Source organism: Vibrio methylphosphonaticus, from assembly GCF_023634655.1.
GTDB lineage: Bacteria > Pseudomonadota > Gammaproteobacteria > Enterobacterales > Vibrionaceae > Vibrio > Vibrio methylphosphonaticus.
In genome coordinates, this window is the sequence record NZ_JAMKMS010000016.1 from 57,672 (window position 1) to 115,342 (window position 57,671).

Genomic DNA, 57,671 nt, shown 5'->3' on the forward strand with positions numbered 1-57,671 from the left:
AGCATGTCACCAACACGGTACGCTCGGCGGTCTTGAAACAAGGTTAAGTTGTAGCGGTGGCGATACAGGCTGCCACCAGCGGCTTCGGGCAAATCGTAGTTAAGCTCTGGCGGAGCGTATTTTTGCTCGTCGGGCTCTGGCGGCACAAACTCTTGACGGACAGAACATCCGGTTACGCCGAGCAATAGCATTGCCGTGATCAATATTGAACGCCATGTCATGTCAAAAATCCTTACGCGAGTCGCGACTACTTAAACAGATTGAGCGACAAACTTGAGCATGTCATCTGCGGCTGACACCACTTTGGCATTCATCTCATAGGCACGCTGAGTGGTGATCATATCGACCATTTCTTCCACCACCTGCACGTTAGACCCTTCAAGCGCTCCCTGCTTAATGCTGCCTGCACCATCTTCACCAGGAATAAGTTCTTCTGCCTGACCACTGGCTTCTGTTTCTTTAAACAAGTTACCACCCATCGCTTCCAAGCCCGCGGGGTTAATGAATTTTGCTAACGAAATCTGCCCCAGATCTTGCGGCACAGTGCTATCTGCGGTGGTGGCAGTAACAGTACCGTCCACGCCCACCGACAAACTCAGCGCATTATCCGGCAGCTGGACTTGTGGCTCTAATGGCAAGCCCTGACTGTTTACCATCAAGCCTTCTGAGTTGACATGAAACTGGCCGTTGCGGGTATACATGATCTGACCATCTGAGTTTTCTATCTGGAAAAAACCCTGCCCCATGACCGCTAGATCCAGCTCTTGTCCGGTATTTTGCGCACTACCTTGCGTAAACACTTTTTGCGTTCCCACCACGCGTACACCACTACCTAACTGAACCCCGGTTGGCAGTTGATTGACTTGATCCACTTGTGCGCCTGGTTGACGCTGAATGCTATAAAACAGATCTTCAAAGACCACGCGATCACGCTTAAAACCTACGGTATTAACGTTCGCTAGGTTATTCGAGATGGCCGTCATCTTCGTATCTTGCGCGGCCATACCCGTCTTACTGATCCATAGTGCTGAATGCATTGTGTTGCTCCTTTACTGTGCGCGTTAACGCGCACTCATCAATTTATTGCCTGCTTGCGCCAGCGTTTCTGCGGTTTTCATCATGCGAACTTGCATTTCAAAGTTACGCGTCAGTGACATCACGCTGAGCAACTCATCTATGGCTGAAACGTTACTCGCTTCAACGTGCTCAGGGGCCAGGTTCACCGTGGCATCAGCGGCAAACGGTGCACCAGTATTACTGTGAAGTAGGCTATCGCTTTCTTTCTGCAGCTGAGTCGGTTCAGGTTTAACCAATTTCAGCTCCCCCACTTCCACTTCGGCATTGCCACCGGGAGGGATAATCGACACGCGGCCTCGTTCGCTGATTTCGACTTTTTGGTAATCTGGTAAAACCATAGGACCGTTATTGCCTACCACCGCGAAACCGTTAATGCTCATCGCACCCAACTCATCAACTTTAATGTTGCCTGCGCGGGTATAGGCTTCATCGCCTGCTGGGGTTTGTACCGTTAGAAAGCCATCCCCCATCACAGCCACATCCAATGCCCGACCGGTTTTCACCACATCGCCAGCATCAAAACGCGTCGCCGCGGAGTTGGTGACGACCATCGTGCGACCGTCAAAACCAGAGCCTTGCAACGGCACACTTTGTACCCGCTCCATATCGGCGCGAAAGCCGGTGGTATCGGCATTCGATAAGTTATTTGAACGAACGTGCTGGGCTTTTAATACCCGGCTGGCGCCTGTGGTGGCGGTAAACAATAAGCTGTCCATGCTCGATTCCTTATACTGCGTTGAACAGGGCTTGAGTCAGCTTGTCCGAGGTCGAAATAGTCTTGGCATTCGCTTGATAGTTGCGCTGCGCGGTCATCAAGTTCACCAATTCTGAGGTCAAATCCACATTCGAGCCTTCCAGTGCGCCCGGCGTTAAGTCACCCAACACGCCTGTCCCCGGTGTCCCCATCACAGGTGCGCCAGAACCATAACTTTGCGTCCATGCCGTACCATTGGTTTTCGCTAGACCTTGTGGGTTAGCGAAATTGGCGAGCACCACCTGACCTTGCAGCTGAGATTGACCATTGGTGTAAGTCGCAAAAACCATACCGTTGTCTTCTACGCGCACACCCGCTAATTCACCGGAGGTATAACCATTAGGACTATTGGTGCTCACGCCAAACGCCGCGCCAAACTGGGTACTGCCCGCTAAGCTGATGTCCACACTCATACTGTTGGCGCCCGCTGCCGGGAAAGCCACATTAAAACTGCCGGTTGGTGAGGCTAATGTGCCATCCGGATTGAACGTCACGCTTTGCGTCGTCGCAGGGTTCGTTGCCGAACCATCCACCTCTACATTCACTTGCCATGTGTTGTCCGCCGTTTTGGTAAAGTACTGCGTCACAGTATGAGAATTACCCAACGAATCATGAACTTTGGTCGTGTAAGAAGAGTTAAAAGAATTCGGATCCGTGGCATCAAATGGATTCACCGCTTGGTCAATCACACCTGAGCTAGCATCAAAGTTGGCGACAAAATCTAATTTATCTGTGGCTTGCGCTGCTAATGATGACGTACTGATTTTGACATCGCCAACGGAGCCTGTGAGTAGGTTATTATTGCCATCTACGCTATAGCCTTGCAGCTTGGCGCCAGTATTGCCGACAACGTAATTGTCTTTGTCGGTACCAAACACACCCGCGCGGGTATACAGCATCTGACCCATATGGTCTTTGGTGACAAAGAAACCATTACCGTTAATCGCTAAATCCATTGAGCGACCCGTACCTGATACCGAACCATTTTTATCAAAGTTTTGCGAAATGGCGGCGACTTCCACACCTCCTGCCTGCATACCGTTGTACACCGCTGAAAATTCTGTTCTTGCTTCTTTAAAACCATACGTCGACGCGTTAGCAATGTTATGACTGATGGTATTAAGTTGTGAGTTGGTGGCGTCCAAGCCACTGAGTGCGATATCAAAGCTCATGATGTCCTCTTCTTTGTCTTTTTAGTTGGTGCTCAATTAATGGTTATATTCAATTACAAGTTGCACTTAGCATTTAACACATAGCTAGGCGCTAGGCACCGAACTGACTGATTTGATAGAAAGGTACGCTGCCGACACCGGTAATATTGACGAGTGCGGCACCACCGGTACTTGGAATTCGAACTTGCTCAACTTCACCAGCAAGCAATAGATTCGGTGCCGCTTGGCCTTCTTGTACTTCCACCGATACGCGATAATTTCCGGGCTTCAATCCATGCTTTTCAGGATCGAGAGAAAAATCAACATCACCGGCGGCGTGAGCACCTAATGGCACCTTTGTTTTTTGACCGAATTCATCTTCCACCACCAATGTCACTTGATTCGACGGGTGAGCGAGCTCGATCTTGCCACTCTGCACCCCTTCACCCATTTCAAATTCATCACTGTTGACGTACACGGTTTGCCCCACGAGTCCTGCGGTTGATAACACTTGCATGTTGTCGAGCAATACCATGCTGTTTTGCATTAACGTCGACATGTTTTCGGTACTTTGTACTTGAGAAAACTGAGCCAATTGACTGACATATTCCGTTCCATCAAGGGGATTCAGTGGGTCTTGATTTTGAATCTGCGCCACCATTAAACTGATGAATTCATTTTGTAATGAACTGGCGCTGTTCATATCTTGCGGATTCGCCGAGATCCCTGCATTGCTTTGGGTTGCCAGCGGCGCATCGGCGTCTAACGCCGTAAATTGTGCAATACTCATTAACGTCCCTCTCCTAGGCGAAGTAGCCCTTGCTGCATGCTTTTGACATTCGCCAACACTTCCACATTGCTTTCAAAGCTGCGCGTTGCCGACATCATGTCGGCCATTTCCGTCACCACATCCACTCCAGGGTAGTAGACATAGCCTTCCTGATTGGCGAGCGGGTTATTGGGTTCAAATCGCTGCTCGGCTTGAGCCTGACTTTGTACAACATCGACAATACGGACTTCAGCGTTGGGGTATACCGCTTGGTCGGCAGACAGCTGTGATTGGTTATATACCGTAGCAAACACGGGCTTTAATGCCTTGTAGGCGTCATCCGGGTTGGCAGAGACGGCATCCGCATTGGCTAAGTTACTGGCGACCGTGTTAAGGCGCACCGTTTGCGCCGTCATCGCAGACCCTGCGATTGAATAGATATCAGTAAATGACATAATTAACGTCCTTCAATTGCTTTCGCCAGCCCACTTAGCTTCATATTGAGAAACGTCAGGCTAGTTTGAAAATCCATGTTGTTTTGCGCGAACTTGGCTTGCTCGACACCTAGCTCAACGGTATTACCGTCTTTGCTGTTCTGGTAAGGCATGGCATATTTCGCTTCTGCCATCATTTGGGGAACTTGCGGTTGCACACCATTAGGCGTCATTTTCCCCATCACAGTCTTAAAGCTAAGATCTCTTGCGAGGTATCCAGGGGTATCGACATTTGCTAAGTTACTTGCCAAGACCTTGGTACGTTGCACTCTAAAATCGAGCGCGTTAGGGTGGACACCTAGTGCATTTTCAAAGCTGATTGCCATCGCATATTCCTTTTCCATTCGCCAAGTACAGCGAATAGATTACAATATACGTGCCATAAATATTTTCATTTAAAAACAACAACATAAAAAAGCAAAGGGAAGTCATCCTTCCGTTTGTCGGAAGCAGTAGTCATGATAGGGAAGCGAGTAGGAAGTGCTATTTGGATGATATTTTCTAGCGCCGTGATGTCACAACAAGTGACGACAATGAGCGCCGACGATATTCGCCAAACCGTAGAGCAATCCGTCAAATCTGAGCTTAACTTGCTGGCAAAGCAGCAAAAATGGGGCGCGTTTGACATCGCTCTCGTGACCTTCGTTCCAGAGTCAGTAAAACACTTACCGCGCTGCCAACAACCACTCATGATTAACGGACGCGATAACCAGTCCATGCCCATTGGTCATCTAAAACGCAGTGTCATTTGCCAAGATGGCGTGAATGAATGGCGCATTAACACCACGGTGCGATCGACATTAACGTTGCCTGTCGTTGTCGCGGCGAAAGCCTTATCTCGCGACAGTGAAATTACCCTAGCGGACATCAAACTTGAGCGACGTGAGTTAACTCGAGACACCCCCTTTATTGCCACCCTAGAACGGGCCACTGGCCAACAAGTCAATCGTCGACTTCGAACCGGTCAAATGGTGAATTCACGTTATGTCAGCGCCCCTCCTTTAGTGCAAAAAGGCAATGAAGTGCTCATCATCGCCAGCAGCGGAAAATTCAGCGCCCAAACACGCGGTGTGGCAATGGAGACGGGGGGAAAAGGTGAGCAAATTGACGTACAAAATAGTCGTTCAAAAAAAGTTATTCGCGCCGTTGTGACGGGTTCAAACCAAGTGCATACTCAATTTTAGATTCCCCCCAAAAAAACTCTATGACTTTTCTCTCTGGCGCGATAGGACAGAAAAAATTCTGGACTCAAGGTAACAGTTTTTAACTCTAAGTATCGTCAATCTCATCGATTCTACGGTACAAAAAATAACGCAAACCATTTAATGCCAGCCTCAGGCCTGTCGCTCTATATGGTTGAAGACACGCGACAGGAGAATAATGATGAAGATAGATAAAGTAGCGGGCGGGCATGTCCCACAAACGCTTCTGAAGCAAGACAGTAAGCCAGCAACCGCTGCTCCGGCCCGACAAGCTAACGATGCCGCGACATTTAACGCCAATACTGCCGCTTTAGATAAAGCGCAGGCTGAACTATCCACATTGCCGAATGTCGATATGGCGAAAGTTGAGCAAGTGCGAAATGCCCTTGCCAATGGGGAGCTTGGATTGGATGTTAAAGCGCTATCGCAAGCGGTGATGCGTTTTCACACCGGACATGAATAAGCCTGTCAAAGCATAAAACTATCGATAGGATACGACCGACATCTATCGTCGGTGTCAGCAAAAGGATGACGTTATGACCGTCACAAAAAGTGAATTGGTGCAAAACTTTGTGGTTTCGATCACTGAGGATATTAAGCTCTATCAAAAGTTACTTGCGTTACTGCAGCACCAGAAAGCCCTGTATCTGAAACTCGATAGTGACGCGCTCAATCGCAATATTCAGCAACAACTTCCTGTACTCAAGAAACTGAGCTACGGCGCTAAATCACGAACCTTATGCCTGCAGCAATTACAACTGCCAAGCTCAGAGGTTGGCGTGAAAACACTGACTAAAGCCTTACCGATAAAATTGCAGACACACGTTGCAAAGCAGTGGTCGGTACTTGAAGCACTCATTAAGCAGTGTCAGCGCTACAATCAAGAGAACGGTCAAAGCTCGGCGGCGTTTCATGAGCTTCTGGGTCAACTGATGGGCAAACCCGCTATCACGTATGAAGAGAAAGTAGTGTGTGAGGAGTATGCGCGCTAGGCGAAGATTGACCTTTGTTATCTTTAGCCTTTGGGGTGCGGTGTTGCATTCAAGTTGGGCAGTTTCCTCGTCCCATTCAATAATATCACCCCAACTCATCGCCCCGCATATTGAAAAGCTACAGCCATACCAAGCACCTATCCTCGCCAAGCTCGATACTTATAACCCGCTGATACAACAGCTGTTCAAACAGTTAGCTGATTACTCGCTGCCAAACAATCTCATACTCCTGCCCATGTTAGAGTCATCCTACAATCCTAACGCCGTGTCCGCCGCCAATGCCGCGGGGCTATGGCAACTCATTCCCGCCACCGCCACCCGATTTGGGCTCATCGTCAATGCCCAAAAAGATGAACGCTTCGACATTGATGCCAGCAGTACCGCCGCGCTTAAGTACCTCAATTTTCTTTATCAAAAGTTTGATGGTGATATCAACCTAACGCTCGCCGCCTACAATGCAGGAGAAGGACGCGTGCAACGCGCGATTAATCGTTCAGGCAGCCGTGACTTCAACCGCCTGTCTTTGCCAGCGGAAACTCGCCAATATGTCCTTCGCTATCACGCCCTACTCACGTTAGTAGATATGGCGCGTTTCACTGTTCAAAATCGCACAACGCTGTTTTTATTTAGTCAACACCATCACAAACCTACCGCCTTAATTGACCTAACGCCCCTCCCGACATTGATTTCATTGTGACCCCCTTCAAGATCCACAAACTCTTGCTTTTCAGAACGCTATTCACTGGTAAGATGCTGGCACTTTATTTACTCAATCGCGTACCACACCCTCATGCTAAACGAACGAAAAGCTTTATTCTTTGCTCTGTCTGCTGTGCTCCTTTGGTCGACAGTTGCCACCGCATTTAAACTGACACTGGCCGAGTTCACTCCGGCCCAAATGGTCTTTGTTGCCTCACTAGTTTCAGCGATTGCACTCGTGGTGGTGTGTGGTGTACAGGGCTCGATAAAACAAATCAAAACTACCTTCCTATCCAACCCGTGGTATTACGTCTTACTCGGCATTATCAATCCGTTCGCCTACTATCTGATTTTATTTAAGGCCTACGAACTGCTGCCAGCGTCACAAGCTCAGCCCATCAATTACAGTTGGGCGATCACGCTGACTTTAATGGCTGCCGTATTCTTAAAACAAAAAATCCGTGGTCAAGATTGGATTGCCTGCTTGCTTGGCTATTTTGGTGTGGTTGTCATTGCGACAAAAGGCGACGTACTGGGGCTGCAATTTGATAGCCCTCTAGGTGTGGGGCTGGCGCTCATTTCGACGTTGCTATGGGCCAGTTATTGGATCCTAAATGCAAAAAATACTGCCGACCCTGTGGTTGGGGTGTTGCTTGGCTTTTTGGTGGCGCTGCCTTTAGCCTTTGGTGTCGCCATGTATGAAGGCGCATCTTGGGGTGGCATTAGCGCGCAAGGCTGGCTGGCGGTCACTTATGTTGGTCTTTTTGAGATGGGCATTACCTTTGTACTGTGGCTAAGCGCACTGAAATTGACACAAAACACCGCTCGTATTAGTAACCTTATCTTCGCCTCGCCGTTTATTTCATTGCTGCTTCTGGCCTATGTCATTGGCGAGGACATTCACCCGTCGACCTTGGTGGGTTTAGTCTTGATAGTGATTGGGCTGGTCATCCAACAAATTAAACGTCGCTCACCCGCTGACGCTTAAGGGGGCGAGAAGGGCAAGCGCAACTTGCCCTTTGTGTCTGCAGCTCAGCTCGGCGATAAGGTGACCATGACGAGGTTTACGATATTTAAGGACAACGACGATGGGTGATAAACAACACGACGCTAATAGTAATAATAGTAATACCGTTATCGCCGTACGCTTGACCAAGGGACAAGATCTAAAGCGTGAAATTCAAGCGCTGGTAAGCCAGCACCAGATTCAAGCCGGCAGTATTGCGTCTTGTGTCGGCTGTTTAGACAGCATTCATATTCGGCTTGCGGGAGCAACCAAGTCACTGTCGATGCAGCAACCGTTTGAGATTGTGTCTCTCATGGGCACACTGTCCCCTAACCATCAACACATTCATATTTCTGTCGCTGACTCACAGGGACGAGTGATGGGTGGGCATTTACAAGAAGGAAGCCTTGTTGATACCACGGCTGAACTCATCATCCATCAATATCCTCAAGTTAGTTTTACTCGAGAGCACGATCCTCAGACCGGATACACTGAGCTAGTGGTTACTCGCACCTAAGCTATTAGGCGCATCTAAACGATTACCCTCACCCAAGCTATCCCACGCTTTAAAAGCCATGTATCTACGTCGTTTTTTTTCCACTTTTTTATCTCTAACCACGCCGTAAAAAACCAATCCATAGCAACAAACCTGGTGCAATCCTCTAAATACCATCCACTAATCAGCAGCTAGCACTAATTGTTCAATTTAAAACCAGCGCCATTCGTTGCATCTCACTGTAAAACCTGTAGAAAAACAACGGTGGCAAAATAATTTTAGCGTGATGTGTACACATTTTTGAACGCGCTTTGCTGTGCCCCTTTATGGATAATAATGATAAGGAATTTACTCTATGGAGAATACCCTCTCTTCACCTGAGCCGAGACGCTCTGGTTTCGCCCAATTGGTCCGCTCACTTGGTCCTGGCATCATGATGGCGGCCGCTGCCGTTGGGGGATCGCATCTTGTTGCCTCAACTAAAGCTGGGGCAATTTATGGCTGGCAACTTGCCGCTCTCATCTTGCTGGTTAACCTTCTCAAATACCCTTTTTTCCGAGCGAGCATTCAGTACACCATGGGCACGGGTGGCAGTTTAATCCAAGGCTATGCCACGTTAGGTCGTGGCTACTTATGGGTATTTACCATACTCAGTGTCATTTCTGGCGTCGTGAATACCGCCGCACTGTTGTTATTTAGTGCCAGTCTACTGGGTTATTTTTTACCTTTTGACCTGCCAATCGTCGCCCTGTCTGGCATTGTGCTTGCGACCTGTTTAGCGATTTTATTTGCGGGTCATTATCGTGCACTCGACACGCTATCTAAAGTCATCATGGCCGTCTTGACGATTGCCACCGTGACGGCAGTTTGTATCGCCGCTTCCAATGGCAGCGTCGCGCCAGCGGATTATCAAGCGCCTTCACCTTGGACGATTGCCTCGATTGGCTTTATCGTGGTGACCATGGGCTGGATGCCAGCTCCCATTGAAATTTCAAGCCTGACGTCAATGTGGCTAAAAAGCCAGTGTAAAAAGCAAACCGTCACACCAGAGTCCGCGTTGTTTGATTTTAATGTCGGTTACATTGCTACTGCAGCGCTCGCCATCGTCTTCCTTGCACTCGGCGCACTAGTGATTAATGGTTCTGGTACGGCGTTATCCGCATCCGGCGTTGGCTTCTCTCATCAGCTTGTGGGCATGTATGCTTCTACCATTGGCGAATGGTCACGCTACTTAATTGCCGTCATTGCTTTCTTTTGTATTTTTGGCAGTACCATTACGGTCATTGATGGGTATTCACGAGCGATTGCGGAATCTCAACGTTTGCTACAAAAGCAGCAAGAAGACAATCCTAAGCACTTTCAAGCGTGGGTCGTTGTGGTCGCCACCGCGGCGATTGCTATTATTGCCTTCTTTGCGTCGGCACTGATGCCTTTACTCAATTTCGCCATGATTCTTGCGTTTATAACGACGCCAATTTTTGCTCTGTTGAACTACATCCTAGTCTCACGAGCCACCCTTCCCGCCTCTTTACAGCAGGGCCCTAAACTTAAAGCACTGTCTTGGGTAGGCCTAATTTACCTCTTTGGTTTCTTGGTTATTTTCATCTGGTGGAAGTGGTTGATGTAACGTGGTTAATGTAGCTTAATCCGCCGATTTCATCAGCGACCTCAACAATGTTGAGGTCGCTTTTTTATGCCCACGCTTTGCCAAGAGCAATATCTTACTCTTATTGCTGAGCATGTTCGATCTGCTGACATTGAGAGCGTCGTTAAGCAAACTGGGCGAGTATCGGCTCATAATCAAAGAAATTACCTTCAGATTCTTCCGTCACGCTAACGCAAACAAAGTGATGTTCTTCACGCTTTCTTCACTCTCAATTCTGAACTACGAATTTTTCCTAGTCATTCTAAGACCCTCTCTCATGCGGTCGCTTTTTAGACTCCCTATTATTTCCCCGTCAAAAAAACAAAACGTGCATGGTCGGAAAGTTACCGTGCAGACCTCATAAACGATAAGAGAGTTTACAATGTTAAAGTTCCTAGATCAGGTGAGAAAGCCGACGCTAGATCTTCCAGTCGAAACTAGAAGAAAAATGTGGTTTAAGCCTTTCCTACAATCTTACCTCGTCGTCTTCATTGGTTATTTAACCATGTACTTAATCCGTAAAAATTTCAATGTTGCACAAAACGACATGATTTCAACTTACGGATTATCAATGACTGATCTAGGTCTTATTGGTCTTGGATTTTCAATTACTTATGGCATTGGTAAAACGGTCGTTTCCTATTATGCCGATGGTAAAAATACCAAACAATTTCTACCATTCATGCTAATCCTATCTGGCCTTGCCATGTTGGGCTTCAGCTTCAGTATGGGCGGCGGCAGCGCGAGCCTATTCATGATGGTGGCATTCTACGCCTTAAGTGGTTTCTTCCAAAGTACCGGCGGGCCTTCCAGTTATTCAACCATCACTAAATGGACACCTCGCAATAAGCGTGGGTCGTATTTAGGCCTATGGAACATGTCACACAACGTTGGTGGTGCTGGTGCTGCTGGTGTCGCTTTGTTTGGTGCCAACTATTTATTTGACGGTAACGTAATCGGTATGTTTGTTTTCCCATCTATCATTGCGATTGTTGTGGGCTTTATTGGTATGCGCTTTGGTAATGACTCTCCAGAGGCGTACGGTTTAGGTAAAGTAGAAGAGCTTTTTGATGAAGAAGTCAGCGAAGAAGATACGATTGCTGAAGAAAATCAAATGACCAAAAAAGAGATCTTTATTGAATATGTCCTTAAAAACAAAGTCATCTGGTTACTCTGCTTCGCGAATATCTTTTTATACATTGTTCGAATTGGTATCGACCAATGGTCGACTGTTTACGCGTATCAAGAGTTAGGTTTATCAAAAGAAACGGCTATTTCAGGCTTTACTTTGTTTGAAGTCGGCGCTCTGGTTGGCACACTAATGTGGGGCTATCTATCTGATCTTGCCAACGGGCGTCGTGCTTTAGTGGCTTGCGTATCACTTGGTTTAATTATTGTTTCTCTTGAGTTTTACCAGAACGCAACCAGTGAGTTCATGTATCTTGCCTCTTTGTTTGTACTTGGCTTCTTGGTCTTTGGGCCTCAACTCTTAATCGGGGTTGCTGCGGTTGGTTTTGTGCCTAAAAAAGCCATCAGTGTCGCGGATGGTGTTAAAGGTACTTTTGCCTACCTAATTGGTGATAGTTTTGCCAAACTTGGCCTCGGTATGATCGCTGACGGAACGCCAATTTTCGGTTTAACTGGCTGGAAAGGGACATTCGCCGCCCTCGATACTTCCGCCGCCATTTGTATTGTTTTACTGCTATTCGTTGCCGTTGCCGAAGAGAAAAAGATTCGTCACGCAAAAAAAATGCACTTAGCGGCTCAAAAGGCATAGCGAGTCTCACATGCATAATCTCGCGTGCTTTATTCGATTAAAGCACGCGAGATCATACCAATCGATAGTACGATTCAGTATCATCTCAGACATTCAAATTAATTATCTATCGCTCCTACCGGGGCACTTTCTTTTCCACTCTTGGCTTTGGTTAATATCATGATTAATGTTGCTCTTGTTGACGATCACGTCATTGTTCGATCTGGCTTTGCTCAGTTACTCAGCCTTGAAACGGATATTACAGTGGTAGGTGAATTCAACTCTGCGGCAGAGGCGCGTCTCGGGCTACCAAGTTGCCATCCCGATGTCGTTATCCTGGATATTTCAATGCAAGAGGAAAGTGGCCTGAGTTTATTGGCAGAAATTCCATCGGGCATTGCCAGTGTCATGTTAAGCGTACATGACTCACCGGCGATGGTGGAAAAATCATTAGAGTTGGGTGCCAAAGGTTATCTCAGCAAGCGTTGTAGCCCAGATGAGTTAATTCAAGCCGTACACACAAGTGCAAATGGCGGTTGTTATCTCACACCAGATATCGCACTAAAGCTCGCGACACCGAAAAAAAATAAAACATCATTAAACCAGCTAACGCGCCGAGAAAACGAAGTGTGTCAGTTGTTGGCGACGGGGCTAGATGTCAAATCTATTGCCGTTGAACTAGGGCTTAGCCACAAAACGGTCCATGTGCACCGTGCCAATGCGATGGACAAGCTTAATGTTAAAAACAACGTTGAGTTAGCGAAACTATTCACTCAAGAACCGTACTAATGCGATCCTACCTAGCCACTTCCCTATGTGGCGTTTTTATGGCGGGTTGTGCATGGTTCTGTTTATGGGTGATTGCCTTCTATTTTATTAATGACCCTGAACTCGCCATTCTATTGTTCCCCTTTTCATTGCGACTGGGTATGACGCTGCACACTCGCACACAATATTGGCCGGCTATTTATGTGGCAGAATGGGGGCTCGCCATCGCTTTGGCTTTGCTACTTAATGAGCCACAATGGTTAACAGTATTAATCGCCAGTGGATTAAGTATTCCCACCACTTTACTTGCCAAGCGTTATTACTATGGCGACCAAAATCGTCACCTGTTGGTGATGGCGAGCTTAATTATGGTCACAGCATTGATTAACGTTGCCGTGGTGAGAGCCCATGTTCCTGCTGTTTACATGGTGTGGTTGGTCAGTATCACGGGGGGACTTATGCTCGTGCCTATGTGTTACTTAGTGTGGAATTATCTATTTCAAAACAAGTGGGCACCGCTCAGTTCTCACTTAATCAATCATGTTATTGAATTCAAAATACGTCACATCGCGTTATACAGCATGTTACTGGTGGCCAGTATTTTGATTCAAACCAGCTTGCCTGATGAGCTAAGACGGTTTGCGCCATTTTGTATGGCGATCCCAATAATCTTATTGGCCGTTCGTTATGGTTGGCAAGGTGCCTTGCTTGCGACACTGCTCAATAGTGTCGCGTTAATTGCCGCCCATAGCGGAACATCCAAACTCGAAATCACCGATTTACTCTTGTCTCTTTCGGCCCAAACCATCACTGGTATATTGCTTGGTCTTGCCGTTCAGAAACAAAAAGACCTGAACTCAAAATTACGAAGTGAGCTTTCACGAAATAAGAATCTATCCCGGCAGTTAGTGGCGGCGGAAGAATCTGTTCGCCGTGATATTGCTCGTGAATTACATGATGAAATAGGCCAAAACATCACAGCAATTCGTACGCAGGCAAACATTATTAAACGTGTAGATGCCGCAGAAATGAGTGTTCGTTGTGCGGACATGATTGAATCATTGTCTTTGAATATCTATGACACGACCAAACGCCTACTAACAAAACTCAGACCCAAGATGTTAGACGATCTTGATCTAAAAGACTCGGTTGAGCAGCTCATACGAGAAATGGAATTTTCGAACCATGGCATTGATATACGGTTAAATTGGCAAGGTGACTACACCTGCTTGAGTGACACACTCAAGGTAACGCTATTTCGACTGTGCCAAGAATCATTAAACAACGCCTATAAATATGCGCAAGCCAGCGACATCAGAATTGACCTAACGCTAAGTGAGCAGGTGGACCTGAGAATCTCAGATAATGGCATAGGCTTTACCGCGCAAGATATTCTGAAAGGAATGGGCGTTCGTGGGATGCAAGAGCGTGTTCAAGCGCTCGGAGGAAACATGATAATCAACGCTAATGATTGCGCTACTGGCACGAATATCAGCATTACATTACCTAAAGTGTGAGAGCAACTATGTTTGGATTTCTGCGATCAACAACATCAAAGCGTCATACGCTAAGTCACAATGAGATCAACCAGAGTTATCGTTACTGGCGTCTTCATATCATGATAGGGATGTATGTGGGTTATGCTGGGTTTTACTTCACCCGTAAAACCTTTAACTATGCAGCGCCAGCAATGATCACTGACCTTGGCTTAGACAAAGGCGATATAGGCTTAATTGGTACGCTATTTTATCTCTCTTATGGCTTATCTAAATTTATTTCCGGCACGATATCTGATCGCTCAAATCCGCGGTACTTTATGGGGTTTGGCTTAATCGCGACTGGGCTAATAAATATCGCTTTCGGTTTTTCGAGTTCGTTGGCGGCTTTTATCTCGCTGTGGGTACTTAATGCATGGTTCCAAGGTTGGGGCTGGCCCTCATGCTCGAAGCTATTGACGACTTGGTATTCTCGTTCTGAAAGAGGGTTTCGTTGGGCCATATGGAATACCGCACATAATGTCGGTGGTGCGCTTATCCCTATTCTTGTGGGTTACCTTACTCTTCAATTTAGTTGGCGAGCAGGGTTTATCTGGCCGGGGGTGATTGGCGTTTTCGTTGGTCTTATCGTCTGTTGGCGCTTACGTGATAAGCCCACCACCATGGGGCTTCCTACGGTAGGGAAGTGGCGCAATGACCCTCTCGAATTAGCGCAAGAGCGCCACGGACAAGGACTCAGTTATCGGGAAATATTGAAAACCTATGTATTCAGCAACAAATACATTTGGTTGCTCGCTTTCAGCTATGTACTGGTTTATATCGTAAGAACCGCCGTTAACGATTGGGGGAACCTCTATTTAACCGAAGAACACGATTACAGTTTGATTAACGCAAATGCTGCGTTATCTCTGTTTGAAGTTGGCGGCTTCGTGGGGTCACTCGTTGCAGGCTGGGGCTCAGATAGGCTGTTTGCCGGTAATCGTGGACCCATGAACATTTTGTTTGCCATTGGCGTTTTCCTCTCAGTCTCAGCGTTATGGCTTATGCCGTTGACCAACTTTGTCTTTCAAGCGGCCGGGTTATTTTGTGTTGGCTTTTTTATTTTTGGTCCTCAAATGTTAATCGGTATGGCTGCTGCTGAATGTTCACATAAAGACTCAGCTGGCGCTGCGACAGGCTTTGTTGGCTTATTTGCTTATATGGGGGCGGCACTTTCGGGCTACCCATTGGCGCTCGTTCTAGAAACCTACGGCTGGAGTGGTTTCTTTATTACCATTTCTACGTGTGCTGCCGTTATCGGGCTTCTTTTACTGCCTTTCTTACAAGCACAGTTACCTCAAAAAAGTACAGAGATTCAGGCCGGCTTGTGAGGGGTCTTTCGGTCAATAAGATAGCGACGCACTTTATCGAGCGCTATCTTGTTTCAGTATCTCCCATCGATAAAATCCAAATGTGATTCTATTCACGCTTTTTAGCTATCTTATTCGTTTCTAAGAATTTTTCCTATTGCCTCTAAGACCTCCTCTCATGTGAGTTCTCACCTCTCTCTGTAGCCTTTCTGATCATTCATCGCCATCAGAAACGTGCTCTCTTGAATTATTTCAAAGAGTTCACTATGGAAAATCTCATGTCACCTAGCCATTTATCAGAACACTCCTTTTTCCCTATGCAAAACACCATACAAAACTATGCATGGGGAAGTATTTCTTCAATGCGCGAACTGTTTGGCTTTAAAAATGAGTTACAAGAACCACAAGCTGAAGTATGGATGGGATCTCATCCTAAAGGGTGCTCAATGGTCACTGTTGACCAACACTTGATCTACCTATCTGAACTTATTAACAAGAATAAGTCTGCATATCTATCAACCGATATCGCACAAGAATTTGGCGAACTGCCATTCTTATTTAAGATTTTAGCGGCAGAAAAGGCACTATCTGTTCAGGTACACCCTAATAAACACCAAGCTGAGATAGGTTTTGCAAAAGAAGAACAGGCAAAAATCCCTCTCACCGCAGGACATCGCAATTACAAAGATTCGAACCATAAACCTGAATTGGTTTACGCAATTTCAGAATATAAGGCGATGAATGGTTTCCGAGAATATAGCGAGATAATAGCCTTGTTCCGACAAGTGAATTGTTGTGAGCTTTCTGACTTGGTTGAAGACTTTGGCAACAACCTTGACGCTAAAGGCTTAGAAACTTTTTTCCATCACCTATTAACGCTAAATGAACAAGCGAAACACAGAGCATTAAAGCAATTACTGACTTATGCCGCCACCCACCAAGAACAAGTCGAATGCGCGTTAGTCATAGAACTTAGCCACCAGTACCCCAACGATATTGGGCTATTTTCAGCTCTACTGCTTAATTTGATTACATTGCAACCAGGTGAGGCGATGTATTTGAATGCGAACACTCCGCACGCTTATATTAAAGGAACCGGTTTAGAAATTATGGCCAATTCAGACAACGTATTACGTGCTGGATTAACACCCAAACACATTGATGTGACCGAGTTGATCGCGTGCACTACATTCAGCCCCATACCCTTTAACCAGTTGTTACTCTCACCCTCACACACGGGTTCATGTGATCACTATGACATTCCAGTGAGTGATTTTAATTTCAATATATTTCATGGCCCTCAACAGGAACAAGTACTCACTAGCAGCGCCGAAATAGTAATGGCAATCGATGATGACCTAACGCTGACGAGTCATAAAGGTGAGCGCTTGTCTCTAACCAAAGGGCAATCCGTCTTTATCCCTGCTTACATTGGCCATTACGTGATGAGCAGTAATGGACGAGTCGCGAGAGCGTTCAACTAAGCGCGTGGCTCAGAACCAAAATCCACAAGATGGCACCAGTGCGATGAATCCGTATCAGAGATGGAAAAGCAATAAACAATAAGCAATTACTCAGCTTTTTTGACACCAACACACCTTTCCAGCCCAATAACATTGACCTCTCAATCGGGCGTGGGACAATGCCTTGTAGCCGATAAACTCACCGCTAATGTTCGCCTATGGCTAAGCAAGGCAGCAAAACAATAACCAAACTTAAGGTGCGCTTTCATGCTGAATTTAGACAAATACCAAGGCATCATTTTTGACCTAGACGGCACGTTGGTTAATTCAATGGTCGCGCATGCAACAGCATGGGAGTCTACCTGCCGAGCGTTCAATATTCCGTATGATAAAGAATGGCTCGATCAACTCGGGGGGATGCCCTCACGTAAGGTGACACTAGAAATCCTCAAACGCTATACCCTTGATCTCGATGCCCAAGCCATTACCAAACATAAAGTTAAAGTGTTTGAAGACATTGAGAACAAAGGCGATATCATCCCGAAGATCTACAAGATCCTGAAAGAAAATTACAAAAACAAACCGATTGGCATTGGCACGGGTGCACAATACAAACACGCCAAAGAAATACTCGACACCACAGATATTCTCAGCATGGTTCAGGTACTCGTCACCTCTGACGACGTGATAAACCATAAACCCAATCCAGATACCTTTGAAAAAGTCGCCCAGCAATTATCTTTACCTGCGTCAGGCTGCGTGGTGTTTGAGGATACGACTATTGGGAAACAAGCGGCGAATCGAGCTGGGATGGACTGTTATTTAGTGGCACAAGGCGAGATTATTGACTTCTTTCCTGCTAGCAAAGCATCGATGTAAATACCCTCTTTCACCCCAAACAATCCACAGCATGATAAAAGGAAGACCCTGTTTTCCTTTTATCATAATGCCTATTTCTCACTATTATTCTGAGTTGATTCCACGCCGCCCCACCGTGTAATAAAACTACAGATTGCATTGACCGATGTCACAATTAGGTTCATAATTAGCCATAGATCACACAATTAATGAGAATAAACGTATGAATACTACAGCTATCACCAATGACATTGCGGCTTCTCAATCGGCTCAACTGCCAGCTTCATCTTTGGCTTCTGAAGTGCTATTTTTCGTAAAATCAGGTGTTGCGATGACAGCCATGGTGTTACTACTCGCTTCAGCTTGGGTTTAATTTCACGCCCAATGCCGCATTAAGTGTGATCAGTGGCGACACTTGCCACTGACAGCTTATCCCTTCGAAACACGCTTCCTTGTGGTTTGAACTTTTGCCTGAACTGCAGTCTGGAAAAATAGCCCTATCATTAATAAGTAACTGATTGCGGGCACCCAATAACTAACACTGAGTCCCACACGATCCACCATTGTCGCTTGCGCGAGCGGTAATAACGCCCCCCCAATGGAACACATAATTAATATCGCTGCTCCTTGCGAGCTGTATTGTTTTGCCGCGCTCAGTGCTCGTGCATAAATGATCGGATAAAGCGTTGAATTGCATAACCCCACACCAATTAGTACATAGCCAATGATCACATCGGTGATCAACATTGCCAATAAACAGATCATTATCGATAAGCTGCACATGATGATAAACAGGCGTAAGCTATTGATTCGCGAACCATACTTAGCAAACATAAATCGCCCTACAAACATCAATGCCCAGTAGCCCGCTATAATTTGCGTTGCTGGTACCAGTCCGAGATCACCATAGTCTGCATCGGCTAAATATGTAATGGTAAACGTACCAAAACACACTTCGACCCCAATATATAACGCAGAACCAGCGCCAATTTCATAAAGTCAGCCTGCTTAACGAGCTCACAAAGCCCCTTCCAAAACCCGCGACGAACATTAGGTTGAATATCAGGTAAGTCGATCGCGCGAAAATAAATGATCAGGATAAGGAAAAACAGGCCAATACACAGAAACAACATCGAAATTTGTTCCGCAGTCTCGACGTATCCTAAGCTACTCGCGACGATGATCACCGCACTTAATGCAATGGGTCCCAGTACTGTACCGATAGAATTGGAAGCCGTCGCAATACTTTGACGGTGAATACTTTTTTCCGGTGCAGCCAGCAGTGACACATAAGGTGAACTCACCACTTGGATGGCGGAGATACCTGATGCCATGATGAAAATACCCATTAATGTCAGTATTAACTCTTGCGATCGAACCAAATATGCCATCACTAAACAGCCGAAAAAACACCACAGCAGACAATACTGAAGAGTGGCTTTGTAACCTATTTTTGCCATCACAAAGGAGGTGGGGAGCGATACCGCGATACGAGAGATGAAGAATGCCATCGGAAACAACATCGCAGTTTGGTAATCCAATGAAAATACCGCTTTGTAGTGTGGAATAAGAGAATTACTGACAACCGTAATCAGTCCCCAAATAAAAAAAATCAACGATAGAAGCACTAACGCTGAATCTCTTTTGGCTAAAGAAGACATGCTGCACCTCGAAGGGTTTATCTAGGAAAATCAATTGATGACGGTAAGCCATAAAGAAAAAAAGCAGAAGGTAACCTTCTGCTTTCGTCTATGGCGACCATACTAGTCACGCACAAAGTTAATGTGGTGGACTCGGATATTGTACTTATCGATGATCGCTTTTGTGGCATGCATGCTTTTAATTCGAGCCTCTGATGCCAGAGCGGCGTCCATTGTGTCTTGATCAGCGTAGCTATGCTGCATCATCAACAATAGATGCTGAAGACCTTCTGCCTCAATCGCCTCTGGCTTGTTGAGGACCACACCTTGGTTATTCGGAAAGGTACGGATAATCGGCACCACTTCCTGTTCCATATACTGATAGAAATCTTGCTTTTGCGCGTCGGATAAATCGGCTTCAAAAAAAGCGGTTCTTAAAATTGTCATTGGTTCACGTCCGTTCAATCAAAAATAGGAAGGGGTTTACAACTCAAAACCAGCGTCATTCGCCAGGGTCTTCAGCTTCGCTTTCGCCTGCTTGATATCTTCTAACCAATTATCATTTTGAGCCCACATTTCAATCACAAGTGGCGCGCTATACTCGATTTCCGCTAGCGTCTTAAAGATGGCAGGGAAGTCTACCTGACCTTCGCCGATCACGAGATCTCGGAATTGACCTTTTGACGTTTCAGACACACGCAGCGTATCTTTTAGATGAACCTGAACAAGATGGTCACGGCTCAGTTTCAGCTCGGTACACACATCATAGTTCCAGCCTGTGATATTACCAACATCAGGGTAAGCCATGAAGTAAGGTGACGGGATTTCACGTTTCAGCACTTCAAATTTACTTAAAGAGTTGAGGTATGGCGTGTCCATAATTTCGACACCCAACATAATGCCGGCACGCTCTGCCATTTTTGTGGCTTGCTTCATGCCATCGATAAATCGACGATGGGTTTCTTCTGACTGAGGCTCATAGTACACATCGTAGCCCGCCATCTGTATGCAGCGAATACCCAGTTTATAAGCCAGTGCGATCGCTTTTTCCATAATCACTAAAGATTCATTGCGAACGGCTTCATCCATTGAACCAAACGGAAACTTACGGTGTGCACTCAAACACATGGACTGCAATGGTAAACCGTGTTTCTCACACAGATGACGCAGCGCATAAATCTCTTCATCAGACCAATCGAGACGAGCTCGTCGCTCATCCGTTTCATCCACCGAGATTTCGACGAAATCAAACCCGGCGTCTTTGGCGTGTAACAAGCGCTCTTCCCACGTCAGTGACGCTGGCATCGCTTTTTCATAAATACCTAATCTAAATTTGTTTTTTGAATCAAACATCTTTGTTCCTTTCGTAAAGTTGTTGTTCAATGCGGCCGGTGATGGCTTGTACTTTCTTTGCCAGCGCTTCATAGCCAAGCGCCTTCATTTTCGGTGTCAGCGAAGACACACTCACCGCATAGACTGGAGACTTATTCTTGTCAAAAATAGGGACAGCCACACATGAAATACCTGCCTCATTTTCTTCATCATCTAAGGCATAACCGCGTTCTTTAATATCATCGAGGACATCAAAAAATAATCCTCGCTCTAATATTGTGTTTTCTGTCAGCGGCTTCATGGTGCTGGCGTTACGCTGCCAATAAGCTTCTCGCACTGCATCAGAACTAAAGGCTAAATAACACTTACCCGCGGCTGAGCAATACATTGGTGAATGCAGCCCTACATAAGTTCGCGTTCGAAATGACGCGTCCGCTGGCTCAAATTTATCTTTGAAAATGATGTTATCCGCATCAAAAGACAGGAAGTTAACCGTTTCATTAACATCGGTCAGAAGTTCAGCAAGGTAAGGTTTCACAACCCCTGTGACGTCGGAGTTAATCGCGGCATGACCAAGATGCACGAGCTTCATGGTTAAGCGATACTCTTTGCCTGAACACATTTGAGCAACATAGCCAGAGGCTTCAAAGGTCGCTAAAATTCGATGGATAGATGATTTATTAAATCCCGTCCCTTCAGATATTTTTTGCAATGAGACACCATTTGGGTAATCACCCAAAAACTCAAGTACGGTCAAAGCTTTAGACAACGATTTAATTTGTTCACTCATATGTGTTCTACCAGTGCTTTCCTATTTCGGAATGAAAAGTCTCTGCAATCTCACCACCATTTTCTCCCGCTAATGCTCTACCTGCGATAAACGCTTTAGCGGAAAGATGTTTAAACAAATGCAGATCCTCTGGAACAATACCACCAGTTATCGATAGTTCAATTCCAAGCTCTGATAATTTATGCATTTTTTCTAAATCTGCTTCTGTCCAATTGACTCCGGCCAACTCAGCGTCACGCGAACGGTGGTAAATCGCTTGGGTAATGCCCATATCGACCCAAGCTTTAGCATCTTCAAATGTCCAATGCCCATACAGCTCAATTTGCACCTCACCATTGAATTCATCCGTGACTTTTTTTGCTGCTCGGATGGTTTCAATATGTGCGGCAGCACTGACCGTCACCCAATTCGCCCCGGCTTCCATTGCAAGTCGAGATAAAATCGCACTGGCATCGGTAATTTTCATATCACAAACGATAATATGATCAGGGTATTTTTTTCTGAGAATACTGACACTCTCGACACCATGAGCAAACGCCAATATGGTGCCAACTTCGATAATATCCAGCTTTTCAGCAACGTGTTCTACGGAGGCTAACGCGGTTTCAATATCCGTTGCGTCTAGCGCCATTTGTAGTAAAGGTTTAGACATCGAACTCATCCTCAAATTGTTTAAATAGTTGCACTAAACGCTGATACTTTTGGTACTTACCTTGGTAGCGCTCAAAATTGTCTTTATTAGGTTCAACTCGTGATGACATGACGCCAAGAGATTGGCTGCAGTCTGCCAATGAAGAAAACTCACCTGATCCCACCATCGCAACCATCGCTGCCCCTAACGATCCGGTTTCATCCACGTCTGAAATTTCAACGGTCATACCGGTTAAGTCGGCTAACATTTGCATCCATATTGGGCTTGATGCTGGACCGCCCGTCACTTTAAGTACACTGGCATTTGGGAATCGAACCCTCATACGCAGCAAGTGAAGGTTGTGACAAAACAAGATACCTTCCCAGATAGCTTGTATAAGATGACCTTTGGTATGATGCGACTGAAGACCATAGAATCCAGATTTCAAACCTAGACCTTGATTTGACCCATACAGGAAAGGCACAAAGAAAACACTGCTGCTCGCAGGCTCAAGTTCTGCCACCAAGCTTTGATTCGCCGAGTGATCCAATTGACCACCTTCACCAAGGTAATCAGCAAACCACTCATAGTTGCCAGCGGAAGTGGGGCTCGCTTCATGGACAATGTACTCACCGTCCACAGCATAGTGCCCATAGACAAAGTTATGCGTCTCTTGCGTGACCTGATTTGTGATCCCAGAAGTGACAGACCATGTGCCCATGACGTAGTTGAGTGTGTCTTCGTTTGAATTAATGCCAGAACAAATCGCGGTGGATACCACATCAAAGAGCCCGCCAAAGACAGGAGTACCTACCGCTAAACCCGTTTCTCTGGCAACATCTTGGGTAATTTTCCCTGCGGGCTGATCCGAACCAACCATCGCGGGTAACGCATCCCAAACCTCTTCAATACCAAACGTTTCCAGTAAGGCTTTGTCGTACTCGCCTGTTATCGAGTTAAAAAAATTACTTTCCGACATATTGGTCACTTCCGCGCCAACTTCACCAGTCAGTCGATAGCGCAGATAGTCATGCGCCATCATGATGGCACCGATGTTGGCGTAGCGCTTAGCGTCATTCTCTTTTATCCAACGGATAATCGATACGGGGTGACCTGTCCATAACGTTTGTAATGTGGTGGGATAAATTTCTTGAGCTTTGCCCTGCGCAAGCCATTCTTTCACGATAGGCAATGAGCGAGAGTCGGAAGACATAATCCCGTAACCTAGGTTTTCGCCCTGCTTGTCTAGTAGGTAAACCCCTTTACCTTGCGCTGAAATACTAATGCCTTTGATTGTGGTCGCGTCGATAGCTGTTGTTTCAATAAGCTGCTTAATGACCGTTACCGCATTGCCCCACAGCGCGTCCAGATCCCGCTCTACCCAACCTTGTTTATCATTAATGACACTTGCAGAGACTCGAGCTAAACCATGCTGAACCCCTTTAGCATCAAAGAGGGCGGCTTTCATAAACGTGCCGCCAGAATCAATTCCGATGTAGTAGTTCATGATTTCACTTCCAACAAATCATTGTGAATTTTGACGACGAGTTTACGTACAACACCACCGGTGCCATTTTCAATGTTGGTCACGTGAACCACGTTCGGCGTGAAGAGATAAAACTGCTGTGGACTGGCTTCAATGAAATTCAATTGAATATCATCAGGCTGGTAGAATTGCAGATCACGATCATCATTATAAGCGGCTGCATTTTTGTGCTGTCCAGAATCCAAAGACCACGCCATGGTTTCTGAACCTCGTAATACTATCTGCAAGTCAGAGTGGTACTTGTGGACCTCTGGCTGAAAATTTTCAAGCGGCTCTTTTTTATATTCCAGGACAACAAACCACGCTTGCTTACTGTCAACATTAGGGATGTCGTGACGACCTAACTCTAATGCATCGAGATCAATGCTATTTAAATACCCAAGGATATCTTGTACAGCCTGCGGGTACGTGGTTGTGATAAATTGCTTTTGGGTCGTTCCAACTAACATAAAACTTCTCTATTAAAATAGGCGCTGTAAAAGTGTGGCGAGACCAGATTCGTGGTCGTTATTATTGTCTGTCACCAGATTCGCGGCATCTTTGACGGTCTGATCGGCATTGTTCATTGCGATCCCTAAACCCGCTAGCGTCAACATTGAAATGTCATTGTGGTTATCCCCCACTGCCACGCACTCCTCTAAGGTAATGCCCAACGTTTGAATATACTGGGTCAGTGCGTTGCCCTTGCTGTTACCCGCGGCAGAAAAATCGACGCGATCAACCCAAGAACGCTCACCATTAAAATGCGTATCAATACATTCAAGCGTTGAAAATGCGTCGATGTCGCCACCTTCTACGACGAACTTCCACACATATTCCGTTGCTTCAAGTTCAGCCTTAAAATCGTCTACGCGTTGAATATTAGGCTGAGTGCCCTCTGGAAATGATTGAGCCCAAGCGGACAATGCCTCCATATACGCGATAGGTCGCTTGTTTGAATAGAGCATCGCATCTCGAACATACATCACCATTTTCAGGTCGTGCTGTTCAGAAAGCTGTATAAATTCGCTCGCCCGCGCTTTAGTGATGGCGTTTTCTTTGATAACGCGGTCATTGGCATAGTCAAAAATATAGGTGCCGTTACAACAAATAATTGGCGTGCTCAAGCCTAGCTGCTCGTAATAGGGTTTTGCAGCCACATGATGTCGTCCAGTCACGATCACAACATGCGTTTTCTTAGCCAGATGCTGAATGGCCTCAACCAGTGGCGCACTGATTGTGTGCTGTGAATTTAGCACCGTGCCATCAAGATCCAACGCCAATAATTTATGCATTGCAGACGTCCTTATTTCTGACCGTAGTATGAGTCTTTACCGTGTTTACGGTTATAGTGCTTATCTAAAAGCTCCGGCTGAATCGCCGCTTCGGGGCTAATAGAGCGCGTGGCCGTCGCCATCGCAGCAACCTCTTCCATTACGACCGCATTATGCACCGCGTCAGAGCCATCTTTACCCCATGTAAATGGAGCATGTCCGGCAATAATCGCACCAGGCATAGCTTGAGGGTCTATATGACGTTTAGTGAATTCTTCGATGATTACCAAGCCGGTATTCTTTTCGTAATCCGTAGTAATTTCTTCATGAGTAAGCTGACGAGTACACGGCACATCACCGTAGAAGTAATCCGCATGCGTGGTACCGAGTGCAGGAATGTCTTTGCCTGCTTGCGCCCAAATCGTTGCATTACGAGAGTGTGTATGGACAATACCGCCAATGTTTGGAAACGCTTTGTAGAGTTCTATATGTGTCGCAGTATCGCTTGAAGGGTTGAGATCGCCTTCAACACGGTTTCCTTCTAGATCAACGATAACAATGTCATTTTCGCTCATCACATCGTATTCCACCCCAGACGGCTTTATCGCGATGACGCCATTCTCTCTGTCAATTTCCGATACATTTCCCCAGGTAAATGTCACCAGACCATATTTAGGGAGTTGCAGGTTTGCCGCCAATACGCGCTGTTTTAATTCTTGATACATAATTGTCTACCGAAAGTGCAAATAGATGGGAAAGAAGCGTTGTTATGAATAGATTGCCTAACGGCTTGGCTAAGCAACCTATCCTTTCACCAGTGACGATTCATTGAACCGTCACTGTCATTTCTGTAGCAATTACTGAGCTGCGACTTCAATTTTCTTAATCATGTCGTCGCCGTTTTTCGCTACAAACGCCTTCCAAACTGGCTTAATCGCTGCTTGGAATGCTGCGCCATCCACATCACGGTTCACTTCCATACCGCCCGCTTGTAGGTCCGCAATCATCTTGTCTTCTTTGGCAATACTCAGCTCACGCTGCATCGCAACCGCTTCTGCTGCCACTTCCGTGATGATTTTCTGCTCTTCATCGCTCAGCTTATTGAACTTTTTAAGGTTCATCGTCAGAACAAGAGGAGAGTAAGCGTGTTGAGTCAAGCTTAGGTACTTTTGTACTTCGTTAAACTTGAACGAAAGAGTCACACTAATTGGGTGGTCTTGAGAATCAACAACCCCCGTTTCCAACGCGGTATAGAGCTCAGAGACTGGCAGTTGTTGTGGGTTCGCACCCAGTTCATTGAACATATCATTCAGTGCTTTAGAACCATTAACTCGCATCTGTAGACCTTTCACGTCACTTGGAACGCGAATTGGTTTTTCGTTGTTGGTCATATTGCGGTAGCCATTTTCTGGATAACCCAAACCTTTAAGACCGAACGCTTCGAGGCTAGTCAGCACCTCTTTTCCTGGTTCGCCATCTAATACTTTGTATGCGGTTTCACGATTAGGGAACATGAAAGGAAGAGTGAAAGCCGCAGACTCTGGTAATAGGCCGTTATAGTTATTCAAGCCCACCATTGCAAAATCAACAATGCCTGCACGAGAGCCATCGATCATCTGCTTATCACTGCCGAGCTGACCTTGCGGGTAAATATTGACTTTAATATCGCCGTTCGTACGCGCTTCCACTTCTTTCTTGAAGAACAGAGACAGATCTTGCTGCAGATCGGATTCTGGAGCCGCGTGAGCGAGTTTTAATGTGGTTGCCGACATAGCAGTTGAACTCATTGCGATTGCCGATGCTACCAGTGCTACTTTGAATAGGGATTTCATTATTATTTTCTCCATCGAGGGTTAACCAATGACAAACGACATTGGCACAGTGATAATGCTTGGGAATATGACAAACAATGCGAGTAGCACCATGTAGGCACCAATGAATGGGAGGACCCCTTTCACTGCTGTCGACATCGGTACCCGAGCTACACCACAAACTACGTTTAGAACAGTGCCTACAGGAGGCGTGATTAGGCCAATTGAACAGTTAATGACAAACAACAGACCGAAATACGTCGGATCAATACCCGCCATTTTGATAACAGGCATTAACAAAGGAACAAGGATTAGAATCGTTGGGCTCAAATCCATTACCATGCCGACACACAGCACGAGCAACATAATGACTGCCATTAATAGACGTGGACTGTCTACTAGTGGACCTAACATCTCAGCCAATTGCTGTGGCAATTGAGCCACCGTAATCAGCCAAGCGGCAACCATGGCACAACCGACTAAGAACATGACCATCGCTGTCGAACGACCCGCATTGACGACAATGTGGTAGAAACGTTTAATAGTCAGTTCACGATAAACGAACGTTGAAATAAAGATGGCATACGTTGCGGCAACGACTGCGGCTTCTGTTGGTGTGAAGATACCAAAGCGAATTCCGACAATGATGATGACTGGCAACATAAGTGCCCAAATACCATCTTTCAACGCCGCCCGTTTTTCTGCTTTTGTTGCTTTTTCTGCGGTCTCTAGGTTTTCTTTACGAACGGTCCAACGCCAAACAAACATCAGCGTCATGCCCATTAGTAAGCCCGGTACGATACCGCCTAGGAACAAGTTCTTAATGGAGATACCACCCGCCACACCAACAAGAATCAGCGGAATAGACGGTGGAATAACTGGCGCAATAATACCGCCAGAAGCCAATAGACCCATCGAGGGTGCCTCTGGGTATTTTGCCGCTTTCATCATTGGGTAGAGAATACTGACCAGTGCCGCTGCATCAGCTACCGCCGACCCTGACAATCCCGCCAATAACACAGAAGTCATGATCGCAACGTAGCCTAGACCACCTTGGCGATGCCCCACATACGTTGTCGCAAGACGAACAATTCGTTGTGACAAACCACCGGAAGCCATCACTTCACCGGCAATTAAGAAAAACGGAATTGCCAGTAAGGTAAAGCTATCAACACCATTAATTAACGACTGCGCAAGAATGTCTGCACTGAAAAAATCCATGTGAAGCATCAATGCCATTGATGAAAGCAACAAGGCAAAGGCTACCGGAAGACCCAGTAAGATAGAGACAATCAATACTGCTAAGAAAATGGCTAAAGTCATTATTCTTTCTCCTCATCTATATCCAGTTGCCATTCTGGTTTAAAGATTCGCACTAAAGCAATAACCCCCATGAGGGCACCAGAAACAACACCAGCTAAATAGAACAACGCCGAAGGAAGCCCTGTCAGTTGCGAAATATCAGACCAATTCGACATCATTTGACGATAAGAGCCGACATAGAGCATGCCAACCGCTACAAGGATAATCGCCCAGCAAATACGTCTTAGCATCGGGACCGCTTTCGGAAGTAATTTTTCCGAAAACTCCGCCACCGCGAGGTGTTCACCTCGACGCAGCACTACGGCAGCACCGAGCATGACCACCCACACAAGACCTAGGCGAGATAGTTCAACAGAAGGACGTAATCCAGAGGAGAAGCCGTAACGTAGTACGACATTCGTAAAGACGAGGGCAACCATCGCGGTCAAAATGACCGCCATGATTACGTCAATACTATTCCAAATCCACTTCAATACACTTTGCATAAAGTTCTCCCGACCTTCGCTTCTACTACAGCGCAGTAATTTGGTTCCAGATATCTTCATGGACTTCGATACCACCTGCTTGAGCGTGCTTATCGATAAAGTTTTGAATCTCTGAACCTGCGATCATGACTGACCCCGTTTCTGCTGGCTCTGAAGCAAGCACGTAATCACGAATACGCTTCATTTCTTGAGCATATTGGCCTTTGTCCATGGTTTTGCTTAGGTCGATGGCGATAAGGAATTGAGAGACACCGAATTCGCCACCCATGTCTTCCGTCAGAGCAGGAACCGAGTTACCACCAGTAATTGCCGTTAGCATCATGTCGAGTACGATCGCCATTGAAGAGCCCTTCCAAAAACCCATTGGCAATAGACGCTTGTTTTCCCAAAGTACATGTGGGTCTTTGGTCAGTTCACCGTTATCATCAAAGCCACCCACGACAGGAAGCTCTTTGTCGGCCAGTACGAAGTTTTGTAGTTGTCCATACGAGAACTGTGTCATTGAGCAGTCAACCAATACCGGCGGATCGCCAGCAATGGCCATAATTAGCGGGTTTGAACCGACACGGTGATCCTTACCACCCCACGCAGGCATGACTGCAATAGAGTTTGTTGACGCAATACCCGCAAAACCTTCACGAGCCATTTTTAGAACATACGCACCACCACGCATCCAGTGGTTAGAGTTGCGCATTCCGACCATGCCAATACCGTACTCACGAGCAAGCTCCATTGCTCGTTCTGAACAAATCAAACCATTCAATACACCCGGACCAAAATTACAGTCCCATTGCTCCAAAGCACCCATGCTATTTACGCACTCTGGTAACTCATTGAGCTTAATTTGCCCTTTATCAACTTGCTCAATAAACACAGGAAAACGGTTGATACCATGAGAGTAAGTACCTTCATTGGCCATTTCGACAAAACCTGCAGCGAGTTTTGTTGCCATTTCAGGCTGCATATCACGAGCTAATAGGATTCTTTCATATTCGTTTTGAAGCTGTTCAATAGTGACTAAAGGCATTGCGCTCTCTCCGGTGAATTCCATAATACGGAATTAAGTGTTGATCAAATTCCATTTTATAACACTATGAAAAAGCTTTTTTTATGAAGCTGACCATAAATTTCACGTAAGACATTGTTTTTATTTAATTTAATATTTCAGCAACAAAATGTGACCAATGTTGCAAATATTTAATCAAAATCACCACTAATGATAAAATTACAAATAGGCATCACAGAAATTCATTGCTGGCTATGTTTTTACCTACCCAAATATAAGCAAGTAAGCACACAGCCACTTCACACGCATAGGGAGTATCAGAAAGGCCATGATTCACAAATAAATAAGAGAAGGGCGGTGATTAAGAAAACAGCATCACGCGTTTTCATCATGTTTAAACGAAGAAACTATGCAGATAGTAAGGATATTGCGACGCTTACCGCTTGTTTGAATGAACATTCACGCCCATATTAGTGAGGTAATTCATCATTCAATCATCAGGAGCCACCATGAAGGGCGTTATCTCCATTCAATCCCACGTTGTCTATGGTCACGCTGGAAACAGTTCAGCCACTTTTCCCCTGCAGCGAATGGGGTTTGAAGTTTGGCCTATTCATACCGTTCAGTTTTCAAACCATACGCAATATCAACAAGGTTGGACGGGACAAGCCTTTTCCGCCCAAGACATTGCTTCTTTGGTTGAGGGAATAGACAATATCGGCCAACTGGCCAATTGCGAAGCCGTGCTATCGGGCTATCAAGGCAGCGCCGAGCAATGCCTAGCTGTCATTGATGCAGTCAAAAAGGTCAAGGCACAAAATCCAGAAGCCATCTATGTTTGCGATCCTGTGATGGGTTCGCCAGAGAAAGGATGCATCGTACCAGCGGGAACCACAGAACACTTGGTTAAGCGCGTTATGCCTATGGCGGATGTGATCGTGCCGAATCAATTTGAATTAGGGCAGTTCGCCGACATGGCGATTCATAGCCTCGAAGATGCCGTCACAGCATGCCATAAAGCCTTAGCAAAGGGGCCAAAGATGGTACTGGTTAAGCACCTGCATAGTGTGTCGAATGAAAAGTTCACCATGATGCTCGCGACAGAGCAAGGTTGCTTCATTGCCCAGCGCCCGCATCTAGATTTTGATAAACAGCCAGTTGGAGTAGGCGATCTGATCTCTGCACTGTTTACTGCAGGTCTATTGAAAGGCTGGTCGCCAGAAAAGGCATTTGAGCATGCTAACAACGCCAGCTATGGCGTACTAAAAGAAACACAAAAGCGTGTGGAGTGGGAGCTACAAACCATTGCTGCGCAGCAAGAGTTCATTTCGCCAAGTGAGTGCTTTCCAATACAAGCAATCTAGTTCAACATTGCCTATAGCAGCATTCTACATAGCACCACTCAATGAGAGCGGTGCTATGGGGTGATAAAATTGGTTAAGTGTTAAGTGTTAAGTGTTAAACATGCTGCCCAGCCACAAACCCAGACGACCAGCACCACTGGAAGTTATAACCGCCCAGCCAACCAGTTACGTCCATCACTTCACCAATAAAGTACAAGCCAGACACGGATTTACACGCCATGGTTTTTGAGGATAAATGGTCGGTATTAACCCCGCCTAACGTGACTTCGGCCGTGCGATAGCCTTCAGTACCATTAGGCACAATTTTCCACTGCTCAAGCTGGCGAGTAATCTCAGCCATTTCTTTCGGGTTGAACTGCTTAAGCGGTTTATCGACAAACACTTTTCTTTCGATTAGCAATTCAACCAATCGTTTAGGTAGCACTCGGGCTAAGGTGTTTTTTAAGCTTTGATTTGGATGATTTTCACGAGTAGATGACAGTAACTCGTCCACATCAGAGTTTGGCACTAGGTTAACCGTGACAGGTTGCCCTGGTTTCCAGAACGAAGAGATTTGTAGTACAGATGGACCCGATAAGCCACGATGAGTAAACAGCAATGCTTCTTTGAACATTGTCCCGTCAGCCGCGGTAATCTCAGCAGGAATGGCAATCCCAGACAATTCGGCAAAATCTTCTTTGTCTTGTTTGTGCAGGGTAAACGGCACGAGACCGGCAGACGTTGAGATAACCTCTAACCCAAACTGCTCCGCCACTTTATAACCAAACGGGGTAGCGCCTAATTTCGGCATAGACAAACCACCAGTAGCAACAACCAATGAGTCACATTCAATGAGGGCGTTACCCGCATTGGCGCTGTCGGCGTGAAGAGAAAATCCACTGTCTGTTTTGGTAATGGAATGCACGTCCGTTTGGTACTGGAAGCGAATTGTCGGCAGGTCGCATTCATCCAATAACATTTTCACGATTTCTTTTGCTGAATCTAAGCAGAACAGCTGACCGTGATCGCGCTCTTCAAACTCAATGCCATGCTTACAAACCATTGAGATGAAATCCCAATGGGTATATTGCGATAACGCCGATTTCACGAAGTGTCGGTTCTGACATAGATAGTTACTTGGCGTCACATCATAGTTGGTAAAGTTGCATTTACCACCTCCAGAGATGAGAATTTTTCGACCTGGTTTCTTAGCATGATCGAGCACTAATACACGACGTCCGCGCTTGCCAGCTTCCGCTGCACACATGAGTCCTGCTGCTCCAGCACCAATCACCACCACATCAAATTTATTGCTCATAGCTTTACTCTACCGACACACAAAAAATGGAATCAACAAAAAAGGATGTGCCAAAGCACATCCTTATCTCTTATTGCTCGCCATTGTAGCGAGTCTTTTTGGTATTGCAATCTTTCGCGCCCTCGCAATCCCTGCGTAAATACTCAGGGGCTGCTCGGTTTTGTGACGTTCAAATCAACGTCATCCCCCAACTCTACAGCAAAAACGCCGCAAATAATGACACACCAGCCAATGCACATGACAAGACAAACAGTTCTCTCACTCGATTACATTTGGAAATAAACACTTCGTCATGGTGATGATAGTATTCCTTGGTTTTGAGATAGGAATACAAGCGAACCTGCTTGGTCATATTGCCGTGGGTGGTAAAAAAGCCACCGCCATCCACTTGCTGATAGAGCAAAGGGTGGGCTTCACGCATAATATAAATAAGTGAGCGTAGTGCAGTCAGATACCTGGCCATATTGACTGACGTAATGAGCATCAATGCTAGTAGAATAGTGTCGCCACTGATCATCTTTTCCTCCCTACCTCTTCCGAGATACCCAAGAGAAAAAGACGATCTAACGGCTTTTATCGCTGATGTTACACAGCGGGGGTACCCATAATGGAAGAAGAACCTTCTTTTGCTAACATGGCTAAATCTTTATCGATAAAGAACAGAGCCTGTCCGTTCTCACCAACGAGTTCTAGCTTATCTAAGATCCCTTTAAACAATTTTTCTTCTTCGTGCTGTTCAGCAACGTACCACTGAAGAAAATTAAACGTCGAGTAGTCTTGGGCTGAGAAAGCGACATGAGCGAGCTTGTTGATTTGCTCGGTAATCATTTGCTCATGCTCATACGTTTCACGAAAGACATCACCTAAACTGGTAAAATCATGTTTAGGGGCAGCAATCGCACCAAGAATAGGCAGTGCACCAGTCTCACTTACGTAAGTAAAAAGACGCTGCATATGCTCCATCTCTTCTACAGCATGCTTACGTAAAAATTCTGCTGCGCCTTCAAATCCTTTGTCTTCACACCAAGCACTCATTTGTAAGTATAGGTTGGATGAGAAAAATTCGAGGTTTATTTGCTCGTTTAGATGTTCAACCATTGCTTCTGAAAGCATGCTCTACTCCTAGTTTCATAGCTTCAATTAACGCTACTATAACATAACATTTTACGGAGTATTGCTTCATCCATCCATTCTTACCACTGAGTAAGACACGGCACTCTTAATTTCAGTCTAGAAAACTTGAGCGATTTTGCGCACTATTTATTGTCTTGAACTTGAGAAAATACTGAGGACATTCATGCGTAACAATGGGGAATTGAGATCATCTCAACACATTTTTTGCCGACACAATGCTATGTTATAACTAGAACTTACGTCAGGAGGAGTGCGTTATGGGCTATAAACATATCTTGGTCGCATTGGATCTCTCAGAAGAAAGTAAACTGCTTATCGATAAAGCGGTATGCCTAGCCAAGCCACTCAATGCTCAGGTATCTTTTATTCATATCGATGTGAACTATGCAGAGCTTTACACGGGTTTGATTGATCTCAATATGGCTGAAACCCAACATCAGGCAATGGAAGCGTCCATGCGGCAGCTAAAAGATTTTGCCGACTATGCTAACTACCCTATCAAGCATTCTTTGGTGGGAAGTGGCGATCTCAGCAACGAATTAACCGACACCATTGGAGAATTCAACGTTGACCTTGTCGTATGCGGTCATCATCAGGATTTTTGGAGCAAAATTTTATCGTCCACTCGACAGCTAATAAATACCACACCCGTCGACCTGTTAGTGGTGCCGATTAAAGACTAACCGTCTTCATCCAACAAGGCTTCCAATAGGAAGCCTTTCTTATCCGCCCACTTTCCTTGTTTTAAGGTGATATAATCACCATCCCATTCAAAACAAGTACTTAATCACTGTTATGAGTTACCTTTATTCCATCACCCTATTATGGGCCTTTTCCTTCAGCCTAATTGGTGTTTACTTAGCCGGTCAGGTCGATTCTTGGTTTTCGGTATTAATGCGGGTGGTCTTGGCCGCTGTCGTCTTTCTTCCATTCACCAAATTCAAGCACGTTCCCAAAACGTTGATGGCAAAGCTAATGGCGATCGGTGGGATACAGCTGGGATTAATGTATTGTTTTTATTATCAGTCGTTTTTGCTGCTGTCCGTACCCGAAGTGTTACTATTCACGGTATTTACCCCTATCTACGTGACGCTATTTTATGACCTACTCAAAGGTCGCTTTTCACCGTGGTACTTAGTGACGGCTGCCATCGCGGTTAGCGGCGCAGCCTTTATCAAATTCGCAGGCATCAATGATAACTTCTTAATGGGCTTTCTTGTGGTTCAGGGGGCAAACCTATGCTTTGCCATCGGACAGGTGAGTTATAAGTACGTGATGGAAAGTGAAACCATTGAGCTGCCTCAGCATTCTGTATTTGGCTATTTCTATCTTGGGGCTACGGTGGTTGCAACGATCGCTTTTACGATTTTTGGGAGCTTTGAAAAATTACCCACCACCATGACTCAATGGGGCATTTTGATTTACTTAGGTACGATTGCTTCTGGCTTAGGGTACTTTATCTGGAATAAGGGGGCATGCTCTGTCAATGCGGGCGCACTGGCGGTGATGAATAACCTACTGGTCCCTGCCGGCTTGATCGTCAATATCGTGATTTGGAACCGAGATGTCGACATGCCAAGGTTGCTGATTGGTGGGGGAATTATTTTACTATCTCTGATCGTCAACGAGCGCTGGGTTAAACCTCGCGTAGAAGCGCAGTACCGCAACCAGTCCTAACGACGCAGGTGCGGGTTCGCCTTTCTTTTTGCACAACATAACGTGGATTTTGTACAGCAAAATAACCTTTATGGAAAAGAGTGCTGTACAGGAAGGCGTACAGCCCAATAGTGGGCTGTCGATTTACAAGATAGATGATTTTAGTGCAGCTGCTCGGGCTGCATTTTTTCTAACTGCTGGCTGACCACCATTTCTGCATGATGGTACTTTTGTTCAAGCTGACTTTGTTTACGCGCCAATTTTTGACTCTTCTTGATCACTTTTCGCAGTTTCTTCTGCATCTTGTCCTGTTTTTTGAGTGCTTTCTTCGCTCGTTTTAATGATTTTTTATCAATACTTTCCGGTTCATACATCATGACAACATTTGGCTCGGATTCCAGCGCTTCTGGAGCGGTCGCTTGTTCTAGAGTGATTTCTTCTTTTGTCATGCCCTCAAGTAACAGACCACACTTGAGTTTCTCTTTTGCTGGTTTGGCTTGGCAGCTAATAGGTGGGATCGCAGCTGGCTTACATAACGTTGACTTATCGGAAGATGAACGAGAGCAAGAGCGACACAAAAATTTAGGCTCAGAAACTAGGCGATGAATATCCCCTAAATTTGCATTGATGTCATGACGATTTAATTTACAAAGGCGCTTAGCCATACAACCCTCCAGCCAACCAAGATCCGAGAGAGCAACCAGCAGCTGCCACTCACAACAACGAATAATAATGATTCTTAGTTAGATATACAGCCTAATGAGACCGGTGACAAGTAACTTACGCAAGTTACATGGAGGGTTTTAGTAACAAAATAAGCCGAGTTAGGTTTAACTCATTGATGCGTTGACATAAACATCAAAACGATTTTTTTTGGTTTCAATCGCCATTGTCGGTTTTTTCTCATCCAGCCAATTCGCATAATCTGGACGCTTTACCACGACACGCTTACTCGCTAATCGCAGTGCGGGTTCCAATAGCCCATCAGCATCCATATCCGCACCAACCAAAGATTGAAACACTCGCATCTCTTTTTTGACCAATGCGCTTTTTTTCTTGCTTTCAGGGTGCGGGTACATGGGGTCCAAATACACTACATCGGGCTGTTGAAAATCAGAGTCATCGGCAAGAACCGTTAACGCATCTAAACTTGAAGCATGAATCAGTGACATGCGCTCAGTCACCCACAAGCCGATCTCGGGATCTTGCTTAGCGCGCGCTAAACCATCATCAAGCAATGCGGCAACGACAGGGTGTCTTTCAACCATTTGCACTTTACAGCCAAGCGAAGCCAATACAAACGCATCTCGCCCTAGCCCTGCAGTGCCATCGAGGACGACGGGTGTCGCCCCTTTATTCAGCCCAGCAGCCTTTGCGATTGCCTGCCCTTTGCCACCACCAAACTTGCGACGGTGCGCCACCGCTCCGCTGGCCAAATCCACAAAAATAGCGCCCAATTTGGGTTCATCAAGTTTACGCAGCTCTAAGCGGTCTTCAGTCAGCACCAAAGCAAACTCACTGTCATCAGATGCGTCCAATCCCCAACGTTGTGCCAACTGGTCGAGTTCACTTTGGCGCGGGGAATATTCACAGATAAGTTGGATGTGCAAGGTTGGCTCCGAAAAGGTCTAAAGTAACGTTGCAAGTGTACATGAAGTCCATCTGTCTACCAATAAGCGTGATCCATACGCAGACGGCTCCAACATTTTAGTGCTAAGCTCTACAGCCTCTTTAGTGTCAATGGCTGCCTAAAATTAAGGATTCACTATGCACAGCGTCAATGGGTTGGATGATCTCGACAAGGCTATTCTAAAAACACTGATGGAAGACGCACGACGCCCCTATGCAGAAATGGCAAAAAGTTTTGATGTCAGCCCTGCTACTATTCATGTGCGTATTGAAAAAATGAAAGCGGCCGGCATTATTGAAGGAACGGAGGTGGTCGTAAATACCAAAAAACTGGGCTACGACGTCTGTTGTTTTATCGGTATTAACCTTTACGCAGCGAGAGATTACCACTCTGCACTTGAAAAACTCGATGCGCTCGATGAAGTCGTTGAGGCTTATTACACCACCGGCGCTTACAACATCTTCGTCAAATTGATGTGCCGCTCAATTGAAGAACTCCAGCACGTCCTCATTAATAAACTGCAAGCGATTGATGAAGTACAGTCAACAGAAACGCTGATCTCGTTACAAAACCCGATTAGCCGTAATGTCGACCCATAAAACAGCCTCTCACGTGAGAGGCTTTGTCATAGAGTCATAATACTTTTTAAACATATGCCGTTTTAAACATACGCCGTTTTAAAATCGGCCGTTTTAAGCCGATTGCGTGTTTAAGGGTTCGTGCTAAGCACTAATGCCAGAGTGACGCAGGAGCGCATCAATTTGAGGCTCGCGACCACGGAAGCGTTTAAACAACTCCATTGGCTCTTCACTTCCGCCCATTTCTAAAATGTTATTCAAGAAGCTTTGCCCGGTTTCTTTGTTAAAGATCCCTTCTTCTTCAAAGCGTGAATACGCATCTGATGAAAGTACTTCCGCCCACAAGTAGCTGTAGTATCCCGCGCTGTAACCACCAGCAAAAATATGACTAAAGCTATGGGAAAAGCGGTTCCACTCTAGGCTAGGTAATACCCCAACTTTCGCTTTAACGTTAGCTAACGTTTCCAGCACACGCGCACCGATTTCTGGGTCGTATTCCGTATGCAACGTAAAGTCGAACAAGCCGAATTCAAGCTGACGTAAAATAAACATCGCGGATTGGAAGTTTTTTGCGGCCAGCATTTTATCTAGCATGGCTTTTGGTAACGGTTCACCCGTTTCATAGTGTCCAGAGATAAACGACAGCGCTTCTTCTTCCCAACACCAGTTTTCTAAAAATTGGCTTGGCAGCTCAACCGCATCCCAAGGGACGCCATTGATACCAGACACGGCACCGGTTTCAATCTGGGTCAGCATATGGTGAATGCCGTGTCCCGTTTCATGGAATAACGTTACGACTTCATCATGAGTAAACAGCGCTGGCTTATCGCCTACCGGCTTATTAAAGTTACATGTTAAGTAGGCAACAGGCGTTTGCAGCTCGCCCGCAAGATTCGTACGCCTGACTCGGCACTCATCCATCCATGCGCCACCACGTTTGTGCTCTCGCGCATACAGATCTAAATAGAAGCTCCCACGCAGCGTATTCGTCGCGTCAAAAATATCAAAAAATCGTACAGACTCATGCCATGTGTCGATGCCCTTGCGCTCTTGTATTTGCATACCAAATACTCGATTCAACACCTCAAACAACCCCTTCACAACCTTTGCTTCAGGGAAGTACGGGCGCAGCTCTTCATCAGAGAACTGGAACAGGTTTTGCTTTTGTTTCTCGCTGTAATACGCGATATCCCAAAGGTTAAGTTCCGTCACACCACACTCTTTTTGGGCAAATTGACGCAACTCTTCCACTTCGCGTTCACCTTGCGGTTTGGCTTTGATCGCTAAGTCGTTTAAAAAACCAAGCACTTGCCCTGGATTTTCAGCCATCTTCGTCGAGAGTGATTTTTCACTAAAGCTACTAAAACCTAATAAACGCGCAATTTCATGGCGCAACTTAAGCTGCTCAGCAATGAGCTCTGTATTGTCCCACTTTCCTGCAGTTGGCCCACGGTCAGACGCGCGTGTGACATAAGCTTCGTAGAGCTCTTTACGCAACGCTTCATTATCACAGTAGGTCATCACTGGAAGGTATGACGGGATATCCAATGTAAGTAGATAGCCATCAAGCTCCTTGGATTCGGCAGCCGCTTGCGCGGCAGCTAATGCCGATTCTGGCATTCCTGCGAGCTGTGCTTTATCGGTAATATGTTTGTTCCAGCCCATCGTGGCATCCAGCACATTATTCGAAAACTGCGAACCTAGCTCAGACATACGCTTACTGATCTCGCCATAACGATGTTGCTCTGCGGCGGGTAAACCAATTCCCGACAATTCAAAGTCTCGCAATGAATCTTGAATTGTCTTCTTTTGAGCTTGCGTGAGTGTTGAATACGCATCGCTGGCTTTAATCGTTTTATACGCTTCGTACAACCCCTTATGTTGCCCAACCCATGTGCCGTACTCTGACAAGATTGGCAAGCAGCTTTCGTAAGCGTCACGAAGCTCATCGCTATTCATCACAGAATTCATGTGGCTGACGGGTGACCATAGACGACTCAAGTGATCGTCAATTTCATCAATCGGTGCAATCACGGAATCCCACGTTGGCGTCTCATTTTCTGCCAATACTTGATCGATTTTACTGCGGCACGCTTCAATCGCTTGCTCAACAGCCGGTTTTACGTGTTCTGGCTTAATCTGTGAAAAAGGAGGTAAGTCAGTAAAACTGATTAACGGATTAGACATGCAGCATCCCTTTTGAGTTATTGGGTCCTTCACTTTCTCCTAAGAGGATAAGTGAGCGTAATTAATAGATAAATGTAGGCGACAAGCGGAAAAATCAATAGCGATAAACAACCCTTGCCGCATAGTGTGATTTTAATGATGCACAGTTTTCTGTAGGTTATCTGGGTATCAGCGCCAGATAGCGTTATAATCCGTGCATTCGACCTTTTAAGTGAGTCTTCATTTTGCTGAGCTATCGACACAGTTTCCACGCGGGCAACCACGCCGACGTCGTCAAACATATAGTACAAAGTCTTATCCTTAATTCCCTAAAAAACAAGGATAAGCCGTTCGTTTATCACGATACTCACTCGGGTGTGGGTCGCTACGACCTTACCCATGAGTGGTCAGAAAAAACCGGCGAATATAAGCAAGGCATCGCCCGCATTTGGGGTAGTGCAGATATTCCAGAAGAGATGGCGACTTACATTGAGTCCATCACTCAGCTTAACAATGACAGCACGCTGCGTTACTACCCTGGCTCTCCTAGAGTGGCACGCGCCCACCTTCGCCCACAAGATCGCATGATGCTAACGGAACTTCACCCAAGTGACTTCCCATTACTTGAGCAAGAGTTTCACCGTGACCGCCAAGTAAAGATCTTTAAAGAGGATGGCTTTCAACGCCTTAAAGGTAGCCTACCACCAGCAGAGCGACGCGGTTTGGTTCTAATCGACCCGCCTTACGAACTGGCGAAAGAGTACCGCGATGTCGTCACCGCCATTGCGCAAAGCTATAAACGCTGGGCAACCGGTATTTATGCTATTTGGTATCCAGTGGTGAATCGTGTCGATATCGAAGACATGATTGAGGGACTGCAAGGCTTAGGCATTCGTAAAATCCTGCAAATTGAATTAGGCGTTTCACCAGATACCAATGAGCGCGGCATGACGGCATCAGGGATGATTGTGGTAAACCCTCCGTGGATGCTAGAGCAGCAGATGAATGCCATCTTGCCTTATCTAAAAGATAAAATCGCCCCAGCAACGGGTCACTGTAAAGTTGAATGGATTGTTCCTGAATAGTCGCCATTCAATCATCCGTACTTCATAAAGGCGCAGTATCTTATTTTAAAAAGATAAGATGGCGCCTTTTGATGTGGCCTACCAAAAGTAAAAGCATGGCAGCTCATAACGAGGCTGAGTGAGCAAAACCCAGCACCTTCTCGGCTTCTTTACCATTAATCGTTATTACTCATAATCAATGCCACTTTTTCCCATTGGCTAAAGTTGCTAGACTCGATTTATGATAGAGATAGCGATTCTTTAACAAAACATGACGGCTATATTGAGTTCAACGATGCTCACCCCAATGTTCTTGTTATAAACAAATCATAAAATTAATCAGCTTTCGGAGAACGTAATGGCGACTCATTTTGACTATATCTGTATTGGTGGCGGCAGCGGCGGTATTGCATCGGCAAACCGAGCATCAATGTACGGTGCTAAAGTTGCGCTAATTGAAGCGCAAGATCTTGGCGGCACTTGCGTCAACGTTGGTTGCGTACCAAAGAAAGTAATGTGGCATGGTGCTCAAGTGGCAGAAGCCATGAACCTCTACGCCGAAGATTATGGCTTTGATGTTGAAGTAAAAGGCTTTGATTGGAGTAAACTGGTTGAAAATCGTCAAGCCTACATTGGCCGAATCCATCAGTCTTACGACCGTGTACTTGGTAATAACAAAGTCCATGTCATCAAAGGGTTTGCTAAATTTGTTGATGCTAAAACAGTAGAAGTTAATGGTGAGCACTATACCGCTGACCACATTCTTATCGCCGTTGGCGGCCGACCAAGCATTCCAAACATCCCAGGTGCTGAGCACGGCATTGATTCAAACGGTTTCTTTGAGCTTAATGAACAACCAAAACGCGTCGCGGTGATTGGTGCGGGTTATATCGCGGTTGAAATCGCTGGCGTATTGCACGCACTGGGCACAGAAACGCATTTGTTCTGCCGTAAAGAATCGCCACTACGTAGCTTCGATCCAATGATCATCGAGACATTAGTTGAAGTGATGAATACCGAAGGTCCAACACTGCATACGCACTCAGTACCAAAAGAAGTGGTGAAAGAAGCCGATGGTAGCCTGACTCTCCATCTAGAAAACGGCAACACACAAAACGTTGATCAACTTATTTGGGCGATTGGCCGTCACCCAGCAACCGATGCCATTAATCTAAGCGCAACTGGCGTTGCAACCAATGACCGTGGTTACATCAAAGTAGATGAATATCAAACCACCAATGTTGAAGGCATTTACTGTGTCGGCGATATTATGGAAGGCGGTATCGAGTTAACTCCAGTGGCAGTAAAAGCCGGTCGTCAATTGTCTGAGCGTCTGTTCAACAACAAGCCTGACGCAAAAATGGATTACGACTTAGTAGCAACCGTGGTCTTTAGCCATCCACCTATTGGTACCATCGGTCTGACAACACAAGAAGCGGAAGCGAAGTACGGCAAAGACAACCTTAAGGTCTACACTTCTGGCTTTACGGCAATGTACACCGCAGTAACGAAGCACCGTCAGCCATGCAAAATGAAGTTGGTCTGTGCTGGCCCAGAAGAAACCGTCGTGGGTCTTCACGGCATTGGTTTTACTGTCGATGAGATGATTCAAGGTTTTGCTGTTGCAATGAAGATGGGCGCAACCAAAGCTGACTTTGATGCGGTTGTGGCTATCCACCCGACCGGCAGTGAAGAATTTGTCACAATGCGTTGATTTTTAAAGAATTATAAAAATGGCTTAAGTGAAAACTTAAGCCATTTTTTTTAGCCTCGTGAACCTGCTCACTAAAAGAGCTAAACGAGATCGCGACCATTCGTCGCTATGACTTTTTTATACCAATAGAATGATTTTTTAGGCGTACGGTTTAAGGTACCACCGCCAACGTTATCGCGGTCGACATAAATAAACCCGTAACGTTTGGTCATTTCACCAGTTGAAGCAGCAACAAGATCAATACAGCCCCAAGGCGTAAAGCCCATCAAAGGTACACCATCCGTCATTGCGTCATGCATCGCCTTGATGTGCTTTCGCAGATAATCGATACGGTAATCGTCATTAATCTCACCATTCTCATCAATGCTGTCTTTCGCCCCTAGACCATTCTCAACCAAAAACAGTGGCTTTTGATAGCGGTCGTATAGCGTGTTCATGGTGATACGTAACCCCGCAGGATCGATAACCCAGCCCCAGTCACTTGCTGGCAGATGCGGATTTTTAATCGACTTAACAACATTCGCAGCGCTGGTATTGCCTTCATTCATATCAGCAGAAGCACAACGAGAGGCGTAATAGCTAAACGAAATGAAGTCGACGGTATTGGCTAAGATTTCAAAGTCTTCCTCTTCTGTTTCAAGAACGACGCCTTTTTGATCAAAAACTTTCTGAGCATAGGATGGATAATAGCCACGCGACTGAACATCAATGAAAAATAGATTTTCGCGATCTTTCTCCATGGCCGTCAATACATCTTCTGGCTTACAAGAGTAAGGGTAGAAATTACCACCAGCCAGCATACAACCCACTTGGTTTTGCGGATCCACTTTGTGCGCAATCTTAGTGACTAACGCACTCGCCACTAACTCATGGTGAGCCGCTTGGTACTTCACTTGGTCATGATTCTCCCCCTCTTGAAACAATAGCCCTGCACCAGAAAATGGACTGGCAAGAAGGATGTTAATTTCATTGAAAGTGAGCCAGTACTTAACCAAACCTTTGTATTGTTCAAAGCAAGTACGAGCATAGCGACTAAAAACTCAATCATTTTACGACTGCGCCACGAGCCATATTCATTCACTAAGTGCATAGGCACATCAAAGTGACATAGTGTGACTAGCGGCTCAATGTCATATTTTTTACACTCTTCAAATACTCGGCGATAAAAGTCCAGCCCAGCCTGGTTTGGGTCTAATTCATCACCCTTAGGGTAGATTCGGCTCCATGCAATCGACATACGGAACACTTTAAAGCCCATTTCAGCAAGCAGTGCAATATCTTCTTTATAGCGATGATAAAAGTCGATCGCATTGTGGCTAGGGTAAAATTCCTCTTCACTCAATTCAACACGTTCAACTTGACCCAGCTTTATCGGCATACGGTTTTCACCATAAGGAATCATATCGACCGTGGTTAATCCTTTTCCGCCCGCTTGATGAGCACCTTCTGATTGATTAGCAGCAATTGCACCACCCCATAAGAAGTCATGGGGGAAATTGTATCTCTGACATAGTGTCCTCTAAACAGTTTCAGTCACCTATGCACGCGATGACTTGAATAGTAAATGTTCTAACCGCCACCTCCTCACGATGCGCGATAGGTGCTGCTCTGACTGTATACTTGGCCTCTATAGTTCAGCGTCTTCTTTTACTACTACTGAATTGTCATCACTGTCATCTTCTGAGATATCTTTAGAACCAAGCATCAACGCCCCTAACATGTTACCCATAACATTTATAATATAAATGTTATTTCCCACATAATTCCAAAAATGCGATGCCGAACAAGCGAATCCAAAAGATCAAATGGGAGGCAGTTGTATCCTCGCCATAACTGTTACCACGTTAAATAAAAAAGTACCGTTAGCCCTGCCTGAGCCGAAAATTAATTGATGGCAGTTACGACATCGTATATTTGCATGACAGCCCCATGAGATACCGGCTTATTATCCGTTTCTTATTCTTCTATCGGTCATAACTCTAAGCAACATATTGTTCCCCGCTAACGGAGAATCTGAAGTGCCTCGCATCATCACAAGCGTTACTCACCGTTCCTTACGTTCGACTCGTACTCATTCCTCTCTTTTCCTATAGTTTTTTTCGCTACTAAATAAAAGAGATGCAGGACGAGCATCTAGGTAGCGACCTCTAGCTAATCAAAAAAAGGAACTCTACAATGAAACCGACTCTTGGGCTCTGCCTGGTCAGTATTATCAGTGCCCCCACTTTGGCAGTTAACCCCCAACCCGACCCGCAAAACCCAACAGGATACGTATTGCTGCGCTCTGAAGTGATGGCCAGCGAACAAACACAAACATCCGACCCTATGTATGCGGTTTGGGCGAATGCACTAGCCACTGCGCCAAATAGCGTGGTCGACTTGATCGATGTAGGAGCTGCGGGTAACCCAAGCAACGTTAAAAGAGCAGAACGTGTGTTTCCGCGGAGTGAATGGGATTTTTTAACCCAAATGGCCGCGCCAGAATATACCTATCAACGCTTCTTACAGGCGATTGGTAAGTTTCCTGCTTTCTGTGGTGATTACAGCGATGGACGTAATGCCGATGCGATTTGTAAGCGCTCTATCGTGACCGCTTTTGCACACTTCTCTCAAGAAACGGGCTGTCACATTGCCATTGATAATACGTGGGATAACCCACTCGCATTGGAAGAATGGCAGCAAGCACTGGTCCACGTGCGCGAAATGGGTTGGTCGGAAGGACAACCCGGTTACACCACAGGCTGTGGTCAAAATGATTGGCAAAATAAGCGCTGGCCCTGCTCACCAAACCAAGGCTACTTTGGTCGAGGGGCGAAGCAACTCTCGTATCACTTCAATTACGGGGCATTTTCTGAAGTGATGTACGACGGTGATGCGACGGTACTCTTAAATAATCCCGCTTTAGTGGCTGACTCTTGGCTCAACCTTGCCTCCGCTATTTGGTTTTTCTTAACCCCACAAGCACCAAAACCGGCCATGTTACATGTTATTGATCGGACATGGACACCTTCTCAACGTGAAGTTGATGCGGGTATTGGCTATGGTTTTGGTACCACCATAAACATCATTAATGGCGGTATCGAGTGTGGTGAACAAAACAAAGATAAAGGACAACCCGTTAATCGTATTCGCTATTGGGAGGGACTATCGGCTCACTACCAAATTCCAATTGAAGCCGATGAATCCAATACCTGCTGGCAGCAAACCCCTTATGGCAGCCTTAACCTCAATGGCGCCACTGATGTGCTATACACCAACTGGGAAGCAAGCTGGAAATACCATGCCGACCGTCCTGGCGGTGTGTCTTTTGAGTGTCACCTCGTCGGCTATCAAACCGCCTATTCAGCACTGGTTCCCGGTGACTATGAAAAATGTGTCACCAATTTCTTTGGATCTCACGCTAACTGGCCCGAAGTCCGCATTGTCGATACCATTGATGGTGGCACAGGTGGAGGAGATAACCATGGAGAAGGAACTGATGGCGGTACTCCAACTGGAGCTATACCTTGGGAAGCGGGCGTCACTAAGGTCAATGTGGGCGATACGGTTAGTCATCAAGGAAAATGTTTTACCGCGAAAAATCCACCTGGCGTCTGGGAAACCCCGACACAATCTAATTGGTTTTGGGATGAGGTAGCGTGTTCTTAGCCAAGTATTCGGGCGGTGTTTACACACTGCTCGTTTTCTTTAAACCTAATATGTTGGCGACATACTAGAAATAATCACACAACTTTTAACAAACACCCCTATCCGTATCCACTTATATTTCTTATAGTTTTCTTTATGCTGTAAGGAGCAATAAACTCATGGACAAAAAACACATCTTTTTCTTTGACGTCATGCGATGCGTTGCTGCGCTTGCGGTCATTATCATTCACGCATTAGGCCCGTACCGCCATGAACTTGGGCAAATTCCCATGGGAGAGTGGATCACGGCGATTACATTCAATGGCTTCAGTCGCTGGGCGGTACCGGTATTTATTTTAATTACTGGTGCCTTGATGCTCAATGACAAACGTCCATTCGATTTGAAGTACTACCTTTCCAGAAGATTGGGGAAGGTATTAATCCCGTTTATTGCTTGGTCGCTGTTTTATGCGTATTTATCCGGATGGACGATGTCCGGGTTTGATGCCGCAACAGTAAAAGATGTACTGGCGGAGAGTTACCACCACTCCACCTACTACCACCTCGGTTTTTTCTACTACTTTATACCGCTCTACGCTGCGATTCCGTTTCTACAAATTTTTGTACGCCGCTATAGCGATAGCGCTCTATATGCGCTGACCGGTGTTTGGTTACTCACAACCTTATTGTTTTTAATGCGAATTGACGGGCCTTGGAGCGAACAATTTTGGCTCTATATGGGGCTGCTACCGTTAGGCTACGTCTTATTTCAAAAGCTGCCGATCAATAACACTACGGTGATGATTACTCTTATTCTAGGATTAGGAGGAATGGCATTGGGGACTTACATGGTGATTGAAAATAGCATTGCCGCTGACCGTTACTCGGTTGGACGTTGGTTCTCGTACAAAACGACCAATACCATTCTCGCAGCCAGCATGATTTTTGTTCTGGCAAAAGCCTATGCCGACAAGATCAATGAGTCATTCAAAAAAGTGATTAGCGTTGTCAGTCAGCACAGCTTAGGGATCTATATCCTTCACCCTTTATTTTTATGGCCGATGAATGAACTCGCCCTATATCAAGGTCACCCTATTGTGATGATTCCACTCTGGGTTATGATTAGTGGCAGTTGCGCTCTCTTCACGAGCTGGCTATTGTCTCGCAGCGCGAAAACTCGCTGGTTACTGCCTTAAGCTATTGCGATACGGGCGCTGGTAAAGCGCCCTATTTACCCACACACATTACATTGAGCAAGGTATTACTTTTTAGAGGTGACACCTTGCCATTGGTAAATAGCCCTTTCTGACCATCCCCCCAATATGGCATCTGCATTGGCCACTGATTTTTCTGCATCACTTTCGCATTGAGTAACGTTTGCCACTCATTTGCCGTGACTAAATGCATATTAAGGTCGCCACAAACTTTAATGGCTGCACTGTAATTCATTCGATTCCACGCTTTATCATGCTCCATATAAAACTGGTGCTGACTGCCCTCTAAATAAGGGACAGCATAGCGCTGATCGCCAAGCTGGGTTTGTCGCCGTACTGATAAGGACGGTGATACGGATTGAGCTAAAGGCTGAATAGATTCCACCTTCTTAACACTCGCGGTTTGTTTGACAGTAGGTGAGCCTATCGCTTGTGCAATAGGCTTAGCCATCGCTTTCATTGGTGGTTTTGGTGTTGCTTTAGGGTACTTTTTAGGCTCACTCGCAACCGGGCTTTTCTGCGGCTTTGAAGGGGCTACCTGACGAATAAAAGCGTCTTTATATCCCTTAATTGATTTGATTTTCGACAGCTCTTTCTTTAATACATCAACATCACGATAAGGCCCAATGAGGCACCGTTGAACCTCACCCTCTGGCTTCATCCACACATCGGTTGAAATCTCCGTATACAACACTTTAGCCGTGTTCAATGACATAGCTTCATCTAATATGCCACACTGAATCCAGTACACGGACGTCTCCGTTTTCGGCACGGTTTGACTCCAAACACCGTTACCTATCGGACAATCCTGACTGAGTATGGGTAGTTGGGAAGAGGAAGGCTGCGACGCATCACACAATACATCATTCGCAGAAATCGGCGTAGAAAGAGTACTGAAGAAAAATAATACGCCACTGATGATTGCATTTACTGACAAGCACGGCGATCCCTTAACACCATTTAAAGAGCTCATATACATCCTCGAACACTCAAGTAAAACAGGCTAGCTTCCATAAGCGGCACAAATAAAAAGAGCCGCACCTATGTGCGACTCTTAGTGTAGTGAGGATTGGGATTAAAAATCAATCTCTCTGGATCACCCTTTGTAGATTTTCGGGTTAAATACGTCTCTTAACCAGTCACCGAGCAGGTTGACCACCAGTACCAACGTAATCAACACGATGCCTGGGAAGACCGTAATCCACCACGAGCCGGAGAAGATATAGTTAAAGCCGATACTGATTAATGAACCTAGTGATGGTTGATCAACCGGCAAACCTAGACCTAAGAACGACAACGCAGCTTCCGACATAATGGCATTGGCAATTTGTACTGTCGAAATCACTAAGATTGGCGACAGACAGTTTGGCAAAATATGACGGAACATGATTTTAGGCGCTTTAAAGCCCATCACTCGCGCCGCTTCTACGTACTCTTTCTTTTTCTCAGCTAATACTGAAGCTCGAATAGTACGGGCATACTGAGGCCATTCCGCCACCCCGATGATCACCACCAGCATGGTTACCGCGTACTGGCTATAAAATTCCGTACCAAAACTGGCCTTGAATATCGCCGATACAATGATCGCCACCATCATGGTTGAAAACGACAACTGCACATCGGCAAAACGCATTAAGAAGCTATCGATACGGCCACCAAAGTAACCCGCGGACAAGCCAATGATAATGCCTAAAAACAGTTGCAGGCCTACCGCAAGGAAACCAATCGTCAATGAAAGGCGTGAACCGTAGAGGATCGTTGATAAAATATCACGACCTTGATCATCCGTACCTAAGACGAAATTCGAATCGCCATCTTCCATCCAAGAAGGAGGAAGCTCTGAATCCATAATATCAATCGAGCTCAGATCATAGGGGTCAGCAGGCGCGATGAGAGGTGCTGATAACGCTAGCACCAAGAAAACCATAAAAATAGTAAAACTCGTCATCGCGACTTTATCGCGCTTAAAGTAGTACAAGAAATCTGATTGCTTAAAACGTTCCCACACTGAAGGAACTGTTGCTACATTTGTTTGGCTCATGCTTACGCTCCTTTTCCTGTTAGGTTCACGGTTGGGTTAATTAATCCGTACATCAAATCAACGATAGTGTTTGTCACAACAAAGATCAGGCCGACAAAAATAACGTAAGCCGTAATCAGCGGTGTATCTACACGGTTGATCGCCTCAAGGAAAAGAAAGCCAGTTCCTGGCCATTGGAAAACAGTTTCCGTCAAAATGGTGTAGGCCACCATTGTACCAATCTGAACACCACCCACCGTTAATACAGGGAGCATCGTGTTCTTAAGGGCATGTTGATAATAGATTTTACGAAGAGGTAGCCCTTTTGCTTTAGCAAACTTAATGTATTCTGAACTCAGTACTTCCAGCATTTCAGAACGAACGAGACGAATAAATAGCGGCAACATAATCGACGCCAGTGCGACACATGGCAATACCAAGTGCTTGATGCCATCAATCGTAAAGAAGCCTGACTGCCACCCAAGAACATTCGCCGTTTCACCTCGGCCAAATGAAGGGAGCCAACCTAATTCAATAGAGAAAACGTACATCAGCATAATCGCGGTTAGGAAAACCGGAATAGAGATACCAATACTACTCCCCGCCATCACGAGTTTTGTGAAGAAGCTTTTAGGGTGTATTGCTGAATATACGCCTAATGGTATTGATAGGCAGATAATGATTAACGTCGCGCCGAACACCAGTTCGAGAGTAGCCACCAGCTTGTCAAGAATGACATCAACGGCAGGACGTTTGAAAAAGTATGACGTGCCGAGATCACCTTGCAGTGCCGCACCAATAAAACGTGTGTATTTTGTAACGAAAGGATCGTTGAGGCCTAACTCATCACGCAGTGCTTGACGCTCTGCTTCCGAAACCGACTGACCTACAAGCTCACGCAGCGGGTCACCCAGGTTATCCTGGATGGCAAATGCCACCAAACTGATCACAAACATCACTATCAGTGCCTGAAACAGGCGCTTGACCAGAAACGAAAACATCCCTTGCCCCTTAACTATCCATATGTCTCTGTGACGAGAACTTATTCAGTCTTAAAACCCACTTAGTCCGACTGAAATAAAACTAAGCAGTGTAAAGCGAACAAAGAGGGGAAGGCTTTCCCCTCTTTTCAACGTGTACTAAACGAGATTATTCAACCACTAGGTCGCCAAAGTAAGGCATAACCATTGGGTTTACGATGTCTGCCGCTTTCACGTTAGACTTCGCGCCCCACGCTTCACTTTGCCAGTGAAGAGGAACAAATGCTGCATCGTTGTACAACGTTGCTTCTACGCCTTTCAGCATTTCAGCACGTTTCGCAGGATCTGTTTCAACGTTCGCTGCTTCTACGATTGCATCCATCTCTGGGTTTGAGTAGTGACCACAGTTATATTGACCACGACCTGTCTCTTCGTTACGAGTCATCGTTAGGAACTCATTGAAGTTCGCAGAATCTTCTGTGTCCGAGTGCCAACCGATCATCATCATATCTGCAGAACAAAGGTCAAACTCAGGCCAGTACTGTGCTTTTGGCAACGTTTTTAGATCAACTTTGATGCCGATCTTAGACAGCATTGCCGCCGCCGCTTGCGCCACTTTAGCGTCGTTCACGTAACGGTTGTTTGGCGCCATCATAGAAAGCGTAAAGCCGTCTTCGTAGCCCGCTTCTTTCATTAGCTCTTTCGCTTTCTTCACGTCGTAGCGTGGAACCAGCGCGTCATCGTGACCCACGTAACCTGCTGGGCTTTGTTGACCCGCGGCTGTTGCGAAGCCTTTCATGATTTTCTTAACGATACCTTCGTTGTTAATTGCGTGAACAATCGCCTGACGAACGCGCACATCTTTCAATGCTTCGTTGCTGTTTTGGTTCATTTGGAACGTGATGATACGAGTACCAGGAAGCGTCACAAGATCGATACCGTCAGCCGATGACACACGTTTGTGGTCATTTGGCGCAACCGGGTGAATCATGTCAACACCACCAGAAAGAAGCGCAGCAACACGTGTTGCATCTTCTTTAATTGGCACCAACGTTAGCTTATCAACGTTACCTTTAGTTTCAGTATCCCAGTAGTCAGCAAAGCGTTCAAAGTCCACTTTAACGCCCTGTTCACGAGCCGTAACAACAAATGGACCTGTACCTGATACATGTGTAGAAGCAAACGAGTTACCGTGCTTCACGAGCTCAGATTTGTCTTTACCATCTTCCGTTTTACCTGAATAGAACTTGCTATCCATTGGGAAAATGTACGTTGCCGTTTGCAGGACTAGTGGGTAAGGACCTTTTGTTACAAGATCGAATGTGTAGTCATCAACCTTAACGATTTTTTCATACGGGTCGAAAATTGCTTTGAAGTCTGGTGAGTTTTGTAGGCGATCGAACGTCCAAACCACATCATCAGCCGTCAATGCGTTGCCTGAATGGAACTTAACACCTTTACGAAGGTTGAAACGAACCGTGGTGTCGTTAACACGTTCCCAGCTTTCTGCTAGGCGAGGTTCAAAGTCCATTTCTTGAGTAAAACGAACCAGTGGGTCAAACACCATGTGTGACATTTGCAGTGTACCACCAGACAATTGCTCATGCGGGTCTAGTGAAACAGGGTCAGCCGCGTAGCCTACCTTGATGTCTGCTGCTAGGGTATTAAAGCTCAGGCCTGCGGCCATTAGCGCCACTGCTAATTTGCTTTTCATGGTTCTCATATTTGCATAACTCCTTCATGCGGGGATCCGGATCCCGTAACTGTTGTGTTTGCTTCTGTTATCAAGTCCCAATAGGGATTTTTATTGGCTTACGCCGTTTTTGCTGCGCTTTCTCTTAAGCCTTTAAATTCAGGCATTAGCGAAATCAAATGCTGGCTGTATTCATGCTGTGGATCGGTAAATAACTGCTCAGTCGGTGCGACCTCAAGTAATGTACCCATTTGCATCACGCCCACCCTGTCGCACATTTGGCGAATAACCGGTAAGTCATGGCTGATAAACAGCATGGTTAGATTAAGTTCTTGTTGTAAGTCTTTTAGTAGATTCAAGATTTGTGCCTGAACGGATACGTCTAGTGCCGACGTAGGTTCATCACAAATCAGTAATCTTGGACGGGTTGCTAGTGCGCGGGCAATCGAGATACGCTGACGCTGGCCACCAGAAAACTCATGTGGGTATTTCACGCCAGCCATTTTTCCGAGTCCGACATGTTGTAGCAGGTCATCCACGACTTGTTTGGTTTCATTCTCATTCGCAGTGAGCTTATGAAAACGAATGGGTTCCGCAACAATATCGTAAACCTTCATACGAGGGTTCATTGATGTGTACGGGTTTTGGAACACCATCTGCATCTGGCGACGCATTGGACGACGCTCTTTTTCAGATTTTAAGCCAGTAAGATCAATACCTTCAAAGCTAACCTTGCCCGTATTCGGTGCATAAAGCCCCGCGATGATGCGCGCAATGGTTGATTTACCAGAGCCCGATTCCCCCACTAGACCAAATGTTTCACCTTCGTGCACTTCAAAGCTGACGTTATTCGACGCCTGCACGTACTCACGACGACTTTCAAACAACGAATCTTTAGTGATAAACCTTAGGTTCACATTTTCTACGTTCAACAATGGTCCGGTATATTCACGCTGATCTTGGCTTTGCCCTAACCAGTGATTCTTGATATCAAGCGGCTCCATTTCCTTGGCATCTTCGATGTAGCTCACCAATGGGAAACGGTCCAACTTAATATCTGAACGTGGTACTGCAGAGATAAGGCTACGAGTGTATGAATGATCTGGGTCACCCAATACTTTTGCTGTCGCACCAAATTCCACTAAGTCACCACGATACATAACGGCAACACGATCGGTCACGTTAGAAACCACACCCATATCATGTGTGACCAACATACAACCTACGTTGTTTTTGATACACAACTCGCGAATCAAGCCCAGAATTTGGTCTTGGATCGATACATCCAACGCCGTTGTTGGTTCATCCGCAATAATAAGGTCTGGTTCACCAGCCAAAGCAATGGCAATAACAACACGTTGCCTCATACCACCCGAAAATTGGTGTGGATACTGCTTAAGACGGTTTTCTGGTTGTGGGATACCCACTTGATTCATCAGGTTAAGCGAGCGCTTATACGCTTCCTCATCCGAAACGTCCATATTGGCGTGGATGGTCTCTTTTAATTGTTGCTCAACCGTGAAAAGTGGATTGAGAGAGGTCATTGGGTCTTGGAAAATAAACCCAATTTTTGAACCACGGACTTTGCGCATGCCTTCCGGAGAAAGCCCTGATATTTTTTCACCATCCAAGAAAACATCGCCAGCAGCGACAACACCTGGAGGAGAAAGCAGATCAATAACCGCGTTACCAACCGTTGATTTACCAGCACCGGATTCCCCAACCACACCAACTATTTCGCCACGTTCAACATTGAACGACAAAGATTTAACCGCGGCATGTACCCCATGGCGGGATGGGTATTCGATACGAAGATTTTTTACTTCTAATAATGACATTACCAGACCTCTACTGCTTTGGCAGTTTTCTGCCCCTGTCTGCAAAACTGAATCCATTCGTAGACAGCATTTTCTGCTGACTATTTATAAGGGCATCAATTTGGCAAATCTTTCACAGAAAAGCAACAAAAATAGGATAAAAATTCGAGATCAAGCAAATACAAAGCATCATAAGTAAATACTTATGCACATAGAATACATATAATAGCGCACCAACAAATACAATAAACCCATCATCTGCAGAAAACTCACCGATACAGCAAGACACAAACAACTGCTCATTTCGAGATTAGCCATATTTATAGCTAACTAAAAAGGAATACTTATTCCCAAATGAATTTAACATCACTGAAACATTGATTTTCCAGTCAAACCTTATTCAGTATCAAAATCTAGATCAAAATCACAAATGCCAAGGTATTCTCTTAATTTAAGCAATAGTGCGACATAAATCACTAAACCCAGATGTAACACCTTCGTTGCTACCCAAATAAACGCAAAGATATAAACCTCTACAAAAGAAAGACGAATTAGCAATAAACACCGTTTATCACCCAAAGATAATCGCAGAAATGTTATTCAGTAGCCGTTTTTTCAGAATAAGTCGATATAAAAAACACACCTACGGTGAGGTCTCGGTGTTTAAACGGCTGGATACCTTAAAAAAACCTGAAAACAGAATGAAAAGTGAAGATGCTTACAGTAAGCGAAAGGAAGGAGATAGATTACGGTGGAATACTCAGCAAGCTGTTACTAGTGCTGCTAGCCGTCCGTGAAGAGGAGTTCGATGTGACTGCAATTATGTGAGACCGTCCACCCCGATCTACACATCACTTCTTGCTCGTTGCCTCATCAAACTGCAGACGAAAAAAAACCCCGTCTTTCGACGAGGTTTCTTAATGGTGGTCGGTGAAGAGGGATTCGAACCCCCGACCCTCTGGTCCCAAACCAGATGCGCTACCAAGCTGCGCTATTCACCGACAAAGTTTTCTACGATGTTATCGTAAGAGGAAGCTATGCTACCTAATTAATGGGGTGGCTAACGAGATTCGAACTCGCGACCACCGGAATCACAATCCAGGGCTCTACCAACTGAGCTATAGCCACCACTAATTTTGCTTTGCTAAAGCACTAAGCTTTAACTGAAATAGTGGTCGGTGAAGAGGGATTCGAACCCCCGACCCTCTGGTCCCAAACCAGATGCGCTACCAAGCTGCGCTATTCACCGACAATGTTCTTTCGAACGTTTCGTCCCGATTGTAACAATCGAAACTGGAAACCGAAGTTACCAAATAATGGGGTGGCTAACGAGATTCGAACTCGCGACCACCGGAATCACAATCCAGGGCTCTACCAACTGAGCTATAGCCACCATTATATCTTTCGCCAATTTGTTAATCCGGATGGCGCGCCTGAAAGGATTCGAACCTTCGACCTTTGGCTCCGGAGGCCAACGCTCTATCCAGCTGAGCTACAGGCGCATGCCCTATCGGCGGAGTGGAATAATACGGATATCACACTATGGCGTAAAGCACTTTTTTACTTTTTTTTATTGTTTGCCTTCTTTTTCAGCAGTTATTGGCCTAAAAGAACCAGTATGCGATGTGATTCACCCCGTGAAGCTGACAACTTGTTGTTTATTGCAACAAGTTAACAGGATATAATCACCCAATGTTTACATTGATTTAACAGCCGTTAAGTCTCAATGCAGAATAAACTAGAATCATAATAAACCCAAGCAAGCTACGACTTGCCACCTTTGGATAGTAAAGTGAGTTTAATGGATATGTCTCGTCAAATCTTAACGGTGTTGTGCGCCGCTCTAACTTTTTCTACCGCTAGCTTTGCAGCGGATGTTAATCAAGCTGAATACGATGCTATTGCAGAGCGTATTAAACCCGTAGGGAATGTTTACCTAGCGGGTAGCGAACCAGTTGCAGCGGAACCGACTGGCCCTCGTGATGGCGCCTCTGTTTATGGCATGTTTTGTACGGCTTGTCATTCAACAGGTATCAGTGGTGCTCCTAAAACCGGAGATGCTGGTGATTGGGCTCCACGCATTGCTCAAGGTAAAGATGTTCTTCTTGACCATGCTATTAAGGGCTTTAACGCCATGCCAGCCAAAGGAACCTGTATGGATTGCTCTGACGATGAAATCTCAGATGCTATCGAGCACATGATTGCGGGTTTATAGTTAAACCATTACAGAAAAGGGCACCCCGATTGGGGTGCCCTTTTTTCGTTGCGCCGGTTCAAGACCAATAATGTCATCATTTTTTGTTAAACATCGCGCGAATATTGGCAATGTGTGTTTGGCCTTTTTCCATTCTTTCTTCTTGCGATACTGGCTTTTTAACCTGCTCCCAGTCCACGTCGTCAAAAGGTAGTTCGTCAAGAAACCGGCTGTGCTCTGGTTTAATGAGCTCACCATACTGCCGTCTTTCTTTGCACAGTGAGAACGTCAATTCTTTTTGTGCCCGAGTAATACCGACATACATCAAGCGACGCTCTTCTTCGACATTCTCTTCATCGATACTGGTTTGGTGAGGCAGAATACCTTCCTCAGTGCCGAGTAGGTAAACATAAGGAAACTCTAGCCCTTTCGATGAGTGCAATGTCATTAACTGAACGGCATCACTGTCGTCATCGTCTTCACCGCGCTCCATCATGTCTCGAAGGGTTAAACGCTGCACCACTTCTTTCAGCGATTTCTCTTCTTTGTCATAGTTGTCCCCTTCTAAGTCAGCCACAATCCACGAATAAAGATCAGACACATTCTTCATGCGCATTTCCGCTGCTTTTGCACTTGAGGAGGTTTCATACAACCAATCTTCGTATTTAATATCACGCACCAGTGAACGAACCGCTTCCACCGTATTGCCGCGCTCGGCATTATCACTGATCTTTACTATCCATTGCGTAAAGCGGCGCAAGTTTTCTAGCCCTCGACCAGACAAGTGATGCTCCAGACCCAACTCAAAGCTTGCCTCAAACAAGCTCTTTCCACGCATATTGGCGTAACTGCCTAACTTTTGCAGGGTAACAGGACCAATTTCACGTCGAGGCGTATTCACAATTCGCAAGAACGCATTATCATCCGCCGGGTTCACTAAAATTCGCAGATAAGCCATGATGTCTTTTATTTCCGCACGCGCAAAAAACGATGTGCCCCCTGAAATTTTGTAGGGCACACGGTTTTGCATCAATACCTTTTCAATCAACCTCGATTGATGGTTACCTCGATACAAAATGGCATAATCTTTATAATTGGTTCGATTAACAAAGCAATGACCAATTAACTCACCCGTTATCCTCTCGGCTTCATGATCTTCATTTTTTGCCTTCAAGACCTTTAGTTTTTCACCATCGGGGATTTCGGAGAATAACGACTTGTCGAAAATATGAGGGTTATTCGCAATTAAGATATTCGCCGCACGCAAGATTCGACTCGTCGACCGATAGTTTTGCTCAAGCTTCACCACTTTTAAGCTTGGGAAGTCCTTACTCAATAGAATGAGGTTTTGTGGTTTCGCCCCTCGCCAAGAGTATATCGACTGATCATCATCACCCACGACCGTAAAGCGCGAACGTTCGCCCACTAGCAGTTTCACCAATTCATATTGGCTAGTATTGGTATCTTGGTATTCATCCACCAAAAGGTATTGAATCTTTCGCTGCCAACGCTGACGGACTTCTTCATTATTTTTCAACAGTAAAACAGGCATCGCAATCAAATCATCAAAATCCAACGCGTTGTAAGCTTTCATTTGTTCTAGATACATCTCGTAGCAAAAAGCAAAGAGCTGCTCTTGCTCTGAACGAGCGATGCCTTTGACATGTTCAGCCGATAACATGTCATTCTTCCAATTTGAAATAGCACTCATTAAGGAACGTAACAGATCTT

The 57,671-nt window shown here is 45.7% G+C and carries 56 protein-coding genes, 5 tRNA genes and 1 pseudogene (2 of these 62 cut by a window edge); 23 read left to right on the top strand and 39 right to left on the bottom strand.

Features of this window, described 5'->3' with window-relative positions; translation table 11 throughout:
* The 7 genes from flgH to flgB all read right to left on the bottom strand — a co-directional run.
* Nucleotides 1-221, bottom strand: partial view of a flagellar basal body L-ring protein FlgH gene (flgH, locus tag M9196_RS17570; RefSeq protein ID WP_250618820.1) — the beginning only. 454 nt of this gene lie to the left of the window's left edge; 221 of the gene's 675 nt are visible here — the first part of the coding sequence; it begins with the start codon at nucleotides 219-221; its stop codon lies beyond the left edge, outside the window.
* Between the two features lie 30 nt (nucleotides 222-251).
* The gene (gene flgG, locus M9196_RS17575) at nucleotides 252-1,037 is read right to left on the bottom strand and encodes a flagellar basal-body rod protein FlgG (protein ID WP_250618821.1); all 786 of its coding nucleotides are present in this window, start codon (nucleotides 1,035-1,037) and stop codon (nucleotides 252-254) included.
* A gap of 24 nt (nucleotides 1,038-1,061) precedes the next feature.
* Nucleotides 1,062-1,793, bottom strand: coding sequence for a flagellar basal body rod protein FlgF (locus M9196_RS17580; protein WP_250618822.1), 732 nt, complete (start codon nucleotides 1,791-1,793; stop codon nucleotides 1,062-1,064).
* A 10-nt stretch (nucleotides 1,794-1,803) separates the two neighbouring features.
* Nucleotides 1,804-3,003 carry a flagellar hook protein FlgE gene (flgE, locus tag M9196_RS17585; RefSeq protein WP_250618823.1) on the bottom strand — a complete coding sequence of 400 codons (1,200 nt, stop codon included), beginning with the start codon at nucleotides 3,001-3,003 and terminating at the stop codon, nucleotides 1,804-1,806.
* Between the two features lie 91 nt (nucleotides 3,004-3,094).
* Nucleotides 3,095-3,772 carry a flagellar hook assembly protein FlgD gene (gene flgD / locus M9196_RS17590; protein WP_250618824.1) on the bottom strand — a complete coding sequence of 226 codons (678 nt, stop codon included), beginning with the start codon at nucleotides 3,770-3,772 and terminating at the stop codon, nucleotides 3,095-3,097.
* Entirely contained in the window at nucleotides 3,772-4,206 is a 435-nt protein-coding gene (flgC, locus tag M9196_RS17595) for a flagellar basal body rod protein FlgC (protein WP_250618825.1), read from the bottom strand. Before flgC ends, flgD begins: the two co-directional genes overlap by 1 nt.
* A 2-nt stretch (nucleotides 4,207-4,208) precedes the next feature.
* Nucleotides 4,209-4,571 (bottom strand): flagellar basal body rod protein FlgB, encoded by a 363-nt coding sequence (flgB, locus tag M9196_RS17600; RefSeq protein WP_250618826.1) that lies wholly within the window; start codon nucleotides 4,569-4,571, stop codon nucleotides 4,209-4,211.
* Nucleotides 4,572-4,703: 132 nt separating this feature from the next.
* On the opposite strand from flgB, the gene flgA reads away from it, so the two are divergent.
* The 14 genes from flgA (at nucleotide 4,704) to M9196_RS17670 (ending at nucleotide 18,348) form a co-directional block, all read left to right on the top strand.
* Entirely contained in the window at nucleotides 4,704-5,429 is a 726-nt protein-coding gene (gene flgA, locus M9196_RS17605; RefSeq protein ID WP_250618827.1) for a flagellar basal body P-ring formation chaperone FlgA, read from the top strand.
* A 199-nt stretch (nucleotides 5,430-5,628) separates the two neighbouring features.
* Nucleotides 5,629-5,910, top strand: a complete 282-nt coding sequence (gene flgM / locus M9196_RS17610; RefSeq protein WP_250618882.1) for a flagellar biosynthesis anti-sigma factor FlgM — start codon at nucleotides 5,629-5,631, stop codon at nucleotides 5,908-5,910.
* A gap of 73 nt (nucleotides 5,911-5,983) precedes the next feature.
* On the top strand, nucleotides 5,984-6,439 hold the full coding sequence (flgN, locus tag M9196_RS17615; RefSeq protein WP_250618828.1) for a flagellar export chaperone FlgN: 456 nt from the start codon (nucleotides 5,984-5,986) through the stop codon (nucleotides 6,437-6,439).
* 7 nt (nucleotides 6,440-6,446) lie between these two features.
* The gene (locus M9196_RS17620) at nucleotides 6,447-7,136 is read left to right on the top strand and encodes a lytic transglycosylase domain-containing protein (RefSeq protein WP_284677217.1); all 690 of its coding nucleotides are present in this window, start codon (nucleotides 6,447-6,449) and stop codon (nucleotides 7,134-7,136) included.
* Between the two features lie 93 nt (nucleotides 7,137-7,229).
* Nucleotides 7,230-8,126: a DMT family transporter gene (locus M9196_RS17625; protein ID WP_250618829.1), complete on the top strand. Its 897-nt coding sequence runs from the start codon at nucleotides 7,230-7,232 to the stop codon at nucleotides 8,124-8,126.
* Nucleotides 8,127-8,226: 100 nt separating this feature from the next.
* Nucleotides 8,227-8,661, top strand: a complete 435-nt coding sequence (locus tag M9196_RS17630) for a PPC domain-containing DNA-binding protein (protein ID WP_250618830.1) — start codon at nucleotides 8,227-8,229, stop codon at nucleotides 8,659-8,661.
* 334 nt (nucleotides 8,662-8,995) lie between these two features.
* On the top strand, nucleotides 8,996-10,267 hold the full coding sequence (locus M9196_RS17635) for an NRAMP family divalent metal transporter (RefSeq protein ID WP_250618831.1): 1,272 nt from the start codon (nucleotides 8,996-8,998) through the stop codon (nucleotides 10,265-10,267).
* A gap of 400 nt (nucleotides 10,268-10,667) precedes the next feature.
* Nucleotides 10,668-12,062, top strand: coding sequence for a hexose-6-phosphate:phosphate antiporter (gene uhpT, locus M9196_RS17640; RefSeq protein ID WP_250618832.1), 1,395 nt, complete (start codon nucleotides 10,668-10,670; stop codon nucleotides 12,060-12,062).
* A 159-nt stretch (nucleotides 12,063-12,221) separates the two neighbouring features.
* Complete coding sequence (gene uhpA / locus M9196_RS17645; RefSeq protein ID WP_250618833.1) at nucleotides 12,222-12,830, top strand: transcriptional regulator UhpA; 609 nt, start codon at nucleotides 12,222-12,224, stop codon at nucleotides 12,828-12,830.
* Nucleotides 12,830-14,326, top strand: coding sequence for a signal transduction histidine-protein kinase/phosphatase UhpB (uhpB, locus tag M9196_RS17650; RefSeq protein ID WP_284677218.1), 1,497 nt, complete (start codon nucleotides 12,830-12,832; stop codon nucleotides 14,324-14,326). Before uhpA ends, uhpB begins: the two co-directional genes overlap by 1 nt.
* Before the next feature lie 8 nt (nucleotides 14,327-14,334).
* Nucleotides 14,335-15,675 (top strand): MFS transporter, encoded by a 1,341-nt coding sequence (gene uhpC / locus M9196_RS17655; RefSeq protein ID WP_250618834.1) that lies wholly within the window; start codon nucleotides 14,335-14,337, stop codon nucleotides 15,673-15,675.
* Nucleotides 15,676-15,932: 257 nt separating this feature from the next.
* Entirely contained in the window at nucleotides 15,933-17,138 is a 1,206-nt protein-coding gene (gene manA / locus M9196_RS17660; protein WP_250618885.1) for a mannose-6-phosphate isomerase, class I, read from the top strand.
* A gap of 246 nt (nucleotides 17,139-17,384) precedes the next feature.
* A complete protein-coding gene (locus M9196_RS17665; protein WP_250618835.1) occupies nucleotides 17,385-17,996 on the top strand; it encodes a beta-phosphoglucomutase family hydrolase in 612 nt (203 codons plus the stop codon).
* 202 nt (nucleotides 17,997-18,198) lie between these two features.
* A complete protein-coding gene (locus tag M9196_RS17670; RefSeq protein WP_250618836.1) occupies nucleotides 18,199-18,348 on the top strand; it encodes a hypothetical protein in 150 nt (49 codons plus the stop codon).
* A 56-nt stretch (nucleotides 18,349-18,404) separates the two neighbouring features.
* Here M9196_RS17670 and M9196_RS17675 read toward each other — a convergent pair whose 3' ends face one another.
* The 14 genes from M9196_RS17675 to yiaK all read right to left on the bottom strand — a co-directional run bounded on the left by M9196_RS17675 (nucleotide 18,405) and on the right by yiaK (nucleotide 29,813).
* Nucleotides 18,405-18,929: an MFS transporter gene (locus M9196_RS17675; protein WP_250618837.1), complete on the bottom strand. Its 525-nt coding sequence runs from the start codon at nucleotides 18,927-18,929 to the stop codon at nucleotides 18,405-18,407.
* Nucleotides 18,896-19,636, bottom strand: coding sequence for an MFS transporter (locus M9196_RS17680; RefSeq protein ID WP_250618838.1), 741 nt, complete (start codon nucleotides 19,634-19,636; stop codon nucleotides 18,896-18,898). Before M9196_RS17680 ends, M9196_RS17675 begins: the two co-directional genes overlap by 34 nt.
* Nucleotides 19,637-19,738: 102 nt before the next feature.
* On the bottom strand, nucleotides 19,739-20,062 hold the full coding sequence (locus M9196_RS17685; protein ID WP_250618839.1) for a hypothetical protein: 324 nt from the start codon (nucleotides 20,060-20,062) through the stop codon (nucleotides 19,739-19,741).
* Nucleotides 20,063-20,098: 36 nt separating this feature from the next.
* Entirely contained in the window at nucleotides 20,099-20,968 is an 870-nt protein-coding gene (locus M9196_RS17690; protein WP_250618840.1) for an L-ribulose-5-phosphate 3-epimerase, read from the bottom strand.
* Nucleotides 20,961-21,737 (bottom strand): IclR family transcriptional regulator, encoded by a 777-nt coding sequence (locus M9196_RS17695; protein ID WP_250618841.1) that lies wholly within the window; start codon nucleotides 21,735-21,737, stop codon nucleotides 20,961-20,963. The genes M9196_RS17690 and M9196_RS17695 overlap by 8 nt, the downstream gene beginning before the upstream one ends.
* Nucleotides 21,738-21,744: 7 nt before the next feature.
* Nucleotides 21,745-22,389, bottom strand: a complete 645-nt coding sequence (locus M9196_RS17700) for a 3-keto-L-gulonate-6-phosphate decarboxylase UlaD (protein ID WP_250618842.1) — start codon at nucleotides 22,387-22,389, stop codon at nucleotides 21,745-21,747.
* Nucleotides 22,382-23,875, bottom strand: coding sequence for an FGGY-family carbohydrate kinase (locus tag M9196_RS17705; RefSeq protein ID WP_250618843.1), 1,494 nt, complete (start codon nucleotides 23,873-23,875; stop codon nucleotides 22,382-22,384). Before M9196_RS17705 ends, M9196_RS17700 begins: the two co-directional genes overlap by 8 nt.
* Nucleotides 23,872-24,363 (bottom strand): YhcH/YjgK/YiaL family protein, encoded by a 492-nt coding sequence (locus tag M9196_RS17710; protein ID WP_250618844.1) that lies wholly within the window; start codon nucleotides 24,361-24,363, stop codon nucleotides 23,872-23,874. The genes M9196_RS17705 and M9196_RS17710 overlap by 4 nt, the downstream gene beginning before the upstream one ends.
* Nucleotides 24,364-24,375: 12 nt before the next feature.
* Nucleotides 24,376-25,188, bottom strand: a complete 813-nt coding sequence (locus M9196_RS17715) for a Cof-type HAD-IIB family hydrolase (protein WP_250618845.1) — start codon at nucleotides 25,186-25,188, stop codon at nucleotides 24,376-24,378.
* 11 nt (nucleotides 25,189-25,199) lie between these two features.
* Nucleotides 25,200-25,892 carry an L-ribulose-5-phosphate 4-epimerase gene (locus M9196_RS17720; RefSeq protein WP_250618846.1) on the bottom strand — a complete coding sequence of 231 codons (693 nt, stop codon included), beginning with the start codon at nucleotides 25,890-25,892 and terminating at the stop codon, nucleotides 25,200-25,202.
* Between the two features lie 132 nt (nucleotides 25,893-26,024).
* The gene (locus M9196_RS17725) at nucleotides 26,025-26,999 is read right to left on the bottom strand and encodes a TRAP transporter substrate-binding protein (RefSeq protein ID WP_250618847.1); all 975 of its coding nucleotides are present in this window, start codon (nucleotides 26,997-26,999) and stop codon (nucleotides 26,025-26,027) included.
* A gap of 21 nt (nucleotides 27,000-27,020) precedes the next feature.
* Entirely contained in the window at nucleotides 27,021-28,301 is a 1,281-nt protein-coding gene (locus tag M9196_RS17730; protein ID WP_250618848.1) for a TRAP transporter large permease subunit, read from the bottom strand.
* The gene (locus tag M9196_RS17735; RefSeq protein WP_250618849.1) at nucleotides 28,301-28,786 is read right to left on the bottom strand and encodes a TRAP transporter small permease; all 486 of its coding nucleotides are present in this window, start codon (nucleotides 28,784-28,786) and stop codon (nucleotides 28,301-28,303) included. The genes M9196_RS17730 and M9196_RS17735 overlap by 1 nt, the downstream gene beginning before the upstream one ends.
* A gap of 25 nt (nucleotides 28,787-28,811) precedes the next feature.
* Nucleotides 28,812-29,813, bottom strand: a complete 1,002-nt coding sequence (gene yiaK / locus M9196_RS17740; RefSeq protein ID WP_250618850.1) for a 3-dehydro-L-gulonate 2-dehydrogenase — start codon at nucleotides 29,811-29,813, stop codon at nucleotides 28,812-28,814.
* A 488-nt stretch (nucleotides 29,814-30,301) separates the two neighbouring features.
* On the opposite strand from yiaK, the gene pdxY reads away from it, so the two are divergent.
* Nucleotides 30,302-31,156 carry a pyridoxal kinase PdxY gene (gene pdxY / locus M9196_RS17745; RefSeq protein WP_250618851.1) on the top strand — a complete coding sequence of 285 codons (855 nt, stop codon included), beginning with the start codon at nucleotides 30,302-30,304 and terminating at the stop codon, nucleotides 31,154-31,156.
* A gap of 94 nt (nucleotides 31,157-31,250) precedes the next feature.
* Here the strand turns inward: pdxY and M9196_RS17750 are convergent, their stop codons facing one another.
* The 3 genes from M9196_RS17750 to ftnA form a co-directional block, all read right to left on the bottom strand.
* A complete protein-coding gene (locus tag M9196_RS17750; RefSeq protein WP_250618852.1) occupies nucleotides 31,251-32,453 on the bottom strand; it encodes a BaiN/RdsA family NAD(P)/FAD-dependent oxidoreductase in 1,203 nt (400 codons plus the stop codon).
* Nucleotides 32,454-32,646: 193 nt separating this feature from the next.
* Complete coding sequence (gene uspB / locus M9196_RS17755; RefSeq protein WP_250618853.1) at nucleotides 32,647-32,970, bottom strand: universal stress protein UspB; 324 nt, start codon at nucleotides 32,968-32,970, stop codon at nucleotides 32,647-32,649.
* Between the two features lie 68 nt (nucleotides 32,971-33,038).
* A complete protein-coding gene (gene ftnA / locus M9196_RS17760; RefSeq protein ID WP_250618854.1) occupies nucleotides 33,039-33,566 on the bottom strand; it encodes a non-heme ferritin in 528 nt (175 codons plus the stop codon).
* A 278-nt stretch (nucleotides 33,567-33,844) separates the two neighbouring features.
* Here ftnA and M9196_RS17765 point away from each other — a divergent pair, with 278 nt between their 5' ends.
* Together M9196_RS17765 and M9196_RS17770 are read left to right on the top strand one after the other, a co-directional pair.
* Nucleotides 33,845-34,270, top strand: coding sequence for a universal stress protein (locus M9196_RS17765; RefSeq protein WP_250618855.1), 426 nt, complete (start codon nucleotides 33,845-33,847; stop codon nucleotides 34,268-34,270).
* 112 nt (nucleotides 34,271-34,382) lie between these two features.
* Nucleotides 34,383-35,264: a carboxylate/amino acid/amine transporter gene (locus M9196_RS17770; protein WP_250618856.1), complete on the top strand. Its 882-nt coding sequence runs from the start codon at nucleotides 34,383-34,385 to the stop codon at nucleotides 35,262-35,264.
* A gap of 140 nt (nucleotides 35,265-35,404) precedes the next feature.
* Here M9196_RS17770 and M9196_RS17775 read toward each other — a convergent pair whose 3' ends face one another.
* Together M9196_RS17775 and M9196_RS17780 are read right to left on the bottom strand one after the other, a co-directional pair.
* Nucleotides 35,405-35,908 (bottom strand): hypothetical protein, encoded by a 504-nt coding sequence (locus M9196_RS17775; RefSeq protein WP_250618857.1) that lies wholly within the window; start codon nucleotides 35,906-35,908, stop codon nucleotides 35,405-35,407.
* Nucleotides 35,909-36,073: 165 nt separating this feature from the next.
* Nucleotides 36,074-36,853: a class I SAM-dependent methyltransferase gene (locus tag M9196_RS17780; RefSeq protein WP_250618858.1), complete on the bottom strand. Its 780-nt coding sequence runs from the start codon at nucleotides 36,851-36,853 to the stop codon at nucleotides 36,074-36,076.
* 157 nt (nucleotides 36,854-37,010) lie between these two features.
* On the opposite strand from M9196_RS17780, the gene asnC reads away from it, so the two are divergent.
* A complete protein-coding gene (gene asnC, locus M9196_RS17785; protein WP_250618859.1) occupies nucleotides 37,011-37,472 on the top strand; it encodes a transcriptional regulator AsnC in 462 nt (153 codons plus the stop codon).
* A gap of 123 nt (nucleotides 37,473-37,595) precedes the next feature.
* Here asnC and prlC read toward each other — a convergent pair whose 3' ends face one another.
* Nucleotides 37,596-39,638 carry an oligopeptidase A gene (prlC, locus tag M9196_RS17790; RefSeq protein ID WP_250618860.1) on the bottom strand — a complete coding sequence of 681 codons (2,043 nt, stop codon included), beginning with the start codon at nucleotides 39,636-39,638 and terminating at the stop codon, nucleotides 37,596-37,598.
* Nucleotides 39,639-39,862: 224 nt separating this feature from the next.
* Here prlC and M9196_RS17795 point away from each other — a divergent pair, with 224 nt between their 5' ends.
* Together M9196_RS17795 and gorA are read left to right on the top strand one after the other, a co-directional pair.
* A complete protein-coding gene (locus tag M9196_RS17795) occupies nucleotides 39,863-40,702 on the top strand; it encodes a 23S rRNA (adenine(2030)-N(6))-methyltransferase RlmJ (RefSeq protein WP_250618861.1) in 840 nt (279 codons plus the stop codon).
* A 337-nt stretch (nucleotides 40,703-41,039) separates the two neighbouring features.
* A complete protein-coding gene (gene gorA / locus M9196_RS17800) occupies nucleotides 41,040-42,395 on the top strand; it encodes a glutathione-disulfide reductase (protein ID WP_250618862.1) in 1,356 nt (451 codons plus the stop codon).
* 80 nt (nucleotides 42,396-42,475) lie between these two features.
* Here gorA and ascB read toward each other — a convergent pair.
* Nucleotides 42,476-43,860, bottom strand: a pseudogene (gene ascB, locus M9196_RS17805) (6-phospho-beta-glucosidase).
* 710 nt (nucleotides 43,861-44,570) lie between these two features.
* Here ascB and M9196_RS17810 point away from each other — a divergent pair.
* Together M9196_RS17810 and M9196_RS17815 are read left to right on the top strand one after the other, a co-directional pair.
* On the top strand, nucleotides 44,571-46,043 hold the full coding sequence (locus tag M9196_RS17810) for a glycoside hydrolase family 19 protein (protein ID WP_250618863.1): 1,473 nt from the start codon (nucleotides 44,571-44,573) through the stop codon (nucleotides 46,041-46,043).
* Between the two features lie 158 nt (nucleotides 46,044-46,201).
* Nucleotides 46,202-47,218 (top strand): acyltransferase, encoded by a 1,017-nt coding sequence (locus tag M9196_RS17815; RefSeq protein ID WP_250618864.1) that lies wholly within the window; start codon nucleotides 46,202-46,204, stop codon nucleotides 47,216-47,218.
* A gap of 31 nt (nucleotides 47,219-47,249) precedes the next feature.
* Here the strand turns inward: M9196_RS17815 and M9196_RS17820 are convergent, their stop codons facing one another.
* The 10 genes from M9196_RS17820 to M9196_RS17865 form a co-directional block, all read right to left on the bottom strand.
* Complete coding sequence (locus M9196_RS17820; RefSeq protein ID WP_250618865.1) at nucleotides 47,250-48,209, bottom strand: SPOR domain-containing protein; 960 nt, start codon at nucleotides 48,207-48,209, stop codon at nucleotides 47,250-47,252.
* Between the two features lie 123 nt (nucleotides 48,210-48,332).
* A complete protein-coding gene (locus M9196_RS17825; protein WP_250618866.1) occupies nucleotides 48,333-49,277 on the bottom strand; it encodes an ABC transporter permease in 945 nt (314 codons plus the stop codon).
* A 2-nt stretch (nucleotides 49,278-49,279) separates the two neighbouring features.
* Nucleotides 49,280-50,257 (bottom strand): ABC transporter permease, encoded by a 978-nt coding sequence (locus M9196_RS17830; protein ID WP_250618867.1) that lies wholly within the window; start codon nucleotides 50,255-50,257, stop codon nucleotides 49,280-49,282.
* A gap of 148 nt (nucleotides 50,258-50,405) precedes the next feature.
* A complete protein-coding gene (locus M9196_RS17835) occupies nucleotides 50,406-51,959 on the bottom strand; it encodes an ABC transporter substrate-binding protein (protein ID WP_250618868.1) in 1,554 nt (517 codons plus the stop codon).
* An 89-nt stretch (nucleotides 51,960-52,048) separates the two neighbouring features.
* On the bottom strand, nucleotides 52,049-53,767 hold the full coding sequence (locus M9196_RS17840; RefSeq protein WP_250618869.1) for a dipeptide ABC transporter ATP-binding protein: 1,719 nt from the start codon (nucleotides 53,765-53,767) through the stop codon (nucleotides 52,049-52,051).
* 903 nt (nucleotides 53,768-54,670) lie between these two features.
* Nucleotides 54,671-54,747, bottom strand: a tRNA-Pro gene (locus tag M9196_RS17845).
* Nucleotides 54,748-54,798: 51 nt separating this feature from the next.
* Nucleotides 54,799-54,874, bottom strand: a tRNA-His gene (locus tag M9196_RS17850).
* A 44-nt stretch (nucleotides 54,875-54,918) separates the two neighbouring features.
* A tRNA-Pro gene (locus M9196_RS17855) sits at nucleotides 54,919-54,995 on the bottom strand.
* Between the two features lie 68 nt (nucleotides 54,996-55,063).
* Nucleotides 55,064-55,139: transfer RNA gene (locus M9196_RS17860), tRNA-His, on the bottom strand.
* A gap of 32 nt (nucleotides 55,140-55,171) precedes the next feature.
* A tRNA-Arg gene (locus M9196_RS17865) sits at nucleotides 55,172-55,248 on the bottom strand.
* 299 nt (nucleotides 55,249-55,547) lie between these two features.
* Here M9196_RS17865 and M9196_RS17870 point away from each other — a divergent pair.
* Nucleotides 55,548-55,961 carry a c-type cytochrome gene (locus M9196_RS17870; RefSeq protein ID WP_250618870.1) on the top strand — a complete coding sequence of 138 codons (414 nt, stop codon included), beginning with the start codon at nucleotides 55,548-55,550 and terminating at the stop codon, nucleotides 55,959-55,961.
* A gap of 76 nt (nucleotides 55,962-56,037) precedes the next feature.
* Here the strand turns inward: M9196_RS17870 and rep are convergent, their stop codons facing one another.
* Nucleotides 56,038-57,671: the 3' portion of a DNA helicase Rep gene (gene rep / locus M9196_RS17875; RefSeq protein WP_250618871.1), read on the bottom strand. 385 nt of this gene lie beyond the right edge of the window; 1,634 of the gene's 2,019 nt are visible here — the last part of the coding sequence; its start codon lies beyond the right edge, outside the window — the gene reads right to left on this strand; the stop codon is at nucleotides 56,038-56,040.

What these genes read in the sequence shown, in the direction of transcription:
- M9196_RS17835 (WP_250618868.1), bottom strand. Translation starts at nt 51,959, where the DNA reads ATGAGAACCATGAAAAGCAAATTAGCAGTGGCGCTAATGGCCGCAGGC.
- M9196_RS17665 (WP_250618835.1), top strand. Translation starts at nt 17,385, where the DNA reads ATGCTGAATTTAGACAAATACCAAGGCATCATTTTTGACCTAGACGGC.
- M9196_RS17840 (WP_250618869.1), bottom strand. Translation starts at nt 53,767, where the DNA reads ATGTCATTATTAGAAGTAAAAAATCTTCGTATCGAATACCCATCCCGC.
- M9196_RS17625 (WP_250618829.1), top strand. Translation starts at nt 7,230, where the DNA reads ATGCTAAACGAACGAAAAGCTTTATTCTTTGCTCTGTCTGCTGTGCTC.
- uhpT (WP_250618832.1), top strand. Translation starts at nt 10,668, where the DNA reads ATGTTAAAGTTCCTAGATCAGGTGAGAAAGCCGACGCTAGATCTTCCA.
- M9196_RS17705 (WP_250618843.1), bottom strand. Translation starts at nt 23,875, where the DNA reads ATGAACTACTACATCGGAATTGATTCTGGCGGCACGTTTATGAAAGCC.
- M9196_RS17830 (WP_250618867.1), bottom strand. Translation starts at nt 50,257, where the DNA reads ATGTTTTCGTTTCTGGTCAAGCGCCTGTTTCAGGCACTGATAGTGATG.
- M9196_RS17630 (WP_250618830.1), top strand. Translation starts at nt 8,227, where the DNA reads ATGGGTGATAAACAACACGACGCTAATAGTAATAATAGTAATACCGTT.
- yiaK (WP_250618850.1), bottom strand. Translation starts at nt 29,813, where the DNA reads ATGCCTTTAGTCACTATTGAACAGCTTCAAAACGAATATGAAAGAATC.
- asnC (WP_250618859.1), top strand. Translation starts at nt 37,011, where the DNA reads ATGCACAGCGTCAATGGGTTGGATGATCTCGACAAGGCTATTCTAAAA.
- M9196_RS17770 (WP_250618856.1), top strand. Translation starts at nt 34,383, where the DNA reads ATGAGTTACCTTTATTCCATCACCCTATTATGGGCCTTTTCCTTCAGC.
- M9196_RS17735 (WP_250618849.1), bottom strand. Translation starts at nt 28,786, where the DNA reads ATGCAAAGTGTATTGAAGTGGATTTGGAATAGTATTGACGTAATCATG.
- flgM (WP_250618882.1), top strand. Translation starts at nt 5,629, where the DNA reads ATGAAGATAGATAAAGTAGCGGGCGGGCATGTCCCACAAACGCTTCTG.
- M9196_RS17720 (WP_250618846.1), bottom strand. Translation starts at nt 25,892, where the DNA reads ATGTATCAAGAATTAAAACAGCGCGTATTGGCGGCAAACCTGCAACTC.
- flgE (WP_250618823.1), bottom strand. Translation starts at nt 3,003, where the DNA reads ATGAGCTTTGATATCGCACTCAGTGGCTTGGACGCCACCAACTCACAA.
- M9196_RS17765 (WP_250618855.1), top strand. Translation starts at nt 33,845, where the DNA reads ATGGGCTATAAACATATCTTGGTCGCATTGGATCTCTCAGAAGAAAGT.
- flgB (WP_250618826.1), bottom strand. Translation starts at nt 4,571, where the DNA reads ATGGCAATCAGCTTTGAAAATGCACTAGGTGTCCACCCTAACGCGCTC.
- M9196_RS17730 (WP_250618848.1), bottom strand. Translation starts at nt 28,301, where the DNA reads ATGACTTTAGCCATTTTCTTAGCAGTATTGATTGTCTCTATCTTACTG.
- uspB (WP_250618853.1), bottom strand. Translation starts at nt 32,970, where the DNA reads ATGATCAGTGGCGACACTATTCTACTAGCATTGATGCTCATTACGTCA.
- gorA (WP_250618862.1), top strand. Translation starts at nt 41,040, where the DNA reads ATGGCGACTCATTTTGACTATATCTGTATTGGTGGCGGCAGCGGCGGT.
- M9196_RS17825 (WP_250618866.1), bottom strand. Translation starts at nt 49,277, where the DNA reads ATGAGCCAAACAAATGTAGCAACAGTTCCTTCAGTGTGGGAACGTTTT.
- flgD (WP_250618824.1), bottom strand. Translation starts at nt 3,772, where the DNA reads ATGAGTATTGCACAATTTACGGCGTTAGACGCCGATGCGCCGCTGGCA.
- M9196_RS17670 (WP_250618836.1), top strand. Translation starts at nt 18,199, where the DNA reads ATGAATACTACAGCTATCACCAATGACATTGCGGCTTCTCAATCGGCT.
- M9196_RS17700 (WP_250618842.1), bottom strand. Translation starts at nt 22,389, where the DNA reads ATGTCTAAACCTTTACTACAAATGGCGCTAGACGCAACGGATATTGAA.
- M9196_RS17870 (WP_250618870.1), top strand. Translation starts at nt 55,548, where the DNA reads ATGGATATGTCTCGTCAAATCTTAACGGTGTTGTGCGCCGCTCTAACT.
- M9196_RS17715 (WP_250618845.1), bottom strand. Translation starts at nt 25,188, where the DNA reads ATGCATAAATTATTGGCGTTGGATCTTGATGGCACGGTGCTAAATTCA.
- flgG (WP_250618821.1), bottom strand. Translation starts at nt 1,037, where the DNA reads ATGCATTCAGCACTATGGATCAGTAAGACGGGTATGGCCGCGCAAGAT.
- M9196_RS17690 (WP_250618840.1), bottom strand. Translation starts at nt 20,968, where the DNA reads ATGTTTGATTCAAAAAACAAATTTAGATTAGGTATTTATGAAAAAGCG.
- M9196_RS17580 (WP_250618822.1), bottom strand. Translation starts at nt 1,793, where the DNA reads ATGGACAGCTTATTGTTTACCGCCACCACAGGCGCCAGCCGGGTATTA.
- ftnA (WP_250618854.1), bottom strand. Translation starts at nt 33,566, where the DNA reads ATGCTTTCAGAAGCAATGGTTGAACATCTAAACGAGCAAATAAACCTC.
- manA (WP_250618885.1), top strand. Translation starts at nt 15,933, where the DNA reads ATGTCACCTAGCCATTTATCAGAACACTCCTTTTTCCCTATGCAAAAC.
- M9196_RS17635 (WP_250618831.1), top strand. Translation starts at nt 8,996, where the DNA reads ATGGAGAATACCCTCTCTTCACCTGAGCCGAGACGCTCTGGTTTCGCC.
- M9196_RS17685 (WP_250618839.1), bottom strand. Translation starts at nt 20,062, where the DNA reads ATGACAATTTTAAGAACCGCTTTTTTTGAAGCCGATTTATCCGACGCG.
- M9196_RS17695 (WP_250618841.1), bottom strand. Translation starts at nt 21,737, where the DNA reads ATGAGTGAACAAATTAAATCGTTGTCTAAAGCTTTGACCGTACTTGAG.
- uhpB (WP_284677218.1), top strand. Translation starts at nt 12,830, where the DNA reads ATGCGATCCTACCTAGCCACTTCCCTATGTGGCGTTTTTATGGCGGGT.
- M9196_RS17775 (WP_250618857.1), bottom strand. Translation starts at nt 35,908, where the DNA reads ATGGCTAAGCGCCTTTGTAAATTAAATCGTCATGACATCAATGCAAAT.
- pdxY (WP_250618851.1), top strand. Translation starts at nt 30,302, where the DNA reads ATGAAGGGCGTTATCTCCATTCAATCCCACGTTGTCTATGGTCACGCT.
- M9196_RS17725 (WP_250618847.1), bottom strand. Translation starts at nt 26,999, where the DNA reads ATGAAATCCCTATTCAAAGTAGCACTGGTAGCATCGGCAATCGCAATG.
- uhpA (WP_250618833.1), top strand. Translation starts at nt 12,222, where the DNA reads ATGATTAATGTTGCTCTTGTTGACGATCACGTCATTGTTCGATCTGGC.
- flgN (WP_250618828.1), top strand. Translation starts at nt 5,984, where the DNA reads ATGACCGTCACAAAAAGTGAATTGGTGCAAAACTTTGTGGTTTCGATC.
- flgC (WP_250618825.1), bottom strand. Translation starts at nt 4,206, where the DNA reads ATGTCATTTACTGATATCTATTCAATCGCAGGGTCTGCGATGACGGCG.
- M9196_RS17820 (WP_250618865.1), bottom strand. Translation starts at nt 48,209, where the DNA reads ATGAGCTCTTTAAATGGTGTTAAGGGATCGCCGTGCTTGTCAGTAAAT.
- M9196_RS17710 (WP_250618844.1), bottom strand. Translation starts at nt 24,363, where the DNA reads ATGTTAGTTGGAACGACCCAAAAGCAATTTATCACAACCACGTACCCG.
- M9196_RS17810 (WP_250618863.1), top strand. Translation starts at nt 44,571, where the DNA reads ATGAAACCGACTCTTGGGCTCTGCCTGGTCAGTATTATCAGTGCCCCC.
- flgA (WP_250618827.1), top strand. Translation starts at nt 4,704, where the DNA reads ATGATAGGGAAGCGAGTAGGAAGTGCTATTTGGATGATATTTTCTAGC.
- uhpC (WP_250618834.1), top strand. Translation starts at nt 14,335, where the DNA reads ATGTTTGGATTTCTGCGATCAACAACATCAAAGCGTCATACGCTAAGT.
- M9196_RS17750 (WP_250618852.1), bottom strand. Translation starts at nt 32,453, where the DNA reads ATGAGCAATAAATTTGATGTGGTGGTGATTGGTGCTGGAGCAGCAGGA.
- prlC (WP_250618860.1), bottom strand. Translation starts at nt 39,638, where the DNA reads ATGTCTAATCCGTTAATCAGTTTTACTGACTTACCTCCTTTTTCACAG.
- M9196_RS17815 (WP_250618864.1), top strand. Translation starts at nt 46,202, where the DNA reads ATGGACAAAAAACACATCTTTTTCTTTGACGTCATGCGATGCGTTGCT.
- M9196_RS17680 (WP_250618838.1), bottom strand. Translation starts at nt 19,636, where the DNA reads ATGTCTTCTTTAGCCAAAAGAGATTCAGCGTTAGTGCTTCTATCGTTG.